Annotated in this window: 51 protein-coding genes (1 of these 51 running past the window's edge); 31 read left to right on the forward strand and 20 right to left on the reverse strand. The window is 57.3% G+C overall.

The genetic code is table 11. The annotated features are described in order from the left end of the window. Positions 1-711: 711 nt before the first annotated feature. The 7 genes from J1G37_RS15525 to J1G37_RS15555 all read left to right on the forward strand — a co-directional run bounded on the left by J1G37_RS15525 (position 712) and on the right by J1G37_RS15555 (position 12,361). Positions 712-1,878, forward strand: coding sequence for a PP2C family serine/threonine-protein phosphatase (locus tag J1G37_RS15525; protein ID WP_207043081.1), 1,167 nt, complete (start codon positions 712-714; stop codon positions 1,876-1,878). 55 nt (positions 1,879-1,933) lie between these two features. Next, positions 1,934-2,959, forward strand: coding sequence for a protein kinase (locus tag J1G37_RS15530; protein ID WP_242551612.1), 1,026 nt, complete (start codon positions 1,934-1,936; stop codon positions 2,957-2,959). Further along, a complete protein-coding gene (locus J1G37_RS15535) occupies positions 2,956-4,077 on the forward strand; it encodes a protein kinase (protein ID WP_347402349.1) in 1,122 nt (373 codons plus the stop codon). The genes J1G37_RS15530 and J1G37_RS15535 overlap by 4 nt, the downstream gene beginning before the upstream one ends. A gap of 578 nt (positions 4,078-4,655) precedes the next feature. Continuing rightward, a complete protein-coding gene (locus J1G37_RS15540; protein ID WP_207043092.1) occupies positions 4,656-6,575 on the forward strand; it encodes a class I SAM-dependent DNA methyltransferase in 1,920 nt (639 codons plus the stop codon). After that, positions 6,572-7,900 carry a restriction endonuclease subunit S gene (locus J1G37_RS15545; protein ID WP_207043093.1) on the forward strand — a complete coding sequence of 443 codons (1,329 nt, stop codon included), beginning with the start codon at positions 6,572-6,574 and terminating at the stop codon, positions 7,898-7,900. The genes J1G37_RS15540 and J1G37_RS15545 overlap by 4 nt, the downstream gene beginning before the upstream one ends. Next, positions 7,897-8,844, forward strand: a complete 948-nt coding sequence (locus tag J1G37_RS15550) for a GIY-YIG nuclease family protein (RefSeq protein ID WP_207043095.1) — start codon at positions 7,897-7,899, stop codon at positions 8,842-8,844. Before J1G37_RS15545 ends, J1G37_RS15550 begins: the two co-directional genes overlap by 4 nt. Positions 8,845-9,178: 334 nt before the next feature. Next, positions 9,179-12,361, forward strand: a complete 3,183-nt coding sequence (locus J1G37_RS15555) for a type I restriction endonuclease (RefSeq protein WP_207043096.1) — start codon at positions 9,179-9,181, stop codon at positions 12,359-12,361. Between the two features lie 81 nt (positions 12,362-12,442). On the opposite strand, the gene J1G37_RS15560 is transcribed toward J1G37_RS15555, so the two are convergent. From J1G37_RS15560 to J1G37_RS15575, 4 genes are all read right to left on the reverse strand, one after another. Beyond that, positions 12,443-12,619 (reverse strand): hypothetical protein, encoded by a 177-nt coding sequence (locus J1G37_RS15560; RefSeq protein WP_207043097.1) that lies wholly within the window; start codon positions 12,617-12,619, stop codon positions 12,443-12,445. Between the two features lie 102 nt (positions 12,620-12,721). Continuing rightward, on the reverse strand, positions 12,722-13,219 hold the full coding sequence (locus J1G37_RS15565; RefSeq protein ID WP_207043098.1) for a JAB domain-containing protein: 498 nt from the start codon (positions 13,217-13,219) through the stop codon (positions 12,722-12,724). A 133-nt stretch (positions 13,220-13,352) separates the two neighbouring features. After that, the gene (locus J1G37_RS15570) at positions 13,353-14,321 is read right to left on the reverse strand and encodes a DUF932 domain-containing protein (protein ID WP_207043099.1); all 969 of its coding nucleotides are present in this window, start codon (positions 14,319-14,321) and stop codon (positions 13,353-13,355) included. Between the two features lie 139 nt (positions 14,322-14,460). Then, complete coding sequence (locus J1G37_RS15575; RefSeq protein ID WP_207043277.1) at positions 14,461-14,796, reverse strand: hypothetical protein; 336 nt, start codon at positions 14,794-14,796, stop codon at positions 14,461-14,463. 605 nt (positions 14,797-15,401) lie between these two features. On the opposite strand from J1G37_RS15575, the gene J1G37_RS15580 reads away from it, so the two are divergent. Further along, positions 15,402-15,629 (forward strand): AlpA family transcriptional regulator, encoded by a 228-nt coding sequence (locus tag J1G37_RS15580; RefSeq protein WP_207043100.1) that lies wholly within the window; start codon positions 15,402-15,404, stop codon positions 15,627-15,629. A 208-nt stretch (positions 15,630-15,837) separates the two neighbouring features. Then, positions 15,838-16,968: an inovirus-type Gp2 protein gene (locus tag J1G37_RS15585; protein ID WP_207043101.1), complete on the forward strand. Its 1,131-nt coding sequence runs from the start codon at positions 15,838-15,840 to the stop codon at positions 16,966-16,968. A gap of 21 nt (positions 16,969-16,989) precedes the next feature. Here the strand turns inward: J1G37_RS15585 and J1G37_RS15590 are convergent, their stop codons facing one another. From J1G37_RS15590 to J1G37_RS15640, 11 genes are all read right to left on the reverse strand, one after another. Further along, positions 16,990-17,556 (reverse strand): hypothetical protein, encoded by a 567-nt coding sequence (locus J1G37_RS15590; RefSeq protein WP_207043102.1) that lies wholly within the window; start codon positions 17,554-17,556, stop codon positions 16,990-16,992. A 294-nt stretch (positions 17,557-17,850) separates the two neighbouring features. Further along, entirely contained in the window at positions 17,851-19,107 is a 1,257-nt protein-coding gene (locus J1G37_RS15595) for an integrase arm-type DNA-binding domain-containing protein (protein WP_207043104.1), read from the reverse strand. 370 nt (positions 19,108-19,477) lie between these two features. After that, complete coding sequence (locus J1G37_RS15600) at positions 19,478-20,251, reverse strand: helix-turn-helix transcriptional regulator (RefSeq protein ID WP_207043106.1); 774 nt, start codon at positions 20,249-20,251, stop codon at positions 19,478-19,480. A gap of 213 nt (positions 20,252-20,464) precedes the next feature. Continuing rightward, complete coding sequence (ppa, locus tag J1G37_RS15605) at positions 20,465-20,992, reverse strand: inorganic diphosphatase (RefSeq protein ID WP_003219382.1); 528 nt, start codon at positions 20,990-20,992, stop codon at positions 20,465-20,467. A 109-nt stretch (positions 20,993-21,101) separates the two neighbouring features. Further along, entirely contained in the window at positions 21,102-21,917 is an 816-nt protein-coding gene (locus tag J1G37_RS15610; protein WP_207043108.1) for a M90 family metallopeptidase, read from the reverse strand. A 6-nt stretch (positions 21,918-21,923) separates the two neighbouring features. Next, positions 21,924-22,580, reverse strand: a complete 657-nt coding sequence (locus J1G37_RS15615; RefSeq protein WP_122486079.1) for a DedA family protein — start codon at positions 22,578-22,580, stop codon at positions 21,924-21,926. A gap of 300 nt (positions 22,581-22,880) precedes the next feature. Beyond that, a complete protein-coding gene (locus J1G37_RS15620) occupies positions 22,881-23,339 on the reverse strand; it encodes a GNAT family N-acetyltransferase (RefSeq protein WP_017735604.1) in 459 nt (152 codons plus the stop codon). A gap of 92 nt (positions 23,340-23,431) precedes the next feature. Beyond that, positions 23,432-24,265 (reverse strand): ethanolamine ammonia-lyase subunit EutC, encoded by an 834-nt coding sequence (gene eutC / locus J1G37_RS15625; protein ID WP_207043110.1) that lies wholly within the window; start codon positions 24,263-24,265, stop codon positions 23,432-23,434. Then, positions 24,262-25,656 carry an ethanolamine ammonia-lyase subunit EutB gene (locus J1G37_RS15630; protein ID WP_207043112.1) on the reverse strand — a complete coding sequence of 465 codons (1,395 nt, stop codon included), beginning with the start codon at positions 25,654-25,656 and terminating at the stop codon, positions 24,262-24,264. The genes eutC and J1G37_RS15630 overlap by 4 nt, the downstream gene beginning before the upstream one ends. A gap of 52 nt (positions 25,657-25,708) precedes the next feature. Next, entirely contained in the window at positions 25,709-27,142 is a 1,434-nt protein-coding gene (gene eat, locus J1G37_RS15635) for an ethanolamine permease (protein ID WP_017735607.1), read from the reverse strand. Between the two features lie 207 nt (positions 27,143-27,349). Continuing rightward, positions 27,350-28,870: an aldehyde dehydrogenase family protein gene (locus tag J1G37_RS15640; RefSeq protein ID WP_207043114.1), complete on the reverse strand. Its 1,521-nt coding sequence runs from the start codon at positions 28,868-28,870 to the stop codon at positions 27,350-27,352. 270 nt (positions 28,871-29,140) lie between these two features. Here J1G37_RS15640 and J1G37_RS15645 point away from each other — a divergent pair, with 270 nt between their 5' ends. From J1G37_RS15645 to J1G37_RS15675, 7 genes are all read left to right on the forward strand, one after another. After that, positions 29,141-31,036: a sigma-54-dependent Fis family transcriptional regulator gene (locus J1G37_RS15645; protein WP_207043116.1), complete on the forward strand. Its 1,896-nt coding sequence runs from the start codon at positions 29,141-29,143 to the stop codon at positions 31,034-31,036. Positions 31,037-31,238: 202 nt separating this feature from the next. Continuing rightward, positions 31,239-32,729: a hypothetical protein gene (locus J1G37_RS15650; protein WP_207043118.1), complete on the forward strand. Its 1,491-nt coding sequence runs from the start codon at positions 31,239-31,241 to the stop codon at positions 32,727-32,729. Positions 32,730-32,964: 235 nt separating this feature from the next. Then, on the forward strand, positions 32,965-36,690 hold the full coding sequence (locus tag J1G37_RS15655; RefSeq protein WP_207043120.1) for a hypothetical protein: 3,726 nt from the start codon (positions 32,965-32,967) through the stop codon (positions 36,688-36,690). A gap of 205 nt (positions 36,691-36,895) precedes the next feature. Further along, positions 36,896-37,972 (forward strand): hypothetical protein, encoded by a 1,077-nt coding sequence (locus tag J1G37_RS15660; RefSeq protein ID WP_242551608.1) that lies wholly within the window; start codon positions 36,896-36,898, stop codon positions 37,970-37,972. Between the two features lie 116 nt (positions 37,973-38,088). Next, on the forward strand, positions 38,089-39,438 hold the full coding sequence (gene mpl, locus J1G37_RS15665) for a UDP-N-acetylmuramate:L-alanyl-gamma-D-glutamyl-meso-diaminopimelate ligase (RefSeq protein WP_207043122.1): 1,350 nt from the start codon (positions 38,089-38,091) through the stop codon (positions 39,436-39,438). Beyond that, complete coding sequence (gene ubiX, locus J1G37_RS15670; protein ID WP_017735613.1) at positions 39,435-40,064, forward strand: flavin prenyltransferase UbiX; 630 nt, start codon at positions 39,435-39,437, stop codon at positions 40,062-40,064. The genes mpl and ubiX overlap by 4 nt, the downstream gene beginning before the upstream one ends. Next, positions 40,057-40,341: a YceK/YidQ family lipoprotein gene (locus J1G37_RS15675; protein WP_207043125.1), complete on the forward strand. Its 285-nt coding sequence runs from the start codon at positions 40,057-40,059 to the stop codon at positions 40,339-40,341. The genes ubiX and J1G37_RS15675 overlap by 8 nt, the downstream gene beginning before the upstream one ends. A 138-nt stretch (positions 40,342-40,479) precedes the next feature. Here J1G37_RS15675 and J1G37_RS15680 read toward each other — a convergent pair whose 3' ends face one another. From J1G37_RS15680 to J1G37_RS15690, 3 genes are all read right to left on the reverse strand, one after another. Further along, positions 40,480-41,121 (reverse strand): oxidoreductase, encoded by a 642-nt coding sequence (locus J1G37_RS15680; protein WP_207043127.1) that lies wholly within the window; start codon positions 41,119-41,121, stop codon positions 40,480-40,482. A 29-nt stretch (positions 41,122-41,150) separates the two neighbouring features. Continuing rightward, complete coding sequence (locus tag J1G37_RS15685; RefSeq protein WP_207043135.1) at positions 41,151-42,869, reverse strand: C13 family peptidase; 1,719 nt, start codon at positions 42,867-42,869, stop codon at positions 41,151-41,153. Positions 42,870-42,974: 105 nt separating this feature from the next. Next, a complete protein-coding gene (locus J1G37_RS15690; protein ID WP_003194496.1) occupies positions 42,975-43,430 on the reverse strand; it encodes a MaoC family dehydratase in 456 nt (151 codons plus the stop codon). A gap of 159 nt (positions 43,431-43,589) precedes the next feature. Here J1G37_RS15690 and J1G37_RS15695 point away from each other — a divergent pair, with 159 nt between their 5' ends. From J1G37_RS15695 to J1G37_RS15710, 4 genes are all read left to right on the forward strand, one after another. Beyond that, on the forward strand, positions 43,590-43,943 hold the full coding sequence (locus J1G37_RS15695; RefSeq protein ID WP_017735618.1) for a CidA/LrgA family protein: 354 nt from the start codon (positions 43,590-43,592) through the stop codon (positions 43,941-43,943). Next, positions 43,940-44,656 carry an LrgB family protein gene (locus J1G37_RS15700; RefSeq protein WP_124526362.1) on the forward strand — a complete coding sequence of 239 codons (717 nt, stop codon included), beginning with the start codon at positions 43,940-43,942 and terminating at the stop codon, positions 44,654-44,656. Before J1G37_RS15695 ends, J1G37_RS15700 begins: the two co-directional genes overlap by 4 nt. Before the next feature lie 21 nt (positions 44,657-44,677). Continuing rightward, positions 44,678-45,268 carry an LON peptidase substrate-binding domain-containing protein gene (locus J1G37_RS15705; RefSeq protein WP_207043137.1) on the forward strand — a complete coding sequence of 197 codons (591 nt, stop codon included), beginning with the start codon at positions 44,678-44,680 and terminating at the stop codon, positions 45,266-45,268. A 100-nt stretch (positions 45,269-45,368) separates the two neighbouring features. After that, positions 45,369-45,584 (forward strand): hypothetical protein, encoded by a 216-nt coding sequence (locus J1G37_RS15710; protein WP_207043280.1) that lies wholly within the window; start codon positions 45,369-45,371, stop codon positions 45,582-45,584. On the opposite strand, the gene J1G37_RS15715 is transcribed toward J1G37_RS15710, so the two are convergent. Both J1G37_RS15715 and J1G37_RS15720 read right to left on the reverse strand, forming a co-directional pair. After that, positions 45,578-46,894, reverse strand: a complete 1,317-nt coding sequence (locus J1G37_RS15715) for a bifunctional DedA family/phosphatase PAP2 family protein (protein WP_207043139.1) — start codon at positions 46,892-46,894, stop codon at positions 45,578-45,580. The genes J1G37_RS15710 and J1G37_RS15715 overlap by 7 nt on opposite strands. Before the next feature lie 111 nt (positions 46,895-47,005). Continuing rightward, positions 47,006-47,689: a DNA-3-methyladenine glycosylase gene (locus J1G37_RS15720; protein WP_207043149.1), complete on the reverse strand. Its 684-nt coding sequence runs from the start codon at positions 47,687-47,689 to the stop codon at positions 47,006-47,008. Between the two features lie 175 nt (positions 47,690-47,864). On the opposite strand from J1G37_RS15720, the gene J1G37_RS15725 reads away from it, so the two are divergent. The 11 genes from J1G37_RS15725 to lipB form a co-directional block, all read left to right on the forward strand. Further along, positions 47,865-49,130 carry a glutamate-5-semialdehyde dehydrogenase gene (locus J1G37_RS15725; protein WP_026136655.1) on the forward strand — a complete coding sequence of 422 codons (1,266 nt, stop codon included), beginning with the start codon at positions 47,865-47,867 and terminating at the stop codon, positions 49,128-49,130. Further along, positions 49,130-49,774 (forward strand): nicotinate-nucleotide adenylyltransferase, encoded by a 645-nt coding sequence (gene nadD / locus J1G37_RS15730; RefSeq protein ID WP_122427405.1) that lies wholly within the window; start codon positions 49,130-49,132, stop codon positions 49,772-49,774. The genes J1G37_RS15725 and nadD overlap by 1 nt, the downstream gene beginning before the upstream one ends. Before the next feature lie 69 nt (positions 49,775-49,843). After that, complete coding sequence (rsfS, locus tag J1G37_RS15735) at positions 49,844-50,338, forward strand: ribosome silencing factor (RefSeq protein WP_003176298.1); 495 nt, start codon at positions 49,844-49,846, stop codon at positions 50,336-50,338. A 9-nt stretch (positions 50,339-50,347) separates the two neighbouring features. Then, positions 50,348-50,815: a 23S rRNA (pseudouridine(1915)-N(3))-methyltransferase RlmH gene (gene rlmH, locus J1G37_RS15740; protein ID WP_003176297.1), complete on the forward strand. Its 468-nt coding sequence runs from the start codon at positions 50,348-50,350 to the stop codon at positions 50,813-50,815. Positions 50,816-50,830: 15 nt separating this feature from the next. Continuing rightward, positions 50,831-52,729: a penicillin-binding protein 2 gene (gene mrdA, locus J1G37_RS15745; RefSeq protein ID WP_207043158.1), complete on the forward strand. Its 1,899-nt coding sequence runs from the start codon at positions 50,831-50,833 to the stop codon at positions 52,727-52,729. Positions 52,730-52,760: 31 nt separating this feature from the next. Beyond that, positions 52,761-53,864 (forward strand): rod shape-determining protein RodA, encoded by a 1,104-nt coding sequence (rodA, locus tag J1G37_RS15750; RefSeq protein WP_207043282.1) that lies wholly within the window; start codon positions 52,761-52,763, stop codon positions 53,862-53,864. Between the two features lie 17 nt (positions 53,865-53,881). Further along, positions 53,882-54,892, forward strand: coding sequence for a lytic murein transglycosylase B (gene mltB / locus J1G37_RS15755; protein ID WP_124526356.1), 1,011 nt, complete (start codon positions 53,882-53,884; stop codon positions 54,890-54,892). Next, complete coding sequence (locus tag J1G37_RS15760; protein ID WP_017735628.1) at positions 54,892-55,890, forward strand: septal ring lytic transglycosylase RlpA family protein; 999 nt, start codon at positions 54,892-54,894, stop codon at positions 55,888-55,890. The genes mltB and J1G37_RS15760 overlap by 1 nt, the downstream gene beginning before the upstream one ends. A 179-nt stretch (positions 55,891-56,069) precedes the next feature. Beyond that, on the forward strand, positions 56,070-57,227 hold the full coding sequence (locus J1G37_RS15765; protein ID WP_207043159.1) for a D-alanyl-D-alanine carboxypeptidase family protein: 1,158 nt from the start codon (positions 56,070-56,072) through the stop codon (positions 57,225-57,227). Positions 57,228-57,312: 85 nt separating this feature from the next. Beyond that, positions 57,313-57,588, forward strand: coding sequence for a DUF493 domain-containing protein (locus tag J1G37_RS15770; RefSeq protein ID WP_124526353.1), 276 nt, complete (start codon positions 57,313-57,315; stop codon positions 57,586-57,588). Next, positions 57,588-57,671, forward strand: partial view of a lipoyl(octanoyl) transferase LipB gene (lipB, locus tag J1G37_RS15775; RefSeq protein ID WP_017735631.1) — the 5' portion only. It continues 564 nt past the right edge of the window; only the first 84 of its 648 coding nucleotides appear in the window; it begins with the start codon at positions 57,588-57,590; its stop codon lies beyond the right edge, outside the window. Before J1G37_RS15770 ends, lipB begins: the two co-directional genes overlap by 1 nt.

Consider the following 57,671-nt stretch of genomic DNA (forward strand, 5'->3'; position numbering starts at 1 on the left):
CAGGTGGGTGGGGGGAACACAGGGGTGGGGTTTTGGCTGATTTTCGAGGGCTAGCAGAGGGGTTTTAATTTGAAGGAGGTTTTCGAGATGACTTCAGAGGTTATGTCTGCGGGGGAGGCGAGTCGCCGGTAACAAAATCATGGGCATTAAAAAGCCGGCTTGTGGGCGGCGTTATTTTTACTTAAGTCAATGATTCTTAGTGATTTTTAATTTTGTTTTTGGTGTGCCCCCCCAGTTGTCCCCCCATTTTGAATGCGCGATACCAGAAGGCCTGTGCTCAATGGGGGCATCATCACAGTGGAAGTTTAAAGGCGCTGGTTGGCGGAAGACCAGCAGTAGGTCTCTAGCGTGTTGCTAGGCTAAGGGAATTTGCTAAGCTACGAGCAATCGGCGTTTCCATCAGGCGAAGCATTCGCCGCCGTGATATGCGACCGGGCCGTGTGCGGAGCAAGCTACCCTGCCGAAACGGGATTTTCTGGTTGACTCGGGTCAAGATCAGACCAGGCGTACAGCCTCAAAAGGACATGAGCTTGAACGTAATACATTGGCAGCGGGCATTGCTAGCGCTACAAGTGAGATCTGTTCGCCTTAATAATGTCGACGACCATCCTGCGCATCGAATCCGCGCTTTCCGTTCTCAGGTCTGTAGTCCGCGCCTCGCGTCACCATGCGCCTCCCCACATGCCCTCAAGAGCCTAAGTCAGTGAGCACATGAATTCTTTTTCTGCAGAGTTTAGAAAGACCATCACTTCCCAGATCGGTCGTGATTTGTATTTGGAAATAGAACGCGCCTCCTGGAATGCAATGCCGCCGGTGGCCATTGCTGACCTATCCGTCGCTATTGGCACCAGTGTGGGGTTAGTCCGTTCGAGAAATGAGGACCGGGTAGCGGTAGCCCAAATCTCAGCAGCTGATGGCGAGGCCTACTTTGTCGTGCTCGTGTGCGATGGCGTGGGCGGTACAGACATGGGGGATGTCGCCGCATCAATCGCATTAACTGTCTTTTTAGAGGAGCTGGCGCACAACCGCTCTAGCGTTCCCCTTTCAATCCTGCTTCCTCGACTAGTTAGACGTGTTGATGATCGCGTCCGTGAAAGTCTTCGCGGAAAGGGTGCCACCACGCTCAGCGTATTAATAGCGACAGGCTACGGAGAAATGGCGGCGACGAATGTCGGCGACAGTCGGATCTACGCTTGGTCCCCCCTCAAAGATCGGTTAGTCCAAATCAGCAGAGATGACACAATGGAGAACGAGCTTTCCGAGCTTGCCATTAAAGATCCCTCTGCTCTTCGCTTTCGGGGATTTGGTGGGAGTTTATCGCAGGCAATCGGAGAAGAAAGCAGGACCGCCAGTGATCTTCGAATAACTCTTTTAGATCCCGACCACCTGAATGACGGTGTCGTTGTAGCTACGGACGGCGCATGGAAGGGAGCCGAAGAAGGATTTAATGCCCTGCTAAAAAAAGCACCCTCTGCAACCGCTGCCGTCAGCAGAGTAATTTCACTGTCAAACTGGACGGGTGGGATTGACAATGCGTCTATTGTTGTAATTGAAAAAATTAAGGATGCTATTTCAAATATCCCCAGGGCTGAATCAGGGTTGCTGAAAATTCAAGCCTGGATCGGAAACACTAAAGTAATACTTTCTGCTTCGGCATCGGCTTCGCGCCTGCCTGATTCAGAGCGGCCAATTATGAAGTCGGATATTCGAAAGGCGTTGCGCAAGAAGTATGTCCGCTCGGGAGTAGAAGAGCATAAAAAGCCGGAGCAGCTTGATTTTAAAATCGTCGAAGAACCTGCGTTAGAAAGAAAAAAAGTAGCGCGTGCGAAGATTGAAATTTCGGTCGATCCCGAGCCAAGTACAGACCCTAAAGATTGAATGGAATCAGATGATAAATTTACCCAGTAGATACTCGGCAGTTACAAATACGTTGATGAGTGGTGGGTTTGGTAGCGTTCAACCTGTCCGAGATAATTTTTTGGGGAGGGATGTTCTATTTAAATTTATGCAGTCTGGGCACGATGATGCGCAGCTTCGTAATGAAATTCAGATGTTGGCCAAAGCCCGATCTAAACATATAGTCGAAATCTATGATGTTATCAAAGATGAGAGTGGATCAGTCCAAGGGATCATAATTGAGCATCTCAAAGGTCGATCTTTCGAGGAGTTCCATTTGGAAGCTTCGAGTGATCCTACAGGCTATTTGAAGGTGGTTTATCAAATCGCGCAAGCCTTAGCTGCATTGCATGCTGCTGATATTATCCATAGGGATCTGAAGCTTGATAATATAAAAACCTCCTCCGCTGGCATAGTTAAGCTCTTTGATTTTGGTATTTCTGTTGAAGGGGTGGATTACCATACGGTGCTTAATCGTGGCACTTTCGTGTACGCGGCCCCCGAGTTATTCGTAACTGGTGCATGCATCACAAAAGAAATGGATATTTATGCGCTAGGTGTCTGTGCTTGGGCTCTTGCCAGTGCGAATACACCTAGCGTGTTATTCGAAAGGCCACCTCAGACCTCTGCTGGCGTGCCTTCAATAGACACGGTTATGAGTGGGAAGCTAGCGGAAGAAGTCGTCGATCTCATTGATTCTTGTTTGTCGACTAATCCTGCTTTACGTCCTGCCGCAAAGAAGTTTTGCGATGTCATTCAGAATCATCTCGTGCGGGATGAGCATAGGGGAACTTTTGTTTACAATAGTAATCTCTATCAGCTCTCGAAAGATAATAGGCGGGTAGGGTTAAAGTTTAACGGTCTAGGTGGGATAGTTGCGGTCTATAATGGCGTGCGCTTCGAAATAACCAGCGTCGAGGGTGATGTCTACATCAATAATCGCGTTGCGGTCCCTGGGGCTATTTTGCATGATGCATGCGTGTTGACTTTTGGCCGCGCTGAGCTCAGGAATAACCGTTACTGGGTAACCTTCTCCTCCTCTCATCCCGAGGTGATACTGTGAATCAACTTCGTCTAAGTCCAGGGCAAGTACTTGTTGATCGTTACGAGATCATACGGTTTCACGCTGCGGGTGGTATGCAGGAAGTTTATTATGCCTACGATCGTACGCTTGATAGGCACATCGCCGTAAAAACCCCTAAGGCAGGTGTTAAAGATAGACGATTTCGACGTGGGGCGGAGATGGGGGCGCGCGTCAATCATCCTAATATCGCCGCAACACTTGATTATTTTGAAGATGATTCCTTTACTTTTATGGTTGAGGAATTTATCTCCGGCCGAGATTTAGGCGATCGCTTAGCTAACGACTACCTGTTTCTGGATCCGTATCTTGCCGCGCATGTTTCTCATCATATTGCGAAAGCTTTGCATGAAGCCCACAAGGTGGGTATATGTCATAGAGATCTCAAGCCTAGCAATATCATGACTTCGATTGATGCTTCAATGGAGTCTATTAAGCTTACGGATTTCGGAATCGCAAAACTTGCTGAAGCTGAAATTGCTGCAGAGATGGAGCTTTTTGCGGAGGACGAATCTACGCTGCTTTCGTCCAATACATTGCTGGGTGCTGTTCCTTACATGGCTCCTGAATGCTGGGACGATTGGAAGAAGGCCGGCATGCCTATGGATGTATGGGCTTTGGGGTGCGTGATATATCACTTGTTGGCTGGAGTGCCTCCATTTGGTACTGGGCGAATGGCTATTAAGAACGTCACCCTATACCAAGTTGGAAAGTACTCAATCGCTCAACCTACTTGGTTTGGTAAGCATCCTGATACTGGCGAGTTGGAGCGCAATGTTTGGGAGCTGTTGATTAGTTGCTTGGCGATAGAGCCTGATGAAAGACCTACCGCAGAAGAAGTGATGAGGAGCTTTAACTCCTTAACGTATGCGACGGGTGCTCGCAGAGTTGGGCGAATTACTCGCTACCCTATCAACTATCAAGGCGGTGGTACAGCTACGGCAGGGTTCATTGCTGAGGATGGGGTGTCTGAGGATAAGTTTTTTCATGTGTCTAATTTTTACGGTAGCGTCTCCCCATCGGTGGGTCAAAAGGTTTGTTTTTCCTCTTACCCAGGTGTGCCCTCGCCACGGTCTTCGCCTATTCTTCTCCTTCGATGAGGCTTATTTGTCTGGAGTATGAGGTCAAGTTTTAAGATTCAAATTGGCCGCGTTATTTGGTCGGCTTTGGTGCGGAACAGTTAGTTACGGCCTCAGAATTTTTAGTGTCCTTGGTTTGTACGTAGGACCAACATTTCGTTTGGTCGCAGCGCTTAGGGTGACGGTGTCCACAAGGTGGACACCGTTTTTAGCCTCACGGAATCTTTCTCCTGACATGCAGGCTAAAGCGTCGCCACAGTAACGACAACCACCTCTTGCGCCGTGTGAACTACCTCTTCAAGGCTGTGACCCAGGTGTCCGGCCATCGCTGTCGTATGCTCGGTTGCAACGGCTGCTAAGACACCGCTGTAAAACGATGGGTGCCAGCATCATGCCTTTTTCTAAAACCGTTCAGTACACGTGCGAGTGTTCACAAGGCAACTGCTTGAAAAATCTACAGGTCGAAGCCTTCGTGCTGGCTCTGATTTGCCCAAGCGGTTAAGGTTCAGCTATTCGTAATAGCGCATCACAGAGAGGCTGCTGACCGTCGTTTACTGGCTGAATCCTTCTCTGCGATACACCTTAAATAAGGACTCCCCGTGAACCAGCAAAACCTAGCCGACTTCATCTGGAGCGTGGCCGATGTGCTGCGTGGCGATTTCAGGCAGTCGGAATTTGGTCGCATCATCCTGCCATTCACTGTGTTGCGTCGTCTGGAGTGTGTGCTGGAGCCTACTCGCGAAAAGGTGCGTAGTCAGTACCTGGCCATGCAGGCCAGTGGCGTGGATATGGATTTAATTCTGCCCGCCGCCGCCGGTGCCACCTTCTACAACGTTTCGCAGTTCGCTCTGGCCAGTGTTGGCTCTACCAGCACCCGCGCCAACCTAGAGGACTACATCGCCAAGTTCTCCGCAAACGCCCGTCAGGTGTTCGAGCACTTCGCCTTCGATGGCTGGTTGAACAAGCTGGAAAACGCCAACCTGCTGTATCTGGTAACGCAAAAATTCGCCAGCATCGACCTGCACCCAGACACCATCAGTAACCACGAGATGGGGTTGGTGTTTGAACACCTGATCCGTAAGTTCGCTGAATCTGCCAACGACACCGCAGGGGAGTTCTTTACCCCGCGTGACGTGGTGCGTTTGGCCACCACCCTGATCTTCGCTCCTGACCATCAGGCACTGAATGGCGATGGCTTGGTGCGTACCGTGTACGACTGCGCAGCTGGTACGGGCGGTTTCCTGTCATCGGCCATCGAACAGGTGGCCGAGTGGAACCCCAATGCCCGCTTGGTGCCCTACGCTCAGGAATTGAACCCGGAAACCTACGCCATTTCGGTGGCGGACAAGCTGATTCAGGGTTATGACACCAAAAACATCAAGCTAGGTAACACCCTATCCAACGACCTGCTGCCCCATGAGCAGTTCGACTACTGCCTGGCCAACCCTCCGTTCGGGGTGAAGTGGGAGAAGGTGCAGAAGCAAGTGCAGGACGAGCAAACCAGTCTCGGTTTCGCCGGGCGCTTCGGTGCAGGCTTGCCGCGTGTGGGAGACGGCTCGTTGCTGTTCCTCATGCACCTGTTGTCCAAGCGCAAGCCGGCGGAGCAGGGCGGCACGCGCATCGGTATCGTCCTGTCCGGTTCGCCATTGTTCAATGGTGGTGCGGGCTCCGGCGAGTCGGAGATCCGCCGCTGGATTCTTGAGAACGATTGGCTGGAGGCGATCATCGCCCTGCCGAACGACTTGTTTTATAACACCGGCATTGGCACCTACATCTGGGTGCTGTCCAGCCACAAGGGTGCCGCGCGCAAAGGTCAGGTGCAACTGATCGACGCCACAGCCATGCATGCGCCCATGCGCAAAAGTCTGGGCAGTAAGCGTAAGTTTCTCTCTGAACAGCAGATTGCCGTCATCGCCAAGCTGCATGAGGCCGGTGAAAACGCGCCGAATAGCAAGGTGTTTGCCACTACCGACTTCGGCTACCGGCGCATCACCGTCGAGCGGCCGCTGCGCCTGCGTTTCTCGGTGACACCGGACAAACTCGCGGCATATCAGGCCACCAAGGGGGCTGATCAAGTCGACGCCTTCGCCAAGGTCGAAGGCAGCTTCGACAGCTTGCCAGCCTTCCTCAAGGCGGCGGGAATCAAGAAGCTCGGCAAGGCCGCCCTGAAAGCCGCGCTGAGTTGTTTCGGCGTGCGTGATGGCGACGCCCAGCCGGTGCTGGACGACAAGGGCAATGTGCAGGCCGATAGCGACTTGCGTGAAAACGAGAATGTGCCGTTGAATCAGTCCATCGACGAGTACTTCGCACGCGAAGTGCTGCCCCATGTGCCTGACGCCTGGATCGACACCAGCAAGACGGATGCAAAGGACGGGCTGGTCGGGATCGTTGGCTACGAGATCAATTTCAACCGGTTCTTCTACGTCTACCAGGCGCCACGTGCGCTGACTGAGATTGATGCTGAGCTGAAAACCGTCGAAGCCGAGATTGCCGCGTTGTTGGGTGAGGTGACGGCGTGAGTCATTACAGGCCTTATCCGGTTTATAAGGATTCAGGGGTGGAGTGGTTGGGGCGAGTGCCTGAGCATTGGGGCCTGTCGCAGCTCAAGCATTTAGTTTCGGGAATCGAGTCGGGCACGAGTGTCAACGCAACTGACACGCCTGCAGCCCAAGGTGAGTATGGAGTTCTGAAAACAAGCTGTGTTTACAGTGGGAAGTTTGACCCTGCAGAGAATAAAGCCATTTTGCCCGAAGAATATGATCGCGCTACCTGCCCTTTGGTGGTCGGCTCCCTGATTGTTAGTCGGATGAATACACCTGATCTTGTTGGTGCAGCTGGCTTGGTTGATATCGCGCCAGAAGGAGTTTTTCTCCCAGATAGACTGTGGCAAGTCAGTTTTTTAGGTACGAATTCATCTTTTGTGTATTTCTGGTCTCAATCTGCCTCTTATCGAGCTCAGGTAAAAATGGTCTGTACTGGGACTAGTTCCAGCATGCAGAACCTTTCCCAAGATCAATTTAAGGATTTTGTGTTGGGTGTGCCGGGGCTCGAGGAACAGCAGGTCATCGCAGCCCACCTCGAACGCGAAACCGCTCGCATCGACGCGCTGATGGAAAAGAAAACCCGCTTTATCGAACTGCTGCGCGAAAAACGTCAGGCTCTGATCACCCATGCCGTCACCAAGGGTCTCGACCTGAATGTGAAGATGAAGGATTCCGGCGTGGAGTGGCTGGGAGGGGTGCCGGAACATTGGGATGTACTCAGCTTCCAACGGTGTGTTTTTATCGCCGAAGGCCAAGTTGATCCAGAAAAATCACCTTATCTAGAGATGCTACTGCTTGCACCAAACCACATTGAATCTGGTTCTGGCCGGCTTCTCTACACCGAGACAGCAGAAGAGCAAAATGCAGAGAGCGGCAAGTATCTGTGTCAAAAAGGCGATGTTGTTTACAGCAAAATCCGCCCGGCACTGAGAAAGGTTTGCATGGCCCCTGAGGTGGGCTTGTGTAGTGCTGATATGTATCCGCTGCGTGGGCACTCGGGGATGAGTAACCAGTTTCTTTTCTGGTTCCTTCTCTCCGAACCATTTTCCGCATTTGCTGTTTTAGAAGCTGATCGTGTCGCAATGCCGAAGATCAACCGTGAGTCGCTAAATAGTGTCCAGTTACCTCGGCCACCTTTCGCCGAGCAGGTGCTTATAGCTGCTCGCCTAGAACTTGAAACCGCAAGGCTCGATAATTTACGCAGCAAAACCGAACGCAGTATCGAACTACTAAAAGAACGCCGCTCTGCTCTGATTACCGCCGCCGTCACCGGCCAGATCGACCTGCGGGAGGCTGTATGAGCCAGGGCCGCAGCATTCGCCTGTTTCTGGTGGATGGCACCCCCACTGGCCTGCTCACCGCCGAGATCATGAACTGGACCGGGCATGTGTTGACCGGCCCGCGTAGTAAACTGGCCGAGTTGGTGCAGCGGCCTGAGTGTGGGCGTACTGGCGTGTACTTTCTGGTCGGCCCAGACCCGGACAACAGCCTGCGCTCAAAGGTATATATCGGCGAGTCGGACGACGTAGCTAAGCGTCTCAAACAGCACAACCGCCCGGAGGGCTCCGAGGGTACGGCGGGGGGCAAGGACTTCTGGGAAAAGGTCTGCCTTGTCACCAGCAAGGACCAGAATCTGACCAAGACCCATGTGAAACACTTGGAAAGCCTGCTTATTGGCATTGCTAATGATGTAGGGCGATGCGAGTTGATAAATGGCACTGCGCACGATTATGGCAGCCTGCCGGAGTCCGATCGCGCTGATATGGCCTTCTTTCTGGAGCAGATTCGCACCGTGCTGCCGGTGCTGGGCTTCGACTTTTTGCGTGAGCTGAGCAAGCCCTTCGCCACCGTCAGTGTTAGCCCGGCTACTTCGGTCAGCCACTCGCCGCGCTTCAATCTGGAGGTGCCCCGCTATCGCCTCAGCGCCGAAGGGCAGGAAATCGACGGCGAGTTCTTTGTGCTCAAGGGCTCCAAGGCACGCCCCGAGTGGGTAGGTACTGAGCGCGGCTATCAGGGTCTATTCAAGCAACTGGTGGCAGACGGCGTGCTGGTAGCTGAGGGCGGCGAGCATATGGTCTTCCGCGACGATTACGCGTTCTCTAGCCCGAGCGCGGCTGCCGCCGTAGTCTGCGGCCGTGCCGCCAACGGTCGTACTTCCTGGGTGGTTGAAGGTACGGGGCAAAGCTACGCGGCCTGGCAGGATCAGCAGTTAATCACAATTACTCCTGAGCCGGAGGCAGAATGAGCAAGCCTTAAGCTTTATTGTTCAGCACAACAAATCAGTCATCAGGCACCCATAACTTTACAAGGGTGTCATTAGTCTGGAGCGTATTGCCGATTACTGGGCTGAGTGACTTTGTATTTGACGGGTATTTGATTGGTCGTCTGTTGGGCGACATATTTACAAGGCTGGAGCTTTTAAATCAGTACGCTTGCGGCTTTAGCCTGATGTTTTTGTATTTGATGGATATTTGACTGGTGGCTCATTCTCTCGGCACCGAGCACTAGACAAATTCAAGACCAATTTTAGACGAGCTGCCTCTCTCAGATAGAGGCCGACCAGACGAAGGATCGCCCCCATGAGCCACATCCACCACGAATGCGAACTCGAACGCCATATCGTCGAGCAACTAGCTGCTGCTGGTTGGTTGGTCGGCAAGTCAGCCGACTATGACTCGGCACGGGCGCTGTTCCCTGATGATGTGCTCGGCTGGCTGGAGGAAAGCCAGCCGCAGGCCATGGCCAAGCTGCAGGCCATGAATGGCGCAGGCACTCGCCATGTGGTGCTGGATCGGCTGGTCAAACAGCTGGAAAAAAAGGTTGATGGTGGCACGGTAAACCTGCTGCGTTACGGCTTCGCCGTGGCCGGTGGCGGCACCTTAGTCATGAGCCAGGGCTTACCGGAAGATCATCGCAACGAGACGGTGATTGCGCGCTACGCGGCCAACCGACTGCGTGTGGTACCGCAGTTGCGCTACTCGCTGGACAAGGCCGATGAAATCGATTTGGCCTTCTTCATCAATGGCATTCCTGTGGCTACCGTAGAGCTGAAGACCGACTTCACCCAGTCAGTACAAGCCGCGATGCAGCAGTACCGCATAGATCGCAAACCTGAGCGCAAAAATGGTGGACTGGAGCCGTTGCTGACCTTCAAACGGGGTGCGGTGGTGCATTTCGCCATGAGCGACAGCGACATCCGTATGACCACCAAACTGGCAGGTGAATCGACCTTCTTCCTGCCGTTCAACAGGGGCAACGATGGCGCAGCGGGCAACCCGCCCGGTGACAACAACGGCTATCCGGTGAGTTACCTCTGGGAGCATGTGCTGCAGAAAGACAACTGGCTGCACATCTTCCATCGCTTCGTGTTACAGGAGCGCAAGGAAGCCCAGGATGTCAACGGCAAGACCTACTTCAAGGAAGGCCTGATCTTCCCGCGCTTTCACCAGTGGGAAGGCGTGACCCAGATGATTGACGCCGTGCGCATCGAAGGGGCGGGCCAACCCTACCTGATCCAGCACAGCGCTGGCTCGGGCAAGACCAATACCATCGCCTGGACCGCGCATTCACTGATCCGTGTGCGCCGTCCGGATGGCGAACCGTACTTCCATAGTGTGATCGTGGTGACCGACCGCCAAGTCCTGGATCAACAGCTGCAGGACGCCATTCAGCAGATCGAGCATCAAGCCGGGGTGGTGTGCGCCATCGACCGTCAACAATCCAGCTTGCCCAAGAGCCAGCAGTTGGCCAAGGCAATGCTGGAGGGTGTGCCAATCATTGTCTGCACCCTGCAAACCTTCCCCTATGCGCAGAAAACCATTCTCGGCGAGCAGAGCCTGCGCGGCCGTCGCTTCGCTATCATCATTGACGAGGCGCACAGCTCGACTGGGGGCAGTACCGCCGATGACCTGCGCTATGTGCTGACTGGCCAGAGCGAGGCCGAGTGGGAAAAGCTCTCCAAGGAAGCGCGCCTATCCGTGTGGCAGGCCTCGCGTAGCCGACCGGGTAACGCCAGCTACTTTGCCTTCACCGCCACCCCCAAGCATTCGACCCTCAGCCTGTTTGGTCGTCCGCGCAACCCGGCGCTGCCTGTGAGCCAGGACAACCCGCCGGCTCCGTTCCATCTCTACACCATGCAGCAGGCCATCGAGGAGGGTTTCATTCTGGATGTGCTGAAGAACTACACCAGTTACAACGTGGCTTTCAAAATCGGCAGCGAGTTCGTTGATGACACGCGTGTGGACGAAAAGAGCGCCCGGCGTAAGTTGGCCAAATGGCTGGCACTCAACCCGGTGAACGTCGGACAGAAGGTCGAGCTGATCGTTGAGCACTTCCGCAAAAACGTGGCTCACCTGCTCGGTGGCCAGGCCAAGGCAATGGTAGTGACCAGCTCCCGTGCAGCAGCGGTGAAGTATCACCTGGCGTTGCATGATTACTGTCAGCGCAAGGGCTACGACAATGTGCAGGCCATGGTGGCCTTCTCTGGCGAAGTACCTAACAGCGATATAGAAGAAAGCAGCCTGCCTGCGGATCATCAGTTCAGTGAAACCAACCTGAACCCTGGCTTACATGGGCGCGATATGCGCAAGGTGTTCGATACCCCTGATTACCGGGTGATGATCGTCGCCAACAAGTACCAGACCGGCTTCGACCAGCCCAAACTGGTGGCCATGTACTTGGACAAGAAAATCTCCGGCGTCGAGGCTGTGCAGACCCTCTCGCGATTGAACCGCACCTTCCCAGGCAAGGACAAGACCTACGTCATCGATTTTGCCAACGAGGCCGAGGAAATCCTCGCGGGGTTCAAAACCTTCTACCGCGATGCCCAGGTGACGGACATTCAGGACCCGAACATCGTCTACGACATCAAACAACGGTTGGATGGCATGTTCATTTATGAGCAGGCCGAGGTTGAGGCGTTCGGCAATGCCATCGTTGACCTGAATGTCACGCACCAGAAGCTCTACTCGCTGACCCAGTCAGCTACCGACCGCTTCAATGGCAAACTCAAGACGCTCAACGATGCTATCGACCAGTGGGAAAAGGCCTGGGAGTCTGCCCATGACAGCGGTGATGATAAGGGAATGGAGTATGCCGACGTGCAGCGCGCCGAGTACTGCAAGGCGCGTGACGAACTGATGGTTTTTAGCGAGAGCCTGACCAAGTTCGTCCGCGCTTACGAGTACATCGCGCAACTGGTGGACTTCGCTGATCCTGCTTTGGAAGCCTTCGCCAGCTATGCGCGGCTGCTGCGCAAGCGTCTGAAAGGGATCAGTGCCGAGCAGGTCGATTTGGGGGATCTGAAATTGACCCACTACAAGATCAAAAAAGGCGATGACCTGACCGGCGTTGGCGTGCTGGCCGAGGTTCCCGGTCTGTATGGCATGACCGACAACGGCCTGCGCGAAGCACGCGATCGCGAGAAAAAATATCTCACCGAGCTCATTGAGAAGCTCAACAACGCCTTCGGTAAGGACATTACCGATACCGACCAGGTGGCCTTTGCCGTGCATGTATCAGAAAAGCTGCGCAGCGACAGTGTGGTCATGGCCCAGGTGCAGAACAACACCATGGATCAGGCTATGAAGGCCGACCTGCCGACAAAAGCCATTCAAGCGATTGCCGGTGCCATGAGCAGCCACGCCAGCATGGCAACCAAGCTGCTGAGCGACGAGGCGACGCGCGATGTGTTCCTGACGGTGGTGTATGAGTTGCTGAAAAAAGATGCGGGGGCAGACCTGCTGAGTTCGACAAGGGCTTAAACTTTTAGCAATCCGGAAAAAAAATAACATAGCTGTTAGGCAAACAGGAGGTGCTTCAGCCCCCTGTCCGCCTTATGTTGTTTATCCGATTCTGGGCAGGCGTTTGAGCATCCAGTGAAAGAGTAGGAAGGCAATGCCTACTGCGATCAATATTGGCGGAAACCGCAGCATCAGTATCACCACCAGCACTACCAGTGACACACTTGCCAATACACCGACGAAGGTGAGAAGTGTGATCAGAAAACGTATCAGCGCCATGGGAACCTCCTTGAGTTGTGGCGATATTAGTTCATGTCGGGGACGTAGCTGCCTCGCCCAGCTTGATCGGCTCGCCTGGTGCATACCAAGGGCAAAGCGCTCCTACAGTTGTCCCTGTTCTGCCAGCGAGACACAGCTCTCTTGACCCACGACGACATGGTCCAATATGTGGGTGCCAATCAGGTTGAGTGCATTTTTGAGAAGTGCGGTCAGTGCTCGATCTGCTTGACCGGGCTCCGGGTCACCGGAAGGATGGTTATGCACCAGAATCACGGCCGCAGCGTTGTGCTCCAAGGCGATCTTGACCACCTCCCGAGGGGACACGCAGGAAACCTCCAATGTGCCCCTGAATAGTTCCTTAAAGCCGATAACCCGGTGCTCAGTATCGAGCAGTAACAAAGCAAGGACCTCGTAGTCATGGAATTGCAGCAGCGTTTGTAGGTGACTGATTACGAGTCTACGCTCAGTCAACGCCCGTCCTTTAGACAGACGATACATCGCGAGTTGTTGAGCCATCTGCAGGATGTCGGACTCGGTGACTGGTGATTCCATGACATAGGTGTCGGGCGCTTCACCGGGTCTGAGCTTGGGATATTTCATGCTGATATTCCTATCCGAACGCGTGGATGCACTGGCGGGTGGGTGGCGCAGTACTGGAATGCGGGTGTTGGGAGTAAATGATTCCGAGCGCCCCTTTAGGCGAGAGCGCTCGGCAGTGCTGTGGTTCGATAGTTCACGCAACGAGTTGTAAGGCTGCATCGAGTGCCTTCTGTTTAATTACTGCGCCTTGCCCAAACCACGCCGAATCCATTCGATATTCAGAGCTCCTGGCGCGCCTTTCATGATCCACGTATTCAGTCACGGCATTCAGCAAGCCCCATGCTGATCCGCGAGCAGACTCCAAGTCAGCTCCTTGGCCTTTACCTTCGTAAAGGTTTTGGACCTTCTCCATAGCTCGCTTGTTGGGCAGTACATTGGGAATGGGGTCATTGGCTCCGGTGTCGCACAGCACGTCCATAAAAAAGCAAAGGGCCTCTTTCGTCTGAACCTTGCGTTCGGCGAGGGCGCGCATCCGGTACATGAATTCGTCCCATTGCGAGACGGCGATGCCCAGTTGCTTTTTGACAGCTCGCGGATCAAAGCGTGTGCTGTGCGAAACCTTGATGGCGTGGCTGGCGCCGTTTAGGGAAATGCTCAAAGTGTTGTTGCAGACCACGCGAACGGTGGTGGGGGTGGCGGTGGTCGCCAGTGTGCCATCGCAGGAAGTTGCCAGCAGCAGATAGCCGTTGACCCGATCATTGTCCTTCAGCGTTGTTGCCTGACCGGTTCTGGCGAGTGCCCAGAATTTGCGACCACCTTTGAGCACCCCAGCAGTTTCCAATTCGTAGCCCGAGAACTCCGTCAGGTCTCGGTAGAACTCCAGAACTTCACGAGGTTGCACTACCTGATAGCGATGCGAGACCACTGATAACGGTGCTTTGGTGTCGGAGCGATACAGCACCTTTTGTTCCGGGAACGAGTAAATGCTGCCTAGATGGCCAGCGGTATCGGCTTTGAAATGAACCGGGCTGTCCTGAATCTGCCAGTTCATGCCGGCTTCACGCTGCCAGACTTCCAGCGGCTGTTTCTCTGTAAGGCGACTGCCCAGGCCATGCCAGGGAGTAGCGCCAACGTAAGCCATTTGTTCGATGAGGTGTGTCATGGAAGCTTCCTTTTCATAGGCGCACGGCGAAGCCGCTGAGTACTCAGCAGGAGTCAGTCGGCGTGCGGAGTGTTTTTAGAGAGGGAGAGTGATGGGTCAGATGGAGAGCAGTAGTGGCGTCAAGCGGGAGACGATCCGTTCAAGCAGAATGACGGTTGCTAAATGACAATCCGCAGTCGAGACAACCGTAATTGTCCAAAACTCGCTCATCGATGACTTCGCCGAGTTTGGCGCCCGCGATACAGCCGGTCGCCGCTCCGGCTAATCCGCCGAGAATGGCCCCAGCCATACCGCCAGCAACGACACCTGCGGGACCGGCCACGACGCCGATCAGAGCGCCAACCTCGGCGCCGCCCATAGCGGCGGTGACACCTTGGGCTGTGCCACCGACGGTGCCGATTAGGGCCCCGACCTTCCTAGCGAAATCTTTCGTGATGACAGCGCTAGAGCGACAGCGTGGGCATTGATTGCTCATGTGCAGGGTTCCTGTAGAGAGTCGTGATGAAGTCATTGCACGGGCATAGAGCTCACCAAAGAAGCCGCCTAGGCGATCCAATTGAATGGTGAGCTGTCGAGTGTGGAAGGATGCTTGTGCACAGAGGTACAGGGTCGTGATGTATGACTGAAATTTCGTTGGCTGAATTTTGATGGATTTTCCCATCATATTTTGTACTGGTGCTTCAGATCGTTGGTTTACGCCAATTGATCATTTGTCTAATTATTGCTGCGATAATCAAGAGTATGGCTTGAATTATGCTTGTTAGCAGTGCTCTGGAATCTGTTCGGATCTCGCAGGATTGCATCAGATTGAGTTGGACAAGATGGGCAAAAGACATTTTGTGCTGGAAATTGACATGAGAACTAAGTCGCTTGTCTGAAAACTAACTCTGGGACGAGCCAATGCGCGCGCATACACGTGCCCGTATACGCGTACGCGCGTGAGGTAAACAGCCGTGGGCGCCCGCCTGGTGTGTTGACGCGACTCCGTAAAACTTCTACGCAAGCACAGGTAATTTTCTAGACCAGGGAAACTCTTTAGAGTGGTTCCATCGCGTACCAACGCAGTCTGGAGTTCAGTAAATGGCAGGTAGTAGCACTACCCACCCCAGGGTTTTACGCCTTAAGCAGGTGCTGGATCGTGTGGGGTTGTCGCGCTCAACGATTTATGACCGGATGAACCCCGCGTCACCGCGCTACGACCACTCGTTCCCCAAACCGATGAAAATTGGTAGTTCAGCGGTAGGCTGGTTGGAATCGAGCATTAACGAATGGATTGAATCACTCGTTGATAATCCTTTAGAGAGGTGAGCTTCGAAATAGGTAAGAGTAAACCAGTCTAATATAGTTTATGCGTGCTAACTTAAGGAAATGGTTGGGCTTAATTAGGTCTGGAATTAGGTCGTATATTGAGTTTTGTTTGTTGGATCTCTGGGTTGAAAAGGGAGGTTGAATATTGGTCTATATGTTATTAGGTAGTAGATAGAAGAATAGTGGTGGTTAATAATTAAATAGACAAATGATTCATGTTGACTATGGGTGTGGCGAAGCTATGTGCTTTAGTGATTGGGAGTATGTTGAAGTTTACAAAGAAAAAGTTGTTGAGGATTTTTATGACTCGGTAAGTGGTGAGCGGTTTTCACATGTTGACGTAGACGGTATGTTGTTTGATTCGGTTAGCAGGATCATGAGGGCTGTAAGTGTATTGGAGAAATCATCAGGAGATATTTTTAGAGCGGAGTCTCTGAAGTGTCGAGGTGAAATGGAATTAAGTAAGGAGGCAGCCTGTGTTGTTTCAGCGGTTTCTATAAACTATGTTGAGCTTGAGAGAGGCATGGTTCTATTTAAAGTAAATCCTTATGTCAATGTTTTTTATGAGTGTTATAAAGCCATAAAGCCGTTAAATCCGTATAAGGTGGAAAAAACAGAATTATCTGCGTGTTTTGGTGGCTTAAATCAGTTTGTTGATGCAGTGAAAAAGCGAATGTCTAGCGGAAAATTCAAGCGGGTAATTTCCGCGCATTTGCGGTCGGCAGCTAAGAATTACTCCGGACTGGTGGATTACATAGATTCCTTGTTTGCACGATATTCTCGATTGCTGGTGTTGAGGGTGGATTTTTCATATGGAAAGGGGAGACTTGACGTTGAGGATTATAGCCAGCCGAGTGATAGATTGGATGCGCTTCGCATTGTTACGGGGCAAATTGTTGGGCATCGGATAGAGCTGATTGATTATTTGAAAAATAAGTGTCCTGAGCTGGGTATGGTAGGGTATGTATGGAAGCTCGAGTACGGGAGAGAGAAAGGCCATCATTACCACATGATGTTTTTCTTAGATGGGGCGAAAGTGCGGCAGGATATTGTCATTGCAAAGCTGATAGGTGAGCACTGGAATAATGTGATCACCCAGGGGAGGGGCGTGTACTACAACTGCAATGGTAGTAAAGATAGATACAAGTACTGTGGTGTGGGAATGATTAGTTACAATGAAGCAGAGAAGCTGAGTAATCTAAAGGAGAAGGCAGCAGTTTATCTTACAAAGGCGGATCGATATGTAAGCGCTTGTATGCCTGATAATAGAAGATCTTTTGGTAAAGGAAACTCGCCAAAGGTTGGAGGGCGATCAGTGGGCAGGCCGCGAGAAAATTAAATCATCAGGGTCGTTACGAGTTTAAGGTTGGGCGATCTTGACGGAAGCGGAAACGATAGGGTCGTCCTTTATCCAGCGTCTTAATGTATTTTCAATGGTGTTCTGTGCAGGGTATCTTGTGTCGTTATCTTTCATGTGTTTTTTGATTTCCGGCAATATTGCTTTGTATGCATCTAGCTCTTTAATCCAGCCTTCCGGTGGTGTTAGTTTGTCAAGTTGTTTGCAGGCTTCTCTCTTGGTTTCAAGGTAACGATCTTTGCGCGCCATGCCTCCTTCTTTGGCAATCTCTGCTCTTGTTTTAATTTGCTCTTTAAAGAATCGTTGGTCGCCAGAGTAAAGCTCTTGTAAGCCAGCGCACAACATTTTAATCCCCAAGTCGCCTGGTTTCTGGGAAAGCAATATTGCCATTCCTATGCTTGAGTAAGCGTTTTTTATATGGCGGAAGGCAGCAAATTTTTCTTTGTTAAGAATGGATTTTAACTTCTTGTCTAATTCTACCTCTTTATGCTGTTGCGACTCTAAAAGATTCTTCAGTGTGTGATCAAGTATGATTTTGTTTTCGTTGGGAAGCGTTTTGCGGAGCATCATGTAGCGCTTAGTTATTATGTTGAGGACCTTGTTGCCGGCATCCTCAATCTCAAGGGAGATTAGGTATCTGTATACGGAGTGGTCCTCTAGCGTGGGTGAAAAGATTTTTTCTTTAGGTCTGGATTGTTCTATCATTATCTCTAGCTCTGACTTTGGAGTTACGCTCCACTCGAGCGGTAGGCATAAAGAGAGTACTAGCTCGAATTGTTTAAACATAATGGCGTCACCGATTTAGTTTTAAAGGGAGTTCAGTGTTATAGCGCGGGCGCATTCCGGTTCGTTTTCTAGGACCGCTCAACGTGGCAGTGCAGTAGCTGTTTTTTTAGCTGGGATAGGGGCCCTAGTTTTATCGTTCATCGACTTGCAGATGAACTCAGCCCAATCTCTCATAAGTGCACTTCGCTTATCGAGGAAGTCGGAGCGAGAGTACGCTCCTTCAGTCTGATCGCGTTCGTCATGTGCGAGTGCCATTTCACAAACCTCTCGAGGGTAGTGTGTGCACTCACCCGCCCAGTCACGAAATGAAGAACGAAAGCCGTGTCGAGTAATGTGTTCATACTCCATGCTGTGCAGAAGCGTGCGTATGGCGTTTGTATGCATCACTCCTGACTTACCTTGGCCAGGAAACAGATAAGGGCTTCCTTCAGTTCGTGGAATGCTTCGCACCAGCTTTATCACCTCCTCGGCAAGCGGGACGACAAATGCCACACGCATTTTCATGCGCTCGTCCGGAAGAGACCAAGTGCAAGCTTCCAAATCAAACTCATCCCAACGAGCGAACCTCACCATGTGCGCGCGTGCGCTAGTCATGATCAGCAGCTGAGCGGCCCAAGACGGTGGTGTGGGGTTTGCCCTGAGTTTGGTCATCAGCGCCGGTACATCCTGCCACCGCAAAGCTTCAAAGTGCTCACGTTTCCGCGCCTTCTTCTTTTCAGCACGACTCAATAAATTGTCTAAATGCCCGCGCCAGCGAGCAGGATTCTCACCCACTCGCAGATTGCGTGCCTTGGCGGCGTCCAGGACCTGCTCAATTTGCCCACGTACTTCATCGGCGGTTCGCGTTTTGGTGGCCCAGATAGGTTGCAGCACCTTGAGTACTTCGGGAGTACCGATGTCTTCGGCTGCCAGCTTGCCTATGTGATCAAACGCATACAGCTCTAGCTTTCGCAGCCAGCCTTTACGCCATTTCTCCGACCATGCCGCGCCGTGAGCATCACGGTATTCCGTTGCGAGTGTCTCGAACTTCAGTTGCTTGGCTTCATTTGCACGCTGGGCTTCCCGTTGAGCAGCGCGCTCTATGTCTCTGGCTGCCAGAGGATCAATACCGTCGCTCAATTGGCTACGTTTAGCACTGGCATCTTGTCTGGCTTTCTTGAGACTCACCTCAGGGAATGAGCCCAGCCCCATCTCTCTACGTCGGCCCGCCAGTTGGAAGCGAAGCAGCCAGGATTTACGCCCGGTAGGTTTGACGACCAAGCGAAGCCCATCACCATCTTCATAGGTGCCGGGTTCGGTTAGGTTTTCAACTTGTTTCGGATTCAGCTTTCCCATTGGATTTCCCCTGTCGTCCCTTTTGTCCCCCCACCTGTCCCCCCACTTCATCGTCGGATGAGGTCAAATGGCGTTGAACACCATCGGACAGGGGAATGCTTGAAACCCCCGGAATAGCTAAGCTATCAGGAAGATTCTCGGACGGGATAGGATTATTTCGGACAATTAAAAAGCCGGCTTGTGGCCGGCTTCTCGCTGACTGCTTCAGCTTGTTTTTGACAAGCCTCAACAGCCTTCAAATCGCTCAGCCAACATCGCGTCTGACTGAATAGTACGGGCATCCGCGGGAACTCCTCCGCTTCGCCGAGCAGGGTGAATAGCCTAAAGCCAACCCCTGCCAAATGTGCGGCGCATGATACCCATATTCACCTCAAATGCCCACCTCCGGTTCCGATTTAGAGCCTTCCCAGCCCAACAGGTGTTCATCCAGGGGGACGGGTGGGCGGCGGTTGTTGAGGGTGGACCACCAGAATACCCAGCCGACGATTTGCACGCTTTGTTCGAAGCGCTCTTCGTAGGTGAGGTATTCGTCGGGATGTTCACCGGTGTTGTGGCTGCGCATGCGCAGGCCGCCGCCCGGGCGGTTGTAGAGGTATTTGATGCGCAGCATGCCATCGTGTTCGACGGCGTAGATTTCGCCGTCGACGATTTGGGTGCGGCCGCTGTCGATGGCGAGGGTGGCGCCTTGTTGGATGATGTCGATCATGCTGTTGTCGGCCATGTAGGCGCCGACCGCGCGGTCGGGGTTTACGCTGAGGGCTTCGAGGGTGTGCAGGGAGACGCGGATGCGCTCGGTGGAGGTGAAGGTGGGGTGGAGGGGGATCTCCACGTCGATTTTTTCCGGGGCGCAGGCTGGGCCTGTGAGGTATTTGCCGCTGTCTTCGCGGGTGGGCAGTGCATTCCTTGCAGTGGGACCGTCCAACAGAAAGTTGGCCGGCGGGTGTTTGGGGCCAAGGCCGGTGTTCAGCCAGCGACTGGAGACGCACAGCAGTTCTGCGATCTCGTTGAGTCGGCCCATGGGGACGCCGCGCTTGAACCAGTTGTTCACGTGTTGAGGCGTGACGCCGCGGTTCTTGGCGAAGTCCGACGCGGAAAGATGAACTTCCCGTAACAGCGCTTTTAAACGATCACCTGATGTATTCATAAACGCAGAGTTTACTGGCGGGGGAAGTAAATCAAATAAACCATGCGTTGATTTGCGCATGTAGGCTTTTGCTTAGTTGTGGTTTGTTTTTTCAGAAGTCTTGTATTGTTAAACGTTAGTTGCTCTTTATTGAACTTGGCGTTTAACGCCGGGCACAAAAAAGCCCCGAATAGTCGGGGCTTTTTTTATTGCTGTCGCCATGAGGCGCGGTTATCAGCCTTTGTAGGCGGCAACCGACTTCAGGATCTCGGCGCGGGCGGCGTCTGCGTTGCCCCAACCGTCGATCTTCACCCATTTGCCTTTTTCGAGGTCTTTGTAGTTCTCGAAGAAGTGCTTGATCTGTTCCAGCAGCAGTGGCGGCAGGTCGGTGTATTCCTTCACGTCCACGTACAGCTGGGACAGCTTGTCGTGTGGCACTGCGATGACTTTGGCATCGCCGCCGCCGTCGTCGGTCATGTTCAGGATGCCGACTGGGCGCGCGCGGATAACCGAGCCTGGGGTAACCGGGTAAGGGGTTACGACCAGTACGTCGAGGGGGTCACCGTCGTCAGCCAGGGTGTTGGGGATGAAACCGTAGTTGGCCGGGTAAAACATCGGGGTGGCCATGAAACGGTCAACGAACAGGCAGTCGCTGTCTTTGTCGATTTCGTATTTGATCGGCGCGTGGTTGGCCGGAATCTCGATGGCGACGTAGATGTCGTTCGGCAGGTCTTTGCCAGCCGGAATCTTGCTGTAGCTCATTGGGCGTTGCCCCCGTTAATTGGCCAAGAAACTTGGCCGGATTGGCCTAAAAGTGGCGGCGATTATAGGCACATTCTGGCGCCGATGCCATGCGCCAGACGTCGTACGGTCATTCGCCTTGCGGCTGATAACGCGGGTCGCTGGCTTGCAGTTGGTGCAGGCGGGCCAGGGGATCCTGGCGATAAAAGCGGCTGAGTTGGGCGTACACCTGTGGATAACTGTTGACCAGTAAATCCGGGGCGCTGAAAAAGTATTCGCTGGTGACGGCAAAGAACTCGGCCGGGTTTTCGGCGGCGTAGGGGTCGATCTCTGTTTCGGCATCCGGGTTGGCGTCCAGTTGGCGATTGAGGTCGTCGTAGGCGCCTTGCATCACGCTGGCCCACTCTTGCACGCGCATGTCGTGGTGCAGCGGCGGCAGGCCATTGGCGTCGCCGTTGAGCATATCGAGTTTGTGCGCCAGTTCGTGGATGACCAGGTTGTAGCCTTCCCAGTTGCCGCTGGCCAGCACGCCGGGCCAGGCGAGGATCACCGGGCCCTGTTGCCAGGCTTCGCCGCTGTGTTCGCCGTCCCATTCGTGTTCGATGCCGCTGCTGTCGCGATGGCGCTGAGGGCTGAGGAAGTCGTCGGGGTACAGCACGATTTCGTGGAAGCCTTGGTACCAGTCGAGGTCGCCCAGGTTCATCAAGGGTAATTGCGCCTGGGCGGCGAGCAGCAGGCGTTGTTCCTGGTGCAGTTCGACGCCGGGGAGGGCGGTGAGGTGTTTTTCGGCGAGGAAGACCACGCAGGCTTCGCGCAGCCATTGGTCCTGTTCGGCGCTGATGCCGTCGAGAAAGGTCAGGTGCTGGCGCACCCGTTGCCAGGTGTCATCGGCAATCGGGTGCTTGGCCAGCAGGCGCCGGCGACGCCAGGCGCTGAGGGACCACATCGCCAGTTACTGCGGCTTGGCTTCGGAGGACGTACGGCCAAAGCGGCTGCGGAACACGCCAATGATCATCGGCACCAGCGACAGCAGGATGATAAACACCACCAGCAGCGAGAGGTTTTTCTTGATAAATGGCACGTTGCCGAAGAAGTAACCCAGGGTCACCAGGCCGCCGACCCACAGGATGGTGCCCAGTACACTAAAACCGAAGAAACGCGGGTAAGGCATCCGGGCGATGCCGGCGACGAACGGCGCAAACGTGCGCAGGATCGGCAGGAAACGCGCCAGGGTCACGGTTTTGCCACCGTGCTTGTCGTAGAAATCGTGGGTTTTTTGCAGGTAGTCGCGGCGGAAGATTTTTGAATTCGGGTTGTTGAACAATCGCTCGCCCACCGTTCGCCCGATCACATAGTTGGTGCTGTCGCCGAGGATCGCCGCCAACATCAGCAGGCCGCCGAGCAAGACCGGGTCCATGCCGCCGCCGGCTGCCACCGCGCCAGCAATGAACAGCAGCGAATCACCGGGCAGGAACGGCATGACCACCAGGCCGGTTTCGCAAAAGATGACCAGGAACAGAATGGCGTAGATCCACGGACCGTAGTTGGTTACCAGCATGTCGAGGTAGACGTCGAGATGCAGGATAAGGTCGAGCGGGTTGAAATCCATGGATGGCACCTGTGTGAATGGCTCGGCTCAGCAGGCCAGTGCGGAAGCTAGGGTAAGTAAAAGGCTACAAGTGTATGTCGCGATTCTTACATCCTTGAAAGGATCGCATTATACGGATCGAGAGGTGAAAAGCCTGTTGGTTTTGTAGCGGGGGATGTCGCGATTTGTAAGGATCTACACCGATCCAAATGTGGGAGCTGGCTTGCCTGCGATGCCGGAGTGTCTGTGAAATGGGGGCTGGCTGGTCCACCGCTATCGCAGGCAAGCCAGCTCCCACAGGAGACTAATGTTAATTGGGCGCTAGTCCTCGCTGATCGGCAACACGTAGTTCTTGAACTCCGTGTCTTCACGAAACCCAATCGACTCATACGTCTTCTGCGCCACTTCATTGTCACTGCTGGTGGACACCCGCAGCCGCACGGCATGGGTTTCCTTGGCCATTTTTTTCGCCGTGCGCATCAGGTTGTCCGCCACCAATTGCCGGCGAGCGTCTTCGGCCACATAGATGTCGTTGAGGATCCATACGCGCTTGAGCGACAACGACGAAAAGCTCGGATACAGCTGACAAAACCCCAGCAGCTTCTTGTCGTCATCATCGGCCAGGGCCAGGTAAATCACCGACTCCTTGCGCCGCAGGCGTTTTTCCAGGAAGGCCCGCGACGAGTCCGGGAAGGGCAACGCCCCGTAGAATTCGCGGTATTTGACGAACAACGGGGTCAACAGGTCCAGGTGTTCCAGGGTCGCTTGAGTAATCCGCATGCCAGGCCTCAACTTCCAAATGGGGTATGACCACACAAGCGGCCGTGACTCGATGCTGCCTAATGGCGTGAAAAAGCGCAATCGTGCAGCGATCAGTCATCCGGTGAACTGAGCAGGAAATTACCTTTCATCAGGTCTGGATCATCCGATTCGATGGTCTGAACCTGCGCCTCGTCCTTGAGGTTGACCCCCGACAGCTGCCGGCGACACGCCTCTCGCATCAAGTAAAGCAGGCGATGGGCGGCCATGCCGTAGCTCAGGCCTTCCAGGCGCACGTTGGAGATGCAATTGCGATACGCATCGGTAAGGCCGACCTTGGGGTTGTAGGTGAAATACAGGCCCAGGCTGTCCGGCGAACTGAGCCCAGGCCGTTCGCCTATCAGGATCACCACCATCTTCGCGCCGAGCAGTTGGCCAATCTCATCGGCCACGGCCACGCGGCCTTGTTCCACCAGGATCACGGGCGACAAGGACCAGCCTTCGGCGTGGGTCTGTTCTTCCATGCGTGTCAGAAACGGCAACGTGTGTTTATGCACGGCCAGCGCGGACAGGCCATCGGCTACCACCACCGCCAAGTCCACGCCACCGGGATTGGCCGCTGCATGGTCACGCAGCGTCTGCGCCGATTCATCGCTCAAGCGCCGCCCCAGGTCCGGGCGTTGCAGGTAGCTGTGCCGGTCCGTCGCGGCGCTGTGCAGCAGCAGGCTGTCACGGCCGCGCTCGGCCAACTGGCCGCTGAGGCCGGCATGGTCGAAGGGCAGGTGCACGGCATCGCGCGCCTGGGCGTGGGCAAACTGGAAGTCCAGTTGGGCAGTGGTGGGAATGCTGGTGCCGGTACGGCCCAGGGCAATGCGCGCCGGGGTCAGGCGGCGCAGCTCCAGCCACGGGTTCTCTGGTAGGTCGAGTTGCACAGGCGGCTCCTTCATCCCAATTGCGCCAAGGCTTGGCGAAACGCTGGTGGCAGGCTGTTGCCGAAGCGCACCTTGCCGTCGGCTTGCGTGAAGATGCCCATTTTCGCCAGCCACTGTTCAAATTCCGGCGCCGGCTTTAAACCCAATGTTTGCCGGGCATACAAGGCGTCGTGGAACGAGGTGGTCTGGTAGTTGAGCATGATGTCGTCGGAGCCGGGGATGCCCATGATGAAGTTGATCCCGGCCACGCCGAGCAGGGTCAGCAGGGTGTCCATGTCGTCCTGGTCGGCTTCGGCGTGGTTGGTGTAGCAGATGTCGCAACCCATCGGCACGCCCAGCAACTTGCCGCAGAAGTGGTCTTCGAGGCCGGCGCGGATGATCTGTTTGCCGTTGTACAGGTACTCGGGGCCGATAAAACCGACCACGGTGTTCACCAGGAACGGCTTGAAGTGCCGCGCCACCGCATACGCGCGGGTTTCGCAGGTTTGCTGGTCGACGCCAAAGTGCGCATTGGCCGACAAGGCACTGCCCTGGCCGGTTTCAAAATACATCAGGTTCTGGCCCAGGGTGCCGCGGTTCAGGCTCAAGCCCGCGTCGTAGCCTTCCTGCAGCACGTTCAGATTGATGCCGAAACTGGCGTTGGCCGCCTCGGTGCCGGCAATCGACTGGAACACCAGGTCCAGCGGCACGCCACGGTTTATCGCTTCGATCGAGGTGGTGACGTGGGTCAGCACGCAGGCCTGGGTCGGGATCTCGTAGCGCTGGATGATCGCGTCGAGCATCTCCAGCATCGCGCAGATCGAGGCGATGCTGTCGGTGGCCGGGTTGATGCCGATCATGGCGTCGCCGTTGCCGTAGAGCAGGCCGTCGAGAATGCTCGCGGCGATACCGGCTGGTTCGTCTGTAGGATGGTTCGGTTGCAGCCGTGTGGATAAACGCCCGCGCAGGCCCATGGTGCCGCGGAACTGGGTGACCACGCGGATCTTCTGCGCCACCAGCACCAGGTCCTGCACGCGCATGATCTTGGAGACGGCGGCGGCCATCTCCGGTGTCAGCCCTGGCGCCAGCGCGCGCAGGCTAGTTTCGTCGGCTGCATCGCTGAGCAGCCAGTCGCGCAGGCCGCCGACGGTCAGGTGGCTGACCACCGCAAACGCCTGCTTGTCGTGGGTGTCGATGATCAGCCGGGTGACTTCATCGCTTTCGTAAGGAATCAGCGCTTCGTCGAGGAAGTGTTTCAGCGGGATATTGGCCAGCGCCATTTGCGCCGCCACCCGCTCGCCGTCGTTCTGCGCGGCCACGCCGGCGAGGAAATCCCCGGAACGTGCGGGGCTGGCCTTGGCCATCACGTCCTTGAGGCTGTCGAAGCGGTAAGTTTGTGTACCCACCGCGTGGGAAAAGCTTGCCATACAGTGTCTCCTTGACGACGCGGGCAGCCGCCCGCGTCGAGGTTTACGGCAGTTAGTGCAAGGCGGCTTCTGCGGCCTGGATCGCCGCGAATTCCTCTTCGGGCGTGCCTGCTACCAAGTGATGCCGGCTGTAGAAAGCAAAGTAAGCAATTAATACTCCATAGATGATCGCGGCGCCAATCACCACGCGCGGATCCACCAGGAAGCCCGCCACCACGGCCACGCAGGCCAGTACCAAGGCGACGCCGGAGGTGAAGATGCCACCGGGTGTGCGATACGGACGGTCCATTTTGGGGCGACGGATGCGCAAGGTGATGTGCGCGGCCATCATCAGCACGTAGGAAATGGTCGCGCCAAACACCGCCACCAGGATCAGCAAATCGCCCTGGCCGGTCAGCGACAGGCCAAAACCGATGATGCCGGGGATTACCAGCGCCAGTACCGGGGCTTTGCTCTTGTTGGTCTGCGACAGTTTGCGCGGCAGGTAGCCGGCCCGGGACAGGGCGAAGATCTGCCGCGAATAGGCGTAGATAATCGAGAAAAAGCTGGCGATCAAGCCGGCCAGGCCGACCAGGTTGACGAAGCTGCCCATCCACGTCGAACCGCCGTAGGACAGCGCCAACGCTTCAACCAGCGGGTTACCGGATTTGACCAGCGCGTAGGTACCCGCGCCGCCCGGTGCGATCACCAGGATCAGCAGGGCGAAACTGGTCAGCACCACAATGGCGCCAATCAAGCCGCGCGGCAGGTCGCGTTTTGGGTTCTTGGTTTCTTCAGCTGCCAACGGCACGCCTTCAACGGCGAGGAAAAACCAGATCGCATACGGAATCGCCGCCCACACACCCACGTAGCCAAAGGGCAGGAAGGTGCTGGCGCCCTTGGCTTCGGTCACCGGAATGTCCAACAGGTTGGCGACATTGAAGTGCGGCACCATCGCCACCAGGAACACGCCCAGGGCAATCGCGGCGACGGCGGTAATCACAAACATCAGCTTCAAGGCTTCGCCGACGCCAAAGATGTGGATGCCGATAAAGATGATGTAGAACGCCAGGTAAATCATCCAGCCGCCAATGCCGAACAGCGACTCGCAATACGCGCCGATAAACACCGCAATGGCGGCGGGGGCGATGGCGTATTCGATCAGGATCGCGGTGCCGGTGAGGAACCCGCCCCAAGGGCCGAATGCGCTGCGGGCGAAGCCGTAGCCACCGCCGGCGGTGGGGATCATGGAGGACAACTCGGCCAGGGAAAAGCACATGCACAGGTACATGGTGGCCATCAGCAATGTAGCGAGGAACATGCCGCCCCAGCCGCCTTGGGCCAGGCCGAAGTTCCAGCCGGCGTAGTCGCCGGAGATGACGTAGGCAACGCCGAGACCCACTAACAGCACCCAGCCGGCGGCGCCTTTTTTCAGTTCGCGTTGTTGGAAGTATTGGGAGTCGACTTTTTCGAAGTCGACGGAAGATCCAGTCGGTTCGCTAGGCATGAGGAAGTACCTTTCATTGTTATTGTTCTAATTCGGCATCTGTGTGCCGGATGAAGTTTGCAAGTACTTATGAAGATCTAATTGTGGGAGCGGGCTTGCTCGCGAAAGCGGTGTATCAGTATTAGATGTACTGACTGACACACCGCTTTCGCGAGCAAGCCCGCTCCCACATTTGATTGCATTTCAAATGTGGGAGCGGGTTATCAGTTAGAAGAAACCCAACGGATTAATGTCGTAACTCACCAGCAAGTTCTTGGTCTGCTGGTAATGGTCCAACATCATCTTGTGCGTCTCACGGCCTACACCGGACTTCTTGTAACCGCCAAACGCGGCATGCGCCGGGTACAGGTGGTAGCAGTTGGTCCACACGCGGCCCGCCTTGATCGCCCGGCCGACGCGGTAGGCGCGGTTGATGTCACGGGTCCACACACCGGCACCCAGGCCGAACTCGGTGTCGTTGGCAATCGCCAGGGCTTCGGCTTCGTCCTTGAAGGTGGTGATGCTGACCACCGGGCCGAAGATTTCTTCCTGGAATACGCGCATTTCATTGGTGCCCTTGAGCAGGGTCGGCTGGATGTAATAGCCGCCGGCCATATCGCCGCTGAGCTTCTCGACCTTGCCGCCCGTCAGCAATTGCGCGCCTTCACCCTTGGCGATTTCCAGGTAGGACAGGATCTTGTCGAACTGCTGCTCGGACGCCTGGGCGCCGACCATGGTGTCGGTGTCCAGCGGGTCGCCGCGCTTGATCGCCTCGATCTTCTTCATCACCACTTTCATGAAGTCGTCGTAGATCGACTCTTCCACCAGCGCACGGGACGGGCAGGTGCACACTTCACCCTGGTTGAAGAACGCCAGCACCAAACCTTCGGCCGCTTTCTCGATAAAGGACGGCTCGGCTTTCATGATGTCGGCGAAGAAGATGTTCGGCGACTTGCCGCCCAGTTCAACGGTGGATGGAATGATGTTCTCGGCTGCCGCTTTCATGATGTGCGAACCCACTGGCGTGGAGCCGGTGAACGCAATCTTGGCGATGCGCTTGCTGGTGGCCAGCGCCTCACCGGCTTCTTTACCGAAGCCGTGCACCACGTTGAGCACGCCCGGTGGCAGCAGGTCGCCGATGACTTCCAGCAGCACGTTGATGCCCAGCGGCGTTTGCTCGGCCGGCTTGAGCACCACGCAGTTGCCGGCGGCCAGGGCCGGGGCGAGTTTCCAGGCGGCCATCAGCAGCGGGAAGTTCCACGGGATGATCTGGCCAACCACGCCCAGCGGCTCGTGGAAGTGGTAGGCGGCGGTATGTTCGTTGATTTCGGCGCTGCTGCCTTCCTGGGCGCGAATGCAGCCGGCGTAGTAGCGGAAGTGGTCGGCGGCCAGTGGGATGTCGGCGTTGAGGGTTTCACGCACGGCCTTGCCGTTGTCCCAGGTTTCGGTGATGGCCAGCAGTTCGAGGTTCTGCTCGATGCGGTCGGCGATTTTCAGCAGCACCAGCGAGCGGTCCTGCACCGAGGTCTTGCCCCAGGCGTCCGCAGCCGCGTGGGCGGCGTCGAGCGCTTTGTCGATGTCTTTGGCAGTGGAGCGCGGGAATTCGGCGATAGGCTTGCCGTTGACCGGCGAGGTGTTGGTGAAGTAGTTGCCATCGACCGGCGCAACGAATTCGCCACCGATGTAATTGCCGTATTTGGCCTTGAACGAAACGATGGCGCCTTCAGTACCGGGGTGTGCGTAACGCATGGTGGGTATCTCCTGGCTTTTATGTTTATTGGAGTGCAGCGCAGCAGCGCTTGATAAAGCGTAGAGCAAAGGTTGGGCCACTGCTGTGGGGCCAGGTAAATCAAGGGCTTGGACTTTGTTGCAAGGCGCTACTGTGGCAAGGCTGATACAGGTGAAGTGACAGTTTGTGCCATAAACGGTACAGCCTGTGACCGGCGGGTCTGCCTGGGATTGCATTGGTCGAAAGGCTGGGGGATGCTGGGCGTTCTCACGCAGGGAGAATAATAAGAAATGCACAACGATCATTTCAGTCGCCATGCCCAGCAAGTCCTCACCGTGGCGCATGGCCGCGATCCGTCCAGCGACCCCTCCATCGCCCGCTCCTGGCTGCGTTGCCTGGAGGACTACCACCTCGATCCTGCGCAAACTATCGCGCCGACAGTGCTTGAGCACGGCCGCGTGCTGGAAAGCCGCGAGCGTCTGCAACAGGTGCTGCACATTGCCGGCAGCGAGATGAACAGCCTGCACCAGCAACTCTCGGGCGCCGGGCATGCGGTGCTGCTGACCGATGCACGAGGCGTGATCCTCAACTGTGTCACCGCGCCGTCCGAGCGCAAGATCTTCGAGCGCGCCGGGCTGTGGCTGGGCGCTGACTGGAGTGAGGCGTGTGAAGGCACCAATGGCATCGGTACCTGCCTGGTGGAGCGCCAGTCCCTGACCATTCACCGCGACGAGCATTTTCGCGGTCGGCATACCGGGCTCACGTGCTCGGCGAGCCCGGTGTTCGACCCTCATGGCGAGCTGCTGGCCGTGTTGGATGTGTCTTCGGCGCGGGAGGCGGTATCGCGTCAGAGCCAGTTCCACACCATGGCGCTGGTGAACCTGTCGGCCAAGATGATCGAGAGCTGCTACTTCCTGCGTCACTTCGAAAACCATTGGCTGCTGCGTTTTCACCTGCAGGCCGAGTCGGTGGGGCTGTTCAGTGAAGGGCTGCTGGCGTTCGACGGCGAAGGCCGTATTTGTGCGGTGAATCAAAGCGCGCTGAACTTGTTGGGTCAGGTGCGCGCAGGCTTGGTGGGGCATTCGATGGAGGCCTTTTTCGACTGCTCCCTTGATCAGGTACTCGCTCGTGCCAGCGTTAATGGCATTGCCAGCTGGCCATTGCGTACTCGTAATGGTCGGCATTTGTTTGCCGCATTACGGGGTCAGCCACGCAGTGTGCAACCGCAGTTGGCCAAAGCTGTGGCGCCGCGTCCACCCGGAGTCTGTCTGGATGATCCCAAGTTGCAGACGGACTTTCGCAAGGCGCTCAAAGTGTTTGAACGTGACGTCCCGTTGTTGATCAGCGGGGAAACTGGCTGTGGTAAAGAAGCCTTCGCCAAGGCCGTACATCTGGCTAGCCAGCGCGCCGACAAAATGTTTGTGGCCCTCAATTGTGCGGCGATCCCCGAAAACCTGATTGAAAGCGAGTTGTTCGGTTATCGCGGCGGCAGTTTCACCGGCGCGCTTAAAGACGGTATGCGCGGAAAATTGCAGCAGGCTGATGGCGGGACGCTGTTTCTCGATGAGATCGGTGACATGCCTTTTGCGTTGCAAACCCGTCTTTTACGGGTATTGGAGGACCGTATGGTTGTGCCCATTGGCGGGGCTGCGCAGGCAGTGGACGTGCGGATCATCAGCGCCACTCACCGCAATTTGCTGGAGCGTGTTCAGGCCGGCAGCTTTCGCGAAGACTTGTATTACCGTCTCAACGGCCTGGAGGTCGGGTTGCCGTCGTTGCGTGAGCGCACGGATAAAGCACCGCTGTTGGACTTTCTGCTGGAGCAGGAGGCTGCCGGGCAGGCGATCACGCTTGACGTGGCGGCACGGCAGGCGCTGCTCGCTCACGCTTGGCCGGGCAATGTGCGGCAATTGCGCATGGTCTTGCGCACGTTGGTGGCGCTGGCTGAGGGTGGGCGCATTGCGTTGAACGATTTGCCGGCGAATGTGCGTGCGCCGAGTCTCGTGCCCTCCACGGCTGTTGATGTTTCGCCCTTGGACGACGCGGAGCGAAAAACCCTGCTGAGTGCGCTTGAACAGCAACGTTGGCATATGACCCGTACGGCTCAGCAGCTCGGTATTAGCCGCAATACGCTGTATCGAAAGTTGCGTAAGCATCGGTGTTTAGCACCTGAATATATTGCTTAAGTGGGTATTAAGAGCTTTATTAATGGATGTTGCTATTTGGTAATAGTGAGACCCTATCGGGGCGTTAGTTTTTTTTAATTGATGAGGCGTTATGAAGGGTGTTTGTTGGGGAACTGTAAGGGCTGAATCGACCACGTAATGACTGAGAGCAGGGAGGGCATCTCAATGAGTCAATAACGTGATTTGTATAAGGTTCTTAACGATGATTACTATCCCTTCAAATCCAGTTTTTATTCCAGGTCCGGATCCGGTTGCTGAACATACTTCTGATGATAAGGCGGCAGGGTGGGGTGTTCAGCCGCTTGCCCGCCACCCTGGCCGCCCTGGCACCCCTGGCACTCCCGGCGGCCACCCTGGCCGCCCTGGCACTCCCGGCGGCCACCCTGGTCGCCCTGGCGGCACCCCCGGCAGCCACCCTGGCACCCCCGGTGGCCAAGGCCATCAAAATATCAATACGGGTGGTAGTTACAATGGCGCCCCTAATCCTAATATCGTCAAACCCGCGCCCAAACCAGGCCAAGATGTTGATAGTACAGGCTGGCCGGTCAACAAATCAAAACAGCGGGTCGATGCCGACGGACATGCAATCGACAATCAGGGTCGTCGTATTAATGAGAAAAATCAGTTGGTTAATGAAAAAAATCAAACTATCAATGAGCGCGGCCAATGGATTAATGAGCGGAACCAGACGCTTAATACGCGCGGAGAACCGGTGGATAGTTATAATCGTCGGATAGACTCTCAGGATCGCTTGATCAACCGGGATAGTCGATTGATTAATGATAAAGGCCAGCTTGTCGACAAAGACAAGAAGCTGGTAAACAAGGAAGGTTATCTTGTCGACAACATCGGCAGACCGCTGGATAAAGACGGAAAAGTGGCACGGTCTAAGCAAGACGCGGTGCAGGGGAACAATGAACCTCACCCACAACTAGCCGGAATGAACAGTTCGCTGACGAGTAAACCAGACACACCTGCGGCACCCAATGTGCCGAAACCGACTATTGAAGGCTCGGTCAATAACGCAGCCAAGACCGATGAGTTGGTTAAGAGAGGCTGGCTCCCATCGAAACAGGAACTGGGTAAGACGTTTATATTGGGCGCTGTATCGGGGGTTGGAGAGTCGCTTGCAGCACTTCCTATTAATGTGGCATCCAGTGCCATTAGTCACGAGGTGACGAAAGACTCCATAAAACAGAAGTATTTGCCGGCGCCGCTTGCTTCTTCCACCCCTGCACCGACAGGAGGGGATAAGTCCTCCGAATCAATGACTGATGCGGAAAAAGCCAAGCAAGCGGAAGAAGCTAAAAAGCAGGCTCAGTACGCCTCTATAGATAATCTTCAAGTCGCCTCATTCGATACTCAGCGCACACTTAATACATTGGAGTTTGGAGCGCTTGATACCGAATTGGTGCCAGGTGATAAATGGCCGGCGGACGCGCTTGGGCGTTTGGATATGTTAGAAAGACGCCTGGACGACATGGAGGAACAGGCCAAGAGAATCCAAGACGAATATAGCGCGTATTACAAAGTTGCCGAGCTGCCAGCAGATCCCCCTGCAGCGGGCGCTGAGGGAATCGATGCGCGAGTTAAGACACTCGAACTCAGGCTTTATGCAGTTAATAAGTTGCGAGACAGAGCCGTCGAGAGCGCAATAAAAGCAAGAAAAAATACTCCTGCAGATGGCTATTAATCGCTGCATTGCTTTTTGAGTTTGGCAGGCAATCGTACGGTGGGCCAGTGGCTAATATTTGGCAGGCTGCCTATTCATTGTTTTTAAGTTGATCCATTAAACTCAGCGTTCTTTTCAGCAATGAGCGCTGGGTTTTTTGTATGTGTTTTATAATGCGTACTCTCGCGATACGTGCGCGTTACTTTAAATTCACACCCAGCAAACATTGACTGGATCAACTACAAGGTGGTGAAGCATGAGTGTGCAAAATGTTGATCCGACGCGTGGTGGTTTATCGAATAACGGTTCTCCTCCCTCTACTTTTAAATCGAGTACGGGGCCTCAAGGCGTGGGTACGAATTCCTTGTCCGTCCCGGCTGACTCTGAGGTTTCACGGGCAGCGGGTGATGAGCGTTTGGCGAAAGAATATGCGGCGCAACTTACGAGCGGGTCGCGGTTACGGGTTCCGCCAGAGTCAACGTTAGGCCGTTGGCTTGAAGCGCTGAAATCAGCTTTCGCCTCTCCGTTGCTTAAGCGCATGCTGGAGAGTGGAGACTTCACGGCCATTGATGTGGACCCTGTCAAAGGTGAAGTCAGGCTCGCCTACCATGGGACACTGGTCAGAGAGTCCGTTACCCTGGTTGACTTACCGGGCGGCTTGGATCTGTTTGACAGCCTGGTGAGCGCCGCCAAAACACTCACTCCCAACGGTGTATTGAGCCTTCCGGCCTACTTTAAGGACGGCACGGTTGGGTTGAGCGATGTTCAACGTTTTTATGGCGAGCCCGCGCATTTAACACCGGAACAAAAAGTGGCTCGTTCGAAAGAGCTGGCCCGCCATCCGGTTTTCCTGGGCCAGGGCTCGTTGCCGGATAATGAAGTGCGCATGAACGTTTTGCGCGGAATAGGGAACGCTCATATGTGGCACAGCCTGCTCACGGTGTTGAAAGAGCAGATTGAGAGGCCGGCCGTGAGCTTGGATTTTGACGCTATAACAGTAAATGTTGCGCCCTATTCCGACTTCTGGAGTGAACAGCAAAAACAGCCCGCCACGATAAGCCTCAAACAATTGCTGGTCGACGTTGGTTTGAAGGTTCCAACCACTCGGGACGAACTTGTCAACTTGCAGAACTCGCTGTCTGCACCGCCTTTGCTTACAGCGCCTCAGGGAGATTTTGGTGGGCTCTTAAGCAAAGAGGTGCCATTGAATGAGAGCAATCAAAAAAAGTTGACCGAGGCGGTTAATAACTGGAAAGCCCTCCAACCACAGTTGCCGCCTGATGAGCAGGGACGTGTGCCCAGTCTTCTTGAGTACCTGCAGCGCGCTGTGCCTGCGAACGTAAGGGCAAGAGCCGGCAAGGATCCTGAGGAATTTCTCCAGGTATTGATCAGCACCCCCGAAGCCCGGGCATTGGGTAAACAACTGCAAGAGGCGATTGATGCGTTGGCCACTGAAACCAGTGCTCAGGAAGCCTTGCTTGCCGCGCTGGGGTTGGAGGCCGATCCGGCGGCGGGGATGCAACGCAATAATCTGGCTGGGTACAACCTGCGTCAGCAAGACAACTGGGGGCGCTCATCGGCTGAGATTGTCAAACGTTTCGAAAAACACCTGGAAGCGCGTTTTGGCCCGCAGTTGGCGCCGGTGGCGGCCTTTCAACTACTGGCGATGTCGGCACCCGAATTTTTAGTCAAGGATGTTCCTTCTTCATTGGTTTACGGTTCACAGCAATGGGCATCGTTCAGTTCGGCAGTCTTGCGCCGTGAGCAGGCGACGCCAGGAGCATCGGCGGGGCAGAGTTACGCTGAAATCATGCAGCACGACGCGTTGGAGCCTATTACAGAGCATGAGCAACTCCAAGCGCAGTTCGCGGCCTTGCAATCGGTGGTCGACTGGGGCATTGCTAACGGTGTCATTGAGGCGCGAAGCGACGATGCGTACAGCGCCGAGACCATTGAGCGGGCTGCGACGGCTTTGGAAGCACATGTAGATGGCTTGGTTGATGCGACCAAGGCTCTGGAGGCGACAATGCCGTCCCGCAAGGACATGGCACTGGCTGAGTTAGGGCGGGTCTACGGCGTTGAAATGGAACGCTTTTTTCAAGACAAGACCCTGCTTGGTGACCTTCCTCCGGGTTCACGCAAACGCGGTACTTACTCACTGCTGGATATTTATATGTCTGGCGACTTGTATAAACATGATTGGACCTCTTCTTCCGATGCGTTCCCAACCGCTATTGTCCAAGCAGGTTTCTCCAAGCTGCCGGATATAAAGGCCAAGTTCGAAGAGCAGTTCGATGCCTATGTAGATGCTTTGAAACGCGCTATGTCAACGTTTTTCAACTATCAATTGTCACAGCTCCCCGCTGAAGACCGGAAGATGATTGAGTACGGTAAGGTCACCACTTTTAGTCTTGGCGTGCCCAGCAGTAACGTCCAGGGGCCTGTTCGCCCGGATCACCCGATGTTCAAGTATGTGAAGAGTGACGGGATCCTCATCAGAGCCGAATTGAATGGGAAAACCCGCCATTACTTATATTCGCCCGCTCACGGACAAATTATCAAAGATGCTGACCCATCACGGCCGGGGTTGCGGTTTCCATCGTCGCGTTTGTATTTCTCCATGGAACGCCCTGGGCGCCCTGGTGAGCAGGAAGACACGGTGACCATACTGTGGCAGGTGCTGCGAACTCCGTGGCCCAGGAAAGACAAAATTGACTTTGCCGCGTTTTCCATTTACCCGTCGAAGTCATTGGACTCGCAACTGCCGGAGCCGCATTCCCTGCCCAAGACGGGGGTGCCTTCGGCGCGAATCAACGAACTGGGCGCCGTCGTCGGCTCTTATTACAGTCGAGGCGTGGAAGATGCAAAAGCTGCTGCCAGAGGTGAGACCACCCAGGAGCGTGATGAAAGACAGAACAAAGCCGCTGGCGAGTTCTTGCTTAGCATGATCCCTTTTTACGACGCCATTAAAAGCTTTATTAAAGGCGATGTATTAGCCGGTTTGTTTTACGCCGTACTGGATGTGATTGGTTTGGTCGTGCCGGCACTCAAAGGCGGTAGCCAGGCGGTAAAAGCCGGCTCCAAGGGCCTGGGTGCAGGCTTGAATTTTCTCAAAGGGTTTGGCAAAGCGGGTGTGAGGGGGCTTAACCCACTTTCAAGCGTGTATGACATTGGACTGGGCGTTTTCAAGCTGGGCAAGCGTGGTATTAAATCACTGTCCCGTGCGAAGGGGGTCTTATCTAAAAAGTTGCGCTATGGCGGCGGCCGCAGGGGCGGCTTCGATATTCCTCATCACGCAAAAAAAGAACCGATTGCCAATGGGATTTACCGTCCTCTTGGCGACAGTTCCAATGCTGTTCCTACGTTGGCGGTACAGCGAAACGGCAAGTGGTACGCCTATGATCCAAAAACTCAGGTTCCCTATGGTGCACCATTGAATGGATTCACGCCCGGGTCCGGGTCTAATGGGGTTGATGCAGTTTTTGATAGCGCGGTTGACTTCATCCCTGACGCGGCATTTGGGAACATTCCGTGGCGGTGGCCGGATGGAGCCCAGACCCACAATAACTGGAGGCAAGGCGAGGTTGACCGACAGAGCCGCCCCGAGGCGATTCGCAGGCTCATTAACCAATTGGTGGTTGCTCGGGTGCAGGCATTCAAGTTGGAACTGCAGCAGGCAAATAAGGATCTGGCGGCGCTTACAGGTTTAGATGCACAGGGCGCCGATAGCCCGGCTGGAGGCGAGTCAACCAATATCCCCGTATTAATGGATCAAATGGAAGATGCACTGGATGCACTTGAAGAACGCGTTATCGTAGAGGTCGATCACTTCAGGGTTCACTTCAAACGCGTCATTCCGGCTCCTATTGATAGCCTGTCCAAAACCGCAGTGAACGATCGATTGGATGCCATGGAGGCGCGGTTGGCTGAGGTGAAAAGGGCGTTGCGGGAAATGAAAGTATCTCCACACCGTGCGGCATGAAGGGGGGCTACACATGTTTCCGTTCTCAGTGCCGGAATTGTTGTATTCAAGTCGTGAGTCGAACGGCAAGCTTGTCACTCTCGCGAATATCTCATACGCCGTGCAGTGGATTGTTCCGGCGGAACCATCCGTAAGCAGTTGCTCACTCATTTAGGGCAACTACTTACCGTGTTTTCGTATCAAAACAATCACGCAGGTGAACACGATGATTATTCCTCCTTCAACGACCCCGTTCATTCCACTGCAACCTGCACGCCCGCAAGAGCCTCCTGCACACGCCACGCCTCACAGCAATGACTTTGCAGCCCGACCCTTGGTGCGCACCAAGAGAGGCCTTTTTGGCAAGGGCACGGGGATCTTTTCTTGGTTTGGCAAAAATCCTCCCGCTTCTCTACCGCCTGCTGTCAAGCCTAAGCCCAAACCAGATCCCAAGCCAAAACCACAGCCGGATCCCAAGCCCAAGCCGGAGATCAAGCCTGGCCCATCCCCCAAGCCCGAGGGCGGGTTCAAGAATGTTGCGCAATCAGTCATTGAGAAACTCAAGGCCAACGATAAGTCGCTTCTCGAGAGCCTGGGCAAGCGCTCCACGATGAGCGTCGCCGAGGTCACCAAGCGGGTTATAGACGCCGAGAGCCTGGTCAAGGCCGGCGTGATCTCCACCACACCCAAGGCCAGCCAGGTGGCGCGTGACGCCTTTATCAGCGCAGGTATCACCGGGTTGGTCAGTGCGCCGATGAATGTGGCGGCTTATGCGGGGTCTGTGGCCAGCGGGGAGGCGATCAAGGCGACCTATGCGCCGGGCGTGTTGCCGCCGCCGTTTTTACCGGGAGCGACAAGCCAGGGCAAGGCGGCGGATACCACGGCCAGCCAATCCAGACCTGTGACCGACTCAACCGCAGTGGTGCAGGATTCTATCGACGAACGTTTGGACGACTTCGAGATGAAGTTACTGGGCATGGCCACCACGGTTATGTTTATGTTGGGTGATACCAGCAAGGTTTTCACCAAGGATGAACGTTGGCCGAAAGACGAAGCCGGGCGATTAGGCAACTTGGAGAAGTTGTTGGGAGCGTCCGAACAACAATTAAAGAAAGCGACTCGGCAGAATGGACTTATTTTCAAACCTTACAAGCCAGGAGAACACATACCTGAAGGGGCAAAAGATCGACTCGATCTGATGGGGAAAAAGTATGAACGTATGCTTGAGTCGTATGACAAGTTACGTTATCTCGCCGCGATGAAAAACCTTGAAAACCAATCTGGAACAACAGTGACCGCTTGAGTATGAGAAGTGCCGAGCGAGCTGCGCCGCACACACCTCGCTTGGCATGGCCTGCATAAAGAGTGCGATTTTCCCCTCCCTGCGCTAACCTGCCTCGACGTTTTACGAGGTCGATCATGCACATTCATATTCTTGGTATCTGCGGCACTTTCATGGGCTCGATGGCGGTTTTGGCCAAGGAACTGGGCCATCACGTCACCGGCTCCGACGCCAACGTCTACCCACCCATGAGCACGCAGTTGCAAGCTCAGGGCATTGAACTGACCCAAGGTTACGACCCGTCGCAATTCGACCCGGTCCCGGACCTGGTGGTGATCGGTAACGCCATGTCCCGTGGTAACCCTGCGGTGGAGTACGTACTCAATAAAGGCCTGCCGTATGTCTCCGGCCCCCAGTGGCTGGCGGATCATGTGCTACAAGGCCGCTGGGTACTGGCAGTCGCCGGCACCCACGGCAAGACCACCACCAGCAGCATGCTCGCCTGGGTGCTGGAACATGCCGGCATGAGCCCGGGTTTCCTGATTGGCGGCGTGCCGCAGAACTTCTCGGTGTCGGCGCGTCTGGGCGATACGCCGTTCTTCGTGATTGAAGCCGATGAATACGACAGCGCCTTCTTCGACAAGCGCTCCAAGTTCGTTCACTACCGCCCGCGCACGGCGATCCTGAATAATCTTGAGTTCGATCACGCGGACATCTTCCCGGATCTGGCGGCCATCGAACGGCAGTTCCACCATCTGGTGCGTACCATCCCGAGCGAAGGCCTGGTGATCCACCCAACCACCGAGCCAGCCTTGCAGCGTGTAATCGACATGGGCTGCTGGACCCCGGTGCAAACCACCGGCGCGGGCGGGCAGTGGCAGGTCAAGCTGCTCAGTGAAGACGGTTCCCGATTTGAAGTGCTGTTTGAAGGCGAGGCCCAAGGCATCGTCGACTGGGACATGACTGGCCAACATAACGTGGCCAATGCACTGGTGACCCTGGCTGCCGCACGCCATGTTGGCGTGGTGCCATCCATGGGCATTGCCGCGTTGAGCGCGTTCAAGAGCGTGAAGCGACGCATGGAAAAAGTCGCCGACGTGAATGGGATTACCATCTACGACGACTTTGCCCACCACCCGACGGCGATTGCGACCACGTTGGATGGCCTGCGCAAGCGCGTGGGCGATGCGCCGATCATTGCGATTGTCGAGCCGCGTTCCAACTCCATGAAGCTCGGCGCGCACCGCGATGGCCTGCCGGAAAGCGTCAACGACGCCAACCAGGTGGTCTGGTACGCACCGGCCAACCTGGGTTGGGATTTGCCGGCGATTGCCGCGCTGTGCACCGTGCCATCAACCGTCTGCGATTCCATCGAAGGCATCATTGAGCACGTCAAGCAGCTCGCCAAGCCCGGCACCCATGTGGTGGTGATGAGCAACGGCGGCTTCGGTGGCCTGCACGGCAAACTCGCCGAGGCGCTGAAATGAGCGGCCCGGAACGCGTGACCCTGGCGATGACCGGTGCTTCCGGCGCGCCTTACGGCCTGCGCCTGCTCGATTGCCTGGTGCGCGAAGACCGTGAAGTGCACTTCCTGATTTCCAAGGCCGCGCAGTTGGTGATGGCCACCGAGACCGACGTCGCCCTGCCGCCCAAGGTGCAGATGATGCAGGCGTTCCTCACCGAGTACACCGGTGCCGCGGCGGGGCAGATCAAGGTCTACGGCAAGGAGGACTGGATGTCACCGGTGGCTTCCGGCTCCGGCGCGCCGGCTGCGATGGTGGTGGTGCCGTGTTCCACCGGCACCTTGTCGGCAATTGCCACGGGCGCGTGCAACAACCTGATCGAACGCGCGGCGGACGTGACCTTGAAGGAGCGCCGCCAACTGATCCTGGTGCCTCGCGAAGCCCCGTATTCGAGCATTCACCTGGAGCACATGCTCAAGTTGTCGAACATGGGCGTGACCATCTTGCCGGCGTCCCCCGGTTTTTATCACCAGCCGCAGACCATTGATGACCTGGTGGACTTTGTGGTGGCGCGCATTCTCAACCTGCTGAATATTCCCCAGGATATGCTGCCGCGTTGGGGTGAGCACCATTTGAGCAGCGATGAATAAGGCGCTGCTGCTGGTACTTGTGCTGCAACTGACCGGCTGCGCCACCGCGCGCACGCTGGATGCGGCGCAACCCGGCGCGCCGGTGGTGTATGCCGGCACGCGGTTGGATTTGTATGCAATGAATGGCGGTTGCTGCGCCAAGGATCGGTTTGGGGCTGAGGCTCCGAGTTATCCGGGGGTGGATCTGCCGGCGAGTGCGTTGCTCGATACCTTGTTGTTGCCGTTGTCGGTGTTGACGGTGTTGGGGGGTGGCTTCAACGCTACGGGCGGTCTGTAGAGGTGTATTGCCTGGGCTGGCCTCATCGCAGGCAAGCCAGCTCCCACATTTGACGGTGTTCACCAATAAAGACTGTGTTCACACATCTAAATGTGGGAGCGGGCTTGCCCGCGATGAGGCCCGCACAGTCACCGAAAATCATTTGCCCAGCTTGCGCAACTCATCCGACTCCACCACCCGCACCCCATCCTGCTCCTCCAGCGCCAGGCGCCACATGGCCCGGGCCAGTTCGCACACCTCGATGCCGCGGTATTTGCCAGGAATCAGCTTCGACAGTGGCCCGGCCAGTTGTTCGGCCAGGCGCGGTTCCAGGCGCTCACCCAGCAACAGCGAGGGCCGCACGATCGTCAGTTGCGGCCAGTCCTGGGCTTTCAGCGCCTGTTCCATTTCACCTTTGACGCGGTTGTAGAAAATCGACGATTTCGGGTCGGCGCCAATCGCGCTGATCACGATCAGGTGCCGTGCGCCCATCTCCCGCGCACGTTTGGCGAAGGCCACCACCATGTCCAGGTCAACCGCGCGGAACGCCGCTTCGGAACCGGCCTGCTTGATGGTGGTGCCCAGGCAGCAGAAGGCGATATCCACCCGCCCACTCAGTTGCGGCAAGAACACCGCCGGGTCACCCACCGGGTTTTCCAGGTGCGGGTGTTCGGCCAGTGGCTTGCGGCTCGGCGCCAGGACGCGGGTCACGGTGGGTTCGTTGAGCAGGCGATCCAGCAGGTGTTCGCCGGTCAGGCCGGTGGCTCCGGCCAGCAGGATATGTTGAGGTGTCAGGTACATGGTGTTTCCCCCCTGTTACACGTTACAGCTTAGTTGCCTTTGGCTTCCTTGCTATTCATTGAGACGCTTTCGAGCGCCTTTCGTGCCTGCTGTTTGCGTAATAATTGCCAGTGGGCGATTACCCCTTTAGGGGCCCAGATCTGCGGTTCAGAGGCTTCGAAGCTGTCCGCCTGTTCGCGTTCGGCCACATGCAGTTGCGCCAGTTTGAAGGCTTGCTGCAGGTCGTCGGTCTGGTTGAAGGCTTGGGCGAAGAGGGCGTCGCCGAAGTAGGTGAAGTCGGCCTCTTCGGAGCAGCCGAAGGACACGCGATCGGCGCGCGAAGCGGTCATGATCAAGGTGCGCTCGTCTTTCAGTGCCGGGATAAAACCACCGGAGTAGCAGGCGGAAATCACGATGATCTTGTCGCGCTCTTTCAGCGGTGCCAGCACGGCGGCCAGCTCATCGGCCGGCAGGTCGGCCAGCTCCATGCGCGGCTGGTCCAGCACCAGCTCGTGTTCGTGGGTGCCGTGGCTGGTCATGTAGATGAATACCAGGTCTTCCGGGCCCGTGCGCTCGGCCAGGGTTTGCACGGCGCGGCGCAGGCTTTCGCGGGTGGCCAGGGGACGGTCGGCGATGTGGTCGCGGTGGTTGACCAGGCGAATCTGCCCGCGCGCGCCGAAACGGGTGGCGAGCATGTTGCTGACGTAGTCGGCTTCGCGCAGGAACACGCTTTGCTTGCCATCACCGGCCAACACCAGGCTGTACAGCTCAACGGCGGGGGTCGAGGCGGGCACGGCCGCGAGCGCGGCATCGAGCAGGTGGCCTTGGGCCAATACGCCGGTTTCCAGCGGGTCGGGCAGCAGCTTGCCGTCGGCGTCACGCACCCGCATGCCATTGACCCAGGTGCCGGCCTGCACGGTGCCATCGGTGAGGACGAGGGTGCCACGGCCCTGGTAGCTGTCGCTGTCGAAACCGCCGATATAGAAGCTGCCATCGGTGAGGTTCAGGCGACCTTCACCGGTAAAGCGCCAATCGCTGAACTGGCCGACATAGTGGCTGCCGTCCACGCCGATCAACTCGCCTTTGCCGCTCAGCGCGCCTTCCTTGAACTGGCCGATCCACACGTCGCCGTCGGCATTTTCGTAACGGCCCTTGCCGTTGAGCTGGTTCTGTTTGAACTGGCCGACATAGATGTCACCGTCGGCGCTGTTGAAGGTGCCGTTGCCTTCGAGCTGGCCATCGACGAAGTGGCCGCTGAACTGGTTGCCGCTGTCGTCGTTGCGCTGGCCTTCGCCATTCGGTTTGCCGTGGGCGAACTGGCCCTGGTATTGGCTGCCGTCCGCCAGCTCCAGGCGGCCGAGGCCGGAATACTGGTCGGCGTTGAATTCGCCGCGATAGGTCATCTGCCCTTCTTTGAGGGTGCCTTCGCCGTTGCGCCGGCCGCGCTTGAAGCCGCCGACGTAGCTGCTGCCCGGCGTGGTCAGGCTGCCTTGGCCATCAAACAGGCCTTGCTGGAACTCGCCTTTATAGACCTCGCCGTTGCTGCCATGCCATTCGCCCTGGCCGTGCCACTGGCCCTTGTCGAACTGCCCGGCGTACCAGCTGCCATTGGGGTAGTCCACACGGCCCTGGCCTTGCAGCAAGCCGTTGACCACATCACCCCGGTAGCGGCCGCCATCGGGCAGGCGCGCATCGGGCGGCAACAGCGATTCGCCGTCTCCGCAAGCGGTGAGCAACAGGGCAAGGGCAAGGGGAGCGAGTGGGCGCATAGCGGGATCCGGGTAATTGAGCGCCGAGTATGCCGCAGCCGCGAGGTTCATACATAAATTTACATACCCTGTGGTGAGTTTCAGTGCCTCACCACAGGGCCGGGCCTACACGAAGCAGAGTGACAGCGACTCGGCAATGTAAGCGGGTTTTTCCTGGCCTTCGATTTCCAGGGTGGCGGTGGCCTTGAACAGCCATTGCCCGGGTTTTTTCTCGGTGACGTCGGTCAGTGTCACGTTCAGGCGCACTTTGGAGTTGACCTTGACCGGCTGGATAAACCGCACGCTGTCCAGGCCGTAATTGACCGCCATCTTCAGGCCCTCAGGCATGATCAGGATGTCTTCCATCAGCTTGGGCATCAGCGACAACGACAGGAAACCGTGGGCAATCGTGCTGCCAAACGGGGTTTGCGCGGCCTTGACCGGGTCGACGTGGATGAACTGATGATCGCCAGTGGCCTCGGCGAACAGGTTGATCCGCGCCTGATCGATGGTGAGCCATTCGGAACGTCCCAGTTCCTTGCCGACATAATCTTTGAGCTGCGCTACAGGTACATAGGGCATTGCGTCTCTCCTTGGTTCATCGGTTTTTATAGGTGTGCGAAATCCATCTTAGATCATCATGGGCAACAGGCCCGGTCAACCCACCATGCTTTTGGCGAATGCCGAAGCATAGAGCTGGCATGCTTATAATGCGGGCGAGTTTTGACGGGGGGAGAACGGATGCTGTTACGCGGACTGACATGGCTGGTGCTGTTCCAATTGATCGGCACGGCGCTCAACCATTTGCTGCTGCCGATATTGCCGGGGCCGATCATCGGCTTGCTGCTGATGCTCGGTTTTCTGATCTGGAACGGTGAGGTCGGCGAGCCCCTGAGCCTGGCGGCCAGCAGCCTGTTGCGTTACCTGCCATTGCTACTGGTGCCACCCGCCGTCGGGGTGATGGTGTACGCCAAGGACATTGCGGCGGACTTCTGGGCCATCGTCGGCGCGCTGGTGCTGTCGCTGGTGATTGCCATGGGTTTTGTCGGCGTGTTGATGCAGCAGATGGTCAAGCGCAAGGAGAAGGACCAATGATCTTCGACTGGCACGGCGCGTGGACCGCGGTGATTCATCACCCCTTGTTCGGCATCGGTATCACCCTGGGCGCCTACCAGTTGGTGCTGGCCGGTTTCGAGAAAACCCGCTGGATCTTCCTGCAGCCGGTGTTGGTGTCCATGCTGCTGGTAATCGGCATCTTGCTCACCTGTGGCCTGAGCTACGCCGAGTACCGCAAGAGCACGGAGATCATGGGCATCCTCCTCGGGCCCGCGACCGTCGCGTTGGCGGTGCCGCTTTATCTGAACCTGCGGCGCATTCGCCAATTGTTCTGGCCGATTTTTACTACGCTGGTGATAGGCGGGGTGTTGGCCACCGGCTTGTGTGTATTGCTGGGGTGGTGGTTTGGCGCCGAACACATGATGCTGATGACCATGGCGCCCAAGTCGGTGACGTCGCCAATCGCCATGCTGGTGGCCGAACAGATCGGCGGCGTGGCAGCGTTGGCGGCCGTGTTTGTGCTGATCACCGGGGTGATCGGCGCGATGATCGGGCCGGCATACCTGTCGCGTCTGGGCGTGCACAGCCCTGAGGCGCGTGGCATGGCGCTGGGCATGACGGCCCACGCCGTGGGTACCTCGGTGGCGTTGCAGGAAAGCGAAGAGTGCGGCGCCTTTGCGGCGCTGGCCATGAGTCTGATGGGCGTGGCCACGGCAGTGTTCCTGCCGCTGGCTGTGTCGGTGATCGTTTAAACCGGGTTTAAGGAAACCTTTATGAGTCTGGCGCTGTTTCCGCTCAATACCGTGCTGTTCCCTGGCTGCACCCTCGACCTGCAACTGTTCGAGGCGCGCTACCTGGACATGATCAGCCGCTGCATGAAAAAGGGCGAAAGCTTCGGTGTGGTGTGCATCCTCGACGGCAGTGAGGTAGGCATGGCCCCGGATGGCTACGCACTGATCGGTTGTGAAGCGCTGATTCGCGACTTCAAGCAACAGGACAATGGCCTCCTGGGGATTCGCGTCGAGGGCGGGCGCCGCTTCCGTGTGCGTGATGCGGGCGTGCAGAAAGATCATTTGCTGGTGGCCGACGTGCAATGGCTGGAAGAGCTGCCGGACCAAGCGCTGGAAGAGGAGGACGCCGACCTGCTGGCGTTGCTCCAGGCCCTGGCCGAGCACCCGATGGTGGCCTCGTTGGACATGGGCACCGAGGCCGACGGCCAGCAAGCCTTGGGCAACCAGCTTGCCTACCTGTTGCCCTTTACCGAGGCCGACAAGATCGACCTGCTGCAACTCGACGACCCGCAGCAGCGGCTGGATGCGATCCAGATGTTGCTCGACGAGTTGCAGGGAGAGTTGTTCAACTGAGTTTCGGAATTATCTGGCGCGGTTTTCAGATGTTCTTTCGTTGTTCTGCGCGCGTCGCTTGAAATAGTTTTCGATCACACAACGGTGATCGGGGATGAACATGATTCGACCAACGCAATCGGAGCAAGCGATCTGGGACAGTTTTTTTGTCAGCATCGCCACACAACTGCTTCAGCAGGATGCCAAGCGGGGCCCGGAATATATCGCCGAGCGCGCCGCAGACATCGCCGACGAGATGCTGCTTGAACGACGCGAACGTTGCGTTGAGCGTCGAGCGGCACCCGTCGACTGGATCGGGCCCGCCAAGGGTCAGTAAGCGTACCTGAGCAACGCATGGGACGTACCGGTCAAGGCAATGAAACCCAGTACTGCTACCACTGCCGGCAATAACAGCCACCAGGTTTTTGCCGGCATGGGCGGCAGTGGGCTGCGGAATTGGCTGAGCGTCAGGCTGAACGCGCAAACCGCCATCGCCAGCAGGGTGCCAGCCAGGATGTCAGTCGGCCAGTGCGCCCCCAGGTAGACACGCGACAAGGCAATGAACGCCGCTGGAATACAGCCCAATAGAAGCCAGGTCATGCGCAGTCGTGTCGGCTGCCCCAGGCCGGCCAGCACTGCCAGCGCCAGGAAAAACGCGAAAGAGCCAGACGCATGCCCGCTGGGCATGCTGAAACTGGTCAGCGGGTCTGTAAGAATTTCCGGGCGGCCACGGGCGAAAAATAGCTTGGTGCCGGTGTTGATCACGGCGGCGCCGGCCAGCGTCGCGCCGACAAACACCGCCTGGCGCCATTGTCGCGCCAGGAGCAGCAGGCCAGTGAACACGGCGCTGGCAACGAACATCTTCTTGAATTCGCCCAGTTGGGTGATGCGCACCATCACTTCGTCCAGCCACGGGCTGCGATGTTCTTGCACCAGGGCGATCAGGCCATGGTCGAAGTTATCCAGATGGTGAAAGCCGATAAACAGTGCGATCAACAAGGTCAGGCTGGCGCAACCGATCCACAAGGTGGCACGACGATGGCCGCGCAGGCTGCTGTTCACACTCAAGCCCAGCAGCACGACGATAGCGGCGGTGACAACTCCGGCCTCCGGCCAGAACCCCTCCGGTAACGGTAGACGGAACGCAGCACCGGTCGCCCAGCCAGGCAGCAGATAGGCCACCGACCAGCCAGCGCCCGCCAGAAGGCTCACGGCGACGAAGCGTGGGAGCGGCATGTCGCACATGCCGGCGACCATCGGCAACATAGGGCGCAACGGACCGATGAAACGTCCGACCAGCAGGCTGGCAATGCCATACTTGTGGAAGTAGGTCTCGGCGCCGTTCATCCATTCTGGATGGTGGCGCAGGCCGGGCAGGCGGCGGATGTTCTGGTGGAAGTGTCGGCCGAGGAAGTAGGAAATGCCATCACCCAATAAACCGCCGAGAAAGCCCAGCAGCAGGGTTTCACTCAACGACAGCGCGCCGCTGCCCGCCAGTGCGGCGATCGCAAACAGCAACACCGTGCCTGGCACGATCAGCCCGGCGATGGCCAGGCATTCCACGCACGCGACAACAAATACCGCCACCGCGAGCCATTCGGGGTTGAGGGTCAGCCAGCCGGTAATGCTATCGAGCCATTGGCCCATACAAATCCACTCCATCTATGCAAATACGTAGCCGGTAACACTGAAGATCAAACTGTGGGAGCAGGCAAGCCAACTCCAACAGGGGGTCTTTGGTGTGGCGGGTCTCAATGTTCAAATCAAAAAATAGTCGCGGCCTTCGACCTGGCCCCGGCGCAGCGGGTTCCGTGTGCAATAAGGCGCGTAGCCAGCATCGACGAAGCGATACATCAAGTGTTCATCCCGGCCGCTGGGAATGCCCAGGCGAGTGGTCTGGATGATGTGTGTTGGTACCTGACCCAGGTCTTCAACAAAGAGCTGTTGCGGGTCAAAGCGCTTGGCATCCCACATCGGCACCTTCAACCCCAGGGCCTTGCACAGCAGGGTCTGGCCGGCGCAGAGCTTTTGCGAAGGGCGGGGGTGGCCGTTGGCATCCGGGTTGTTCAGCAGCATCTGCGCCAGGCTGGCCGGGCCGGACAGTTCATCGACCCACGGATAGGCCGATTTGATCAACACGGCATTGCCCGGCCCCTGGGCGCTGAAGTTCAGCGAGTCACCGCCACGGGCGTAGTACATGTAGATGTGCCCACCGTCTAGAAACAAAGCCTTACGCTTTTCTGTGTAGCCAAGTGAGGCGTGGCTGCCTTTTTCCGCCACGTAATAGGCTTCGGTTTCAATAATTCGCGCCGAAAGCCAGATCTCGCCGACGCGATGGCGTATGACTTTTCCGAGCAATTCTCGCGCAAGAATTTGTGCGTCGCGGTCGAAGAAGCCGTCGGGCAGGGCGCTGGCGGGGTGTTGGGGCGAAACGCTGGGCATGGTGGCCTGGGGTTAATACGGCTAAATGTGACCGAATAATAACAACTCCCACCTTAATTACCGCTGAACCCCAGGTTTTTACAGTTCATTTCGACCATCCGCCCCTCACCGCTGTCAGTCGAGCGGCGTCACAGCTATAATCTGCCGCTTTCCTCCCTGCCAAGACTCCCTGACCATGACTGAGTCCGTTCTTGACTACATGACCCGCCTGGGTCGCGCTGCCCGTCAGGCCTCGCGGTTGATCGCCCGTGCGAGCACTGCGCAGAAGAATCGCGCCCTGTTGGCGGCCGCCGACGCTCTGGATGCCTCGCGCTCCGAGCTGACCGCCGCCAACGAACTGGACCTGGCCAACGGCCGCGCCAATGGCCTGGAGCCCGCGCTGCTGGACCGCCTGGCGCTGACCCCGGCACGTATCGACGACATGATCGAAGGCCTGCGTCAGGTGGCCAAGCTGCCTGACCCCATCGGTGAAATCCGCGATATGCGCTACCTGCCGTCCGGTATCCAGGTCGGCAAGATGCGCGTGCCCCTGGGCGTGATCGGCATCATCTATGAGTCGCGTCCGAACGTGACCATCGACGCCGCGAGCCTGTGCCTCAAGTCGGGTAACGCCACCATCCTGCGCGGCGGCTCCGAAGCCATTAACTCCAATCGCGCCATTGCTACCTGCATTCAGCAAGGCCTGGCCGTGGCCGAGCTGCCTGCCGAAGTGGTGCAAGTGGTGGAAACCACCGACCGCGCTGCCGTTGGTGCGCTGATCACCATGCCGGAATTCGTCGACGTGATCGTGCCGCGCGGTGGCAAGAGCCTGATCGAACGCGTCAGCCGCGATGCCAAGGTGCCGGTGATCAAGCACCTCGACGGCGTGTGCCACGTGTATATCGACATCGCTGCCGACATCGACAAGGCGATCCGCATCGCCGACAACGCCAAGACCCACCGCTACGCGCCGTGCAACACCATGGAAACCCTGCTGGTGCACGTCGGCATTGCCGAGCGCGTGTTGCCGCCGCTGGCTGCCATCTACCGTGACAAGGGCGTGGAGCTGCGCGGTTGTGAGCGTACCCGTGCGCTGCTGGGCGCAGACGTGATCGAAGCGACCGAGCTGGATTGGTACACCGAATACACCGCGCCGATCCTGTCGATCAAGCTCGTCGATGACCTGGACGAGGCCATCGAACATATCAACACCTACGGCTCCAAGCACACCGACGCCATTGTCTCCGAGCATTTCAGCGATGCGCGGCGTTTCCTCAACGAAGTGGATTCCGCTTCGGTGATGATCAACGCCTCGACGCGGTTTGCCGACGGCTTCGAGTACGGCCTGGGGGCGGAGATCGGTATTTCCACCGACAAGCTCCACGCCCGCGGCCCGGTTGGCCTCGAAGGCCTGACCAGCGAGAAGTACGTGGTGTTCGGCGACGGTCATGTGCGCACTTGATGGGTAAACGCATCGGGCTGCTCGGCGGTACTTTCGACCCCGTGCACATCGGCCATTTGCGCAGTGCCCTGGAAGTCGCGGATGCCCTCGCGCTGGATGAACTGCGCGTGATGCCCAACGCCCGGCCGCCTCATCGCGATACGCCACAAGTGTCGCCACAGCAGCGCCTGGAAATGGTGCGCCTGGCGGTGGAAGGCATCGCACCCCTGGTGGTGGACGACCGCGAACTCAAGCGCGATAAACCGTCCTACACTGTTGACACCCTGGAGCTGATGCGCGCCGAGTTGGCCGCGGATGACCAGTTGTTTCTGCTTTTGGGCTGGGACGCATTTTGCGGCCTGCCCTCTTGGCATCGCTGGGAGGAACTCCTCCAGCATTGCCACATCCTGGTTTTGCAACGCCCGGATGCCGACAGCGAACCGCCGGATGCCTTGCGCAACCTGCTGGCCGCGCGGTCGGTAAGTGACCCCTTGGCCCTGACCGGGCCGAACGGGAATATTGCATTCGTCTGGCAGACCCCGCTTGCGGTGTCCGCCACCCAGATCCGTCAACTGCTGGCCAGCGGTAAGTCGGTACGTTTCCTGGTGCCTGACGCGGTCCTGGCCTACATCGATGCGCACGGGCTTTACCGTGCGTCGAACTGAAAAGGCGCGCTTGAACGTACGAACATTCGTGCAGCAAGCGCCCGAACATACGAGCAAAACGAGTTTTATATGACGAACAAAGACGTAAGCAAAGTTAAGCGCAAAGGCACCTTCAAAAGCGCGCCGCTGCCAGTTGAAGCCCATGTTGGCCCAGAGCTGGCTGGCGAAGAGCTGGTAAAAGTCGCCGTGGCGGCCCTGGAAGACGTCAAGGCCCAGGACATCCAGGTGCTGGACGTGCGCGACAAACAAAGCATCACCGACTTCATGATCATCGCTACCGGTACCTCGAACCGTCAGATCGGCGCGATGCTGGATAAAGTCCGTGAAGCCGTCAAAGCCCAAGGCGTGAAGCCGCTGGGTGAAGAAGGCAAGGGCGACAGCGACTGGGTGCTGCTGGATATGGACGACGTGATCGTTCACATGATGACCTCCAACGCCCGTCAGTTCTACGACCTGGAACGTCTGTGGAAAGGCGCCGAGCAGAGCCGTGCCGCCGATGGCAAGCACCACAGCCCGGAAGTGGGCCACGCGCACTTCGACAAGCTCAACAAAGACCAGGAATAAGGAACGGCTGTGCGCCTGCGTCTGATTGCTGTCGGTTCACGCATGCCCAAGTGGGTGGAAGAAGGCTGGCACGAGTATGCCAAGCGTCTGCCCGCTGAGCTGTCGCTGGAACTGGTAGAGATACCGCTCAACACCCGGGGCAAGAATGCCGACGTGGCACGCTTTATCCGTCAGGAAGGCGAAGCCATGTTGGCCAAGGTCGGCCCCAACGAGCGCATCGTCACCCTGGAAGTGCACGGCAAACCCTGGAGCACCGAGCAGTTGGCGGTGGAACTGGATCGCTGGCGCCTGGATTCGCGTACGGTCAACTTCATGGTCGGCGGCCCCGAAGGGCTGGCGCCGGAAGTCTGTGCGCGGGCGGACCAGCGCTGGTCGCTGTCGGCGCTCACGTTGCCGCACCCGTTGGTAAGGATTCTGATCGGTGAACAGCTGTATCGCGCCTGGACAGTCCTGTCCGGGCACCCTTACCACAAATAGTCTGCGCCCTTCCCGATGACCCAGCCGATCCGCATCAAGGACCACGAGAAAGACGCACGTCTGGTACGCGCGCGGGTCGTGTTCGGCGCTTTTCTGGTGGTGGGGCTGATCGGGGTGTTGATCGCCCGTCTGTATTTCCTACAGGTGATCCAGTACGACTATCACTCCACATTGTCGGAAAACAACCGGGTGCATGTGCAGCCGATTCCGCCGACCCGTGGCCTGATTTTCGACCGCAATGGCGTGGTGGTTGCGGACAACCGCCCCAGCTTCAGCCTGAGCATGACCCGCGAACGCTCCGGCGACTGGCAGCAGGTCCTCGATGTGATCGTCGAGGTGCTGCAGCTGACGCCTGAAGATCGGGTGATCTTCGAAAAGCGCATGAAGCAGGGGCGCCGGCCATTCGAGCCGGTGCCGATCCTGTTTGAGCTGACCGAAGAGCAGATCGCGCGGATCGCGGTGAACCAGTTCCGTTTGCCAGGTGTGGAAGTGGTGGCGCAGTTGGTGCGGCATTACCCGCAAGGGCCGCACTTTGCCCACTCCGTCGGCTATATGGGGCGGATCAACGAGAAAGAGCTGAAGACCCTTGATCCGGTGAACTACAGCGGCACCCACCATATCGGCAAGACGGGCGTGGAGCGTTTCTACGAGCCCGAGTTGCACGGCCAGGTGGGTTACGAAGAAGTCGAGACCAACGCCCGTGGCCGTGTGCTGCGGGTGCTCAAGCGCACCGACCCGGTACCGGGCAAGGACATCGTGCTGAGCCTGGACATCAAGCTGCAGGAAGCTGCCGAGATGGCCCTGGGCGGGCGGCGTGGCGCAGTCGTGGCACTGGACCCGAACACGGGCGAAGTGCTGGCGATGGTCAGCCAGCCGAGTTTCGACCCTAACCTGTTCGTCACCGGCATCAGCTTCAAGGCTTACGCCGAGTTGCGCGATTCCATCGACCGGCCGCTGTTCAACCGCGTGCTGCGTGGCCTGTATCCGCCGGGCTCGACGATCAAGCCGGCGGTGGCGATTGCCGGGTTGGACGCGGGCGTGGTCACGGCCTCCAGCCGGGTGTATGACCCGGGCTACTACATGCTGCCCAACTATGATCACAAATACCGTAACTGGAACCGCACCGGTGACGGCTATGTCGATTTGGACACCGCGATCATGCGCTCCAACGACACCTATTTTTACGACCTGGCCCACAAGCTGGGAATCGACCGACTGTCTGCCTACATGGGCAAGTTCGGCCTTGGTCAGAAAGTCTCCCTCGACATGTTCGAAGAATCCCCGGGCCTGATGCCGTCGCGGGAGTGGAAGCGTGCGACCCGTCGCCAGGCGTGGTTCCCGGGTGAAACCCTGATCCTCGGCATCGGCCAGGGCTACATGCAGGCCACGCCGCTGCAACTGGCGCAGGCCACGGCGCTGGTGGCCAACAAAGGCATCTGGAACCGTCCGCACCTGGCCAAGACCATCGAAGGCGAAAAGCCGGTGGACGACAACCCGATCCCCGACATCGTGCTGCGCGATCCGTCGGACTGGACCAAGGTCAACCACGGCATGCAGCAAGTGATGCACGGCGCCCGTGGCACCGCGCGTAAGGCGGCGATTGGCGCGCAGTACCGCATTGCCGGCAAGAGCGGTACTGCCCAGGTGGTGGCGATCAAGCAGGGCGAGAAATACGACCGCACCAAGGTTCAGGAACGCCACCGTGACCACGCCTTGTTTGTCGGCTTCGCGCCGGCCGACGACCCGAAAATCGTGGTGGCAGTGATGGTCGAGAACGGCGAGTCCGGCTCCGGCGTCGCGGCCCCGGTGGTGCGCCAGATCATGGACGCCTGGCTGTTGGCCGACGACGGCAGGCTCAAGCCCGAATATGGCGGCCCCCCTTCAAGCACCGAGGTTACGGCCAGTGAAGAGTAATTTTGACCGCATCCTCTCCAGCGAGGATGTGATGCGTCGCCGTGCGACGTTGCTGCAACGCATGCACGTCGACGGTCCGTTGCTGATCTTGCTGCTGACCCTGGCGGCCGGCAGCCTGTTCGTCCTCTATTCGGCCAGCGGCAAGAACTGGGACCTGTTGATCAAGCAGGCCTCGTCGTTTGGCCTGGGCCTGCTGTCGATGGTGGTGATCGCCCAGTTGGAGCCGCGTTTCATGGCGCGCTGGGTACCCCTCGGTTACGTCGCCGGCGTGTTATTGCTGGTGGTGGTGGACGTGATGGGCCACAACGCCATGGGCGCGACCCGCTGGATCAACATTCCGGGGGTGATTCGCTTCCAACCGTCGGAATTCATGAAGATCCTGATGCCGGCGACCATCGCCTGGTACCTGTCCAAGCGCACCTTGCCGCCACAGCTCAAGCATGTGGGGGTGAGCCTGATCCTGATCGGCATACCGTTCATCCTGATCGTGCGCCAGCCGGACCTCGGCACCTCGTTGCTGATCCTCGCGGGCGGCGCGTTCGTGCTGTTCATGGGCGGCTTGCGCTGGCGCTGGATCCTCAGTGTGCTCGCCGCCGCCGTGCCAGTGGCCGTGGCCATGTGGTTCTTCTTTATGCATGACTACCAGAAGCAGCGGATTCTGACCTTCCTTGATCCTGAGAGCGATCCGCTGGGCACCGGCTGGAACATTATCCAGTCGAAAGCGGCCATCGGTTCCGGCGGCGTATTTGGCAAGGGCTGGCTGCTGGGCACCCAGTCGCACCTGGACTTCCTGCCCGAGAGCCACACCGACTTCATTATTGCGGTGATGGGCGAAGAGTTCGGCCTGGTGGGCATTTGCGCATTGTTGCTGATCTATCTGTTGTTGATTGGTCGCGGGCTGGTAATCACCGCCCAGGCGCAGACGCTGTTCGGCAAATTGCTCGCCGGCGCCCTGACCATGACTTTTTTTGTTTACGTTTTCGTCAACATCGGTATGGTCAGTGGCCTGCTGCCGGTGGTTGGGGTGCCGTTGCCATTCATTAGCTACGGCGGAACTTCGCTGGTGACATTGCTGTCAGCGTTTGGGGTTTTGATGTCGATTCATACGCATCGCAAATGGATCGCACAGGTTTGAATAAGGTGAAGATGTCAATGCAAGTAATGCGCGGCTGGGCGACTCGGCACGCGTCCTGGATGGGCCTGATTGGCCTGCTGGGCGCAACGCAAGAGGCGCAGGCCGGTGACTACGATGGTTCACCCCAGGTCGCCGAATTTGTCGGTGAAATGACCCGCGACTACGGTTTTGCCGGTGAACAGCTGATGGGCGTGTTTCGCGAGGCGCAGAAAAAGCAGGCGATCCTCGACGCCATCTCCCGCCCGGCTGAACGGGTGAAGCAATGGAAGGAATATCGCCCGATGTTCCTCACCGACGCCCGCGTGGCGCGGGGCGTGGATTTCTGGCGCCAGCACGAAGCTGTACTGGCCCGCGCCGAGCAGGAATACGGGGTGCCGGCCCAGGTCATCGTCGCAATCATTGGCATTGAAACATTCTACGGGCGCAATACCGGCAGTTACCGGGTGATCGACGCCTTGTCGACCCTGGGTTTCGATTACCCGCCGCGTGCCGAGTTCTTCCGCAAGGAACTGCGCGAATTCCTCTTGTTGGCCCGCGAAGAGCAGGTCGACCCGTTGACCCTCAAGGGTTCCTACGCCGGTGCGATGGGCTTGCCGCAGTTTATGCCGAGCAGCTTCCGCGCCTACGCGGTGGACTTTGACGGCGACGGCCATATCAATATCTGGAGCAATCCCGACGACGCCATCGGCAGTGTGGCCAGCTACTTCAAGCGTCACGGCTGGGTCGCGGGCGAACCGGTGGTGATCCGCGCCGATGTGGCCGGCGATCGCGCCGATGAAGGCCTGACCCAGGGCATCGAGCCGGTCAAGACGGTCGGGGAGTTGCGGGCGCTGGGGTGGTCGAGTCAGAATGCGCCACGCGATGACATGCCGGTGACGGCGTTCCGTCTCGAAGGCGAAAACGGCCCTGAATACTGGATGGGCCTGAAGAATTTCTACGCAATCACGCGTTATAACCGCAGTGTGATGTACGCCATGGCCGTGCATCAGCTGTCAGACATGCTGGTCCAAGCACGGGGCAACAAGTAATGCGGGTATCGCCGATCCAAAAACCGCTCAAGCTGGTGGCGTTTGCCGCGTTGTCCTTGCTGGTTGTCAGTTGCTCCACCAGCCGTGGTCCGGCGCAGAAGTCCGGGGGGGCGGTGGTCCGTTCCCAGCCGGGCCTGGACATCAACCGCGCGCACAAAGATGGCGCGCCATGGTGGGATGTCGATGTGTCGAAGATCCCGGATGCCACGCCAACCCTGCACACCGGGCCGTACAAGGCCAACCCGTATACGGTGCTGGGCAAGAATTACTTCCCGCTGCAAGAATCCAAGACCTACGTGCAGTCCGGCACGGCGTCCTGGTACGGCACCAAGTTCCACGGCCAGAACACCGCCAACGGCGAAGTGTATGACCTGTACGGCATGAGCGCGGCGCACAAGACCCTGCCGCTGCCCAGCTATGTACGGGTGACCAACCTGGACAACAATCGCACGGTGATCCTGCGGGTCAATGACCGTGGGCCGTTCTATTCCGATCGCATCATCGACCTGTCCTACGCTGCCGCGAAGAAGCTCGGCTATGCCGAAACCGGCACGGCGCGGGTGAAAGTCGAAGGTATCGATCCGGCGCAATACTGGGCCCAGCGCGGCAAGCCGGCACCGTTGATGCTCAACGAGCCAACCAGCCAGCAGCCGCAGGTGAACGCGTCGGCCGGCAAGATCGAACAGTGGACACCGCCGCCGCAGCAGCACGCGCCGGATACCGTCGTGGTGCCGCGCGCCGCGCCGGGGGCTTCGATGGCGGGCGGGCAATACCTGCAAGTCGGCGCTTTCGCCAACCCGGATGCGGCAGAGCTGTTAAGGTCGAAACTCAGCGGCATGGTCAGTGCGCCGGTCTTCATCAGCTCCATCGTGCGTAACCAGCAGACCCTGCACCGTGTACGCATGGGGCCGATCGGCACGCCGGGTGAAGTCGCACAAGTGCAGAACAGTGTGCGCATGGCCAACCTGGGGCAACCCAGTGTGGTCACCGCCGAATAACAAAAGATTGAAGGCTCAGGCCCGAATGCGGGCTTGAACCCTGGTTGTTGGCTCGTTGAACAATAAAACCCAGGGGCAAGGGGTGAGCGGGCAACCGAACACGCGACAGTCTGGCAACGGCCTGTCTGAATAAGTTTTGCCCGCGAGGGCAAGTTTCCATAAGCAATTTCGAGAGACGGATGAACATCACCTCCTTAGCCAAACGCACGTGCCTGCTCCTTTCGCTGATCATCACCCCGGCCGCCTGGGCGGTTGAAATGGTGCCGGCTTCCCCGCAACTGGCCGCCAAGGCCTGGGTCCTCATGGATGCCGCCAGCGGCAACGTGCTGGTCGAGAGCAACGGTGACCAGCGTCTGCCTCCAGCCAGCTTGACCAAGCTGATGACTGCCTACATCGCGACCCTGGAAATCCGTCGCGGCCAGATCGGCGAAAACGACCCGGTGACCGTCAGCGAAAACGCCTGGCGCACCGGCGGTTCGCGGATGTTCATCAAGGTCGGTTCGCAAGTGACCGTGAGCGACCTGCTGCACGGCATCATCATCCAGTCCGGCAACGACGCCAGCGTGGCCCTGTCCGAGCACATCGCCGGCAGCGAAGACGCCTTCGCCGACATGATGAACAAAACCGTCACTGACCTGGGCATGACCAACAGCCACTTCATGAACCCGACCGGCCTGCCAAACCCTGAGCACTATTCGTCGGCTCACGACATGGCAATCCTGGCGCGCGCGATCATCCGTGTCGACCCGGTGCACTACGCGATCTACTCCCAGAAAGAATTCTTCTGGAACAACATCAAGCAGCCTAACCGCAACCTGTTGCTGTGGCGTGACAAGACCGTCGATGGCCTGAAAACCGGCCACACCGATGAAGCCGGCTACTGCATGGTGTCGTCCGCCGTCCGTGACGGCCAGCGCCTGATCGCCGTGGTCTTCGGCACCAACAGCGAGCAGGCCCGTGCGGCCGAGACGCAAAAACTGCTGACCTACGGTTTCCGCTTCTTCGAAACCCAGACCTTCTACCAGAAGGGTGCTGAGCTGGCGACCGCGCCGGTGTGGAAAGGCGCGACCTCGCAAGTCAAGGCCGGCCTGGCTGAAGACCTGACCCTGACCATGCCTAAAGGCCAGCTGAAAAAGCTCGCTGCCAGCATGACCATGAACCCGCAATTGGTAGCGCCAATCGCCAAGGGTGACGTGATCGGCAAGGTCGAAGTGAAACTGGACGACAAGGTGGTGCACAGCGCCGACCTGATCGCGCTGGACGCCGTCGACGAAGGTGGTATCTTCCGCCGCGTGTGGGATAGCATCCGTCTATTCTTCTACAGCTTGTTCAACTGATAAGTGTGCACCTGCAAAGCCCCGCGTTGATCCGACGCGGGGCTTTGCCCGTCGCCACGGCTTACGCTTACGAGGCCGTTACGCCATGACCGATACCGAAGTAAAGGCGCCAAAGATCGAATTCCCAGTGACGGATTATCCCGTCAAAGTGATCAGCGATACCGGCGTGGGCAACAAAGACACCATCATCGCAATCGTGCGCAAACACGCGACGATCAACGACAACCGGGTGGACGAGCGTTCGAGCACCAACGGTAAATACACCACGATCCAGTTGCACATCGTTGCGACCGGTCAAGACCAGCTCTACGACATCAACAGCGAACTGCGGGCCACGGGCTTCGTGCACATGGTGCTGTGATGTCAGGCGTCCTGGGCTTTCGCGAGCTCGGCCAGATGGCCTACGAGCCGGTCTGGCATGCCATGCAGCGGTTCACCAACGAG

The sequence above is a fragment of the Pseudomonas sp. Marseille-Q1929 genome (genome assembly GCF_017316265.1).
Lineage (GTDB): Bacteria > Pseudomonadota > Gammaproteobacteria > Pseudomonadales > Pseudomonadaceae > Aquipseudomonas.

Excerpts from the sequence above, each read along its gene's own strand:
- J1G37_RS15525 (WP_207043081.1), top strand. The coding sequence starts at position 712 with ATGAATTCTTTTTCTGCAGAGTTTAGAAAGACCATCACTTCCCAGATC.
- J1G37_RS15530 (WP_242551612.1), top strand. The coding sequence starts at position 1,934 with ATGAGTGGTGGGTTTGGTAGCGTTCAACCTGTCCGAGATAATTTTTTG.
- J1G37_RS15550 (WP_207043095.1), top strand. The coding sequence starts at position 7,897 with ATGAGCCAGGGCCGCAGCATTCGCCTGTTTCTGGTGGATGGCACCCCC.
- J1G37_RS15555 (WP_207043096.1), top strand. The coding sequence starts at position 9,179 with ATGAGCCACATCCACCACGAATGCGAACTCGAACGCCATATCGTCGAG.
- J1G37_RS15560 (WP_207043097.1), bottom strand. The coding sequence starts at position 12,619 with ATGGCGCTGATACGTTTTCTGATCACACTTCTCACCTTCGTCGGTGTA.
- J1G37_RS15565 (WP_207043098.1), bottom strand. The coding sequence starts at position 13,219 with ATGAAATATCCCAAGCTCAGACCCGGTGAAGCGCCCGACACCTATGTC.
- J1G37_RS15570 (WP_207043099.1), bottom strand. The coding sequence starts at position 14,321 with ATGACACACCTCATCGAACAAATGGCTTACGTTGGCGCTACTCCCTGG.
- J1G37_RS15575 (WP_207043277.1), bottom strand. The coding sequence starts at position 14,796 with ATGAGCAATCAATGCCCACGCTGTCGCTCTAGCGCTGTCATCACGAAA.
- J1G37_RS15580 (WP_207043100.1), top strand. The coding sequence starts at position 15,402 with ATGGCAGGTAGTAGCACTACCCACCCCAGGGTTTTACGCCTTAAGCAG.
- J1G37_RS15585 (WP_207043101.1), top strand. The coding sequence starts at position 15,838 with ATGATTCATGTTGACTATGGGTGTGGCGAAGCTATGTGCTTTAGTGAT.
- J1G37_RS15590 (WP_207043102.1), bottom strand. The coding sequence starts at position 17,556 with ATGATGCTCCGCAAAACGCTTCCCAACGAAAACAAAATCATACTTGAT.
- J1G37_RS15595 (WP_207043104.1), bottom strand. The coding sequence starts at position 19,107 with ATGGGAAAGCTGAATCCGAAACAAGTTGAAAACCTAACCGAACCCGGC.
- J1G37_RS15600 (WP_207043106.1), bottom strand. The coding sequence starts at position 20,251 with ATGAATACATCAGGTGATCGTTTAAAAGCGCTGTTACGGGAAGTTCAT.
- ppa (WP_003219382.1), bottom strand. The coding sequence starts at position 20,992 with ATGAGCTACAGCAAGATTCCGGCTGGCAAAGACCTGCCGAACGACATC.
- J1G37_RS15610 (WP_207043108.1), bottom strand. The coding sequence starts at position 21,917 with ATGTGGTCCCTCAGCGCCTGGCGTCGCCGGCGCCTGCTGGCCAAGCAC.
- J1G37_RS15615 (WP_122486079.1), bottom strand. The coding sequence starts at position 22,580 with ATGGATTTCAACCCGCTCGACCTTATCCTGCATCTCGACGTCTACCTC.
- J1G37_RS15620 (WP_017735604.1), bottom strand. The coding sequence starts at position 23,339 with ATGCGGATTACTCAAGCGACCCTGGAACACCTGGACCTGTTGACCCCG.
- eutC (WP_207043110.1), bottom strand. The coding sequence starts at position 24,265 with ATGAAGGAGCCGCCTGTGCAACTCGACCTACCAGAGAACCCGTGGCTG.
- J1G37_RS15630 (WP_207043112.1), bottom strand. The coding sequence starts at position 25,656 with ATGGCAAGCTTTTCCCACGCGGTGGGTACACAAACTTACCGCTTCGAC.
- eat (WP_017735607.1), bottom strand. The coding sequence starts at position 27,142 with ATGCCTAGCGAACCGACTGGATCTTCCGTCGACTTCGAAAAAGTCGAC.
- J1G37_RS15640 (WP_207043114.1), bottom strand. The coding sequence starts at position 28,870 with ATGCGTTACGCACACCCCGGTACTGAAGGCGCCATCGTTTCGTTCAAG.
- J1G37_RS15645 (WP_207043116.1), top strand. The coding sequence starts at position 29,141 with ATGCACAACGATCATTTCAGTCGCCATGCCCAGCAAGTCCTCACCGTG.
- J1G37_RS15650 (WP_207043118.1), top strand. The coding sequence starts at position 31,239 with ATGATTACTATCCCTTCAAATCCAGTTTTTATTCCAGGTCCGGATCCG.
- J1G37_RS15655 (WP_207043120.1), top strand. The coding sequence starts at position 32,965 with ATGAGTGTGCAAAATGTTGATCCGACGCGTGGTGGTTTATCGAATAAC.
- J1G37_RS15660 (WP_242551608.1), top strand. The coding sequence starts at position 36,896 with ATGATTATTCCTCCTTCAACGACCCCGTTCATTCCACTGCAACCTGCA.
- mpl (WP_207043122.1), top strand. The coding sequence starts at position 38,089 with ATGCACATTCATATTCTTGGTATCTGCGGCACTTTCATGGGCTCGATG.
- ubiX (WP_017735613.1), top strand. The coding sequence starts at position 39,435 with ATGAGCGGCCCGGAACGCGTGACCCTGGCGATGACCGGTGCTTCCGGC.
- J1G37_RS15675 (WP_207043125.1), top strand. The coding sequence starts at position 40,057 with ATGAATAAGGCGCTGCTGCTGGTACTTGTGCTGCAACTGACCGGCTGC.
- J1G37_RS15680 (WP_207043127.1), bottom strand. The coding sequence starts at position 41,121 with ATGTACCTGACACCTCAACATATCCTGCTGGCCGGAGCCACCGGCCTG.
- J1G37_RS15685 (WP_207043135.1), bottom strand. The coding sequence starts at position 42,869 with ATGCGCCCACTCGCTCCCCTTGCCCTTGCCCTGTTGCTCACCGCTTGC.
- J1G37_RS15690 (WP_003194496.1), bottom strand. The coding sequence starts at position 43,430 with ATGCCCTATGTACCTGTAGCGCAGCTCAAAGATTATGTCGGCAAGGAA.
- J1G37_RS15695 (WP_017735618.1), top strand. The coding sequence starts at position 43,590 with ATGCTGTTACGCGGACTGACATGGCTGGTGCTGTTCCAATTGATCGGC.
- J1G37_RS15700 (WP_124526362.1), top strand. The coding sequence starts at position 43,940 with ATGATCTTCGACTGGCACGGCGCGTGGACCGCGGTGATTCATCACCCC.
- J1G37_RS15705 (WP_207043137.1), top strand. The coding sequence starts at position 44,678 with ATGAGTCTGGCGCTGTTTCCGCTCAATACCGTGCTGTTCCCTGGCTGC.
- J1G37_RS15710 (WP_207043280.1), top strand. The coding sequence starts at position 45,369 with ATGATTCGACCAACGCAATCGGAGCAAGCGATCTGGGACAGTTTTTTT.
- J1G37_RS15715 (WP_207043139.1), bottom strand. The coding sequence starts at position 46,894 with ATGGGCCAATGGCTCGATAGCATTACCGGCTGGCTGACCCTCAACCCC.
- J1G37_RS15720 (WP_207043149.1), bottom strand. The coding sequence starts at position 47,689 with ATGCCCAGCGTTTCGCCCCAACACCCCGCCAGCGCCCTGCCCGACGGC.
- J1G37_RS15725 (WP_026136655.1), top strand. The coding sequence starts at position 47,865 with ATGACTGAGTCCGTTCTTGACTACATGACCCGCCTGGGTCGCGCTGCC.
- nadD (WP_122427405.1), top strand. The coding sequence starts at position 49,130 with ATGGGTAAACGCATCGGGCTGCTCGGCGGTACTTTCGACCCCGTGCAC.
- rsfS (WP_003176298.1), top strand. The coding sequence starts at position 49,844 with ATGACGAACAAAGACGTAAGCAAAGTTAAGCGCAAAGGCACCTTCAAA.
- mrdA (WP_207043158.1), top strand. The coding sequence starts at position 50,831 with ATGACCCAGCCGATCCGCATCAAGGACCACGAGAAAGACGCACGTCTG.
- rodA (WP_207043282.1), top strand. The coding sequence starts at position 52,761 with ATGCGTCGCCGTGCGACGTTGCTGCAACGCATGCACGTCGACGGTCCG.
- mltB (WP_124526356.1), top strand. The coding sequence starts at position 53,882 with ATGCAAGTAATGCGCGGCTGGGCGACTCGGCACGCGTCCTGGATGGGC.
- J1G37_RS15760 (WP_017735628.1), top strand. The coding sequence starts at position 54,892 with ATGCGGGTATCGCCGATCCAAAAACCGCTCAAGCTGGTGGCGTTTGCC.
- J1G37_RS15765 (WP_207043159.1), top strand. The coding sequence starts at position 56,070 with ATGAACATCACCTCCTTAGCCAAACGCACGTGCCTGCTCCTTTCGCTG.
- J1G37_RS15770 (WP_124526353.1), top strand. The coding sequence starts at position 57,313 with ATGACCGATACCGAAGTAAAGGCGCCAAAGATCGAATTCCCAGTGACG.